This is a genomic window from Kitasatospora sp. NPDC096204, assembly GCF_044763205.1.
Lineage (GTDB): Bacteria > Actinomycetota > Actinomycetes > Streptomycetales > Streptomycetaceae > Kitasatospora.
Genome location: NZ_JBIWFT010000003.1, coordinates 401,452 through 458,346 on the forward strand (window position 1 = coordinate 401,452; position 56,895 = coordinate 458,346).

A 56,895-nucleotide genomic window follows, 5' to 3' on the forward strand; every position below is an offset into this window, starting at 1 on the left:
GGGGCCTCGCCCATGGTGCCGATGACCTCCTCGTGGCCCTCGTGGCCCACCAGCAGGATGTCGAAGCCCTCGTCGGCGAAGCGCACGGCCTCCTTGTGCACCTTGGTGACGAGCGGGCAGGTCGCGTCGATGGTGGCGAGCTTCCCGGTCCGTGCCTCGTCGTGGACGGACGGGGCGACGCCGTGCGCGGAGAAGACGACGATCGCGCCCTGCGGCACCTCCTCCGTCTCGTCGACGAAGATCGCGCCCTTCTTCTCCAGGGTCTGCACCACGTACTTGTTGTGGACGATCTGCTTGCGGACGTAGATGGGCGCCCCGTACTGCTCCAGGGCCTTCTCCACGGCGATCACGGCGCGGTCGACTCCCGCGCAGTAGCCCCGGGGGGCGGCGAGCAGGACACGGCGCTGCGCGGTCTTGGACATGGCTCCATCGTACGGGCGATGGCGGGTCGCGCCGCCCCGGCCGGAGGCCTGCGCCACCGGTGGACGCTTTCCGTGCGGACTCGGTCGATACCGCTCAGAATGTGGTGTCTATGAGCTCTGTGAGCGAGCAGGTGACACCGAGCGGCCTGCGCCGCAGCCTGGGCGTGCGCGATCTGATGGTCTACGGACTGCTGTTCATCGCCCCGATGGCCCCGGTCGGCGTGTTCGGCGTGCTGGACGCCAAGAGCCACGGCGCCGTCGCCGCCGTGTACCTGGCCGCGACGGTGGCGATGGGCTTCACCGCCCTCTCGTACGCCGAGATGGTGCGCGCGGTGCCGCAGACGGGTTCGGTGTTCGCCTACGCGCGGGCCGGCCTGGGCGAGGGCCCGGGCTTCGTCGCCGGGTGGATGGCGATGCTCGACTACCTCCTGATCCCCGCGGTGGCCTACCTGTTCTCCGGGATCGCGCTGAACTCCCTGGTGCCGGACGTCTCCCGCTGGGTCTGGACGGCGCTCGCGGTGGTGGTGACCACCGCGCTCAACCTGATCGGGGTGCGGACGGCGGCCGCGGTCGGGTTCGCGGTGCTCGCGATGGAGATCGCGGTGCTGCTGGTGTTCACGGCCGCGGCCGTGGTGGCGCTGGTCCAGGACGGCGCCCGGCGCGGCTGGGACACCCCGTTCACCGCCGTCGGGGCGTTCTCGCTGACCGCGGTGATCTCGGCGGTGTCCGTCGCGGTGCTCTCCTACCTGGGCTTCGACGCGATCGCCACCTTCGTGGAGGAGGCGATCGGCGCGTCCGCGGCGGTGGCCAGGGCGGTGCTCTGGTGCCTGGCGCTGGCCGGGGTGCTGTTCGTCGTCCAGACCTACCTGGCGGCGCTGCTGGAGCCGACCGGCCCGCAGCAGCTCGCGGCGCACCCGGCGGCCCAGGGCTCGGCGTTCTACGACACCGTGGAGAGCGGGGTCGGGCACTGGCTGCACGTGCTGGTGGCGGCCAGCAAGGCGATCGGCGCGGCCTTCGCCGCCCTGGCCGGGCAGGCCGCGGCCGGCCGGCTGGTCTTCGCGATGGCCCGGGACGGCCGGTTGCCGCGGGTGCTCGGCTCGGTCGACCCGGCCAGCGCGGTGCCGCGCCGGGCGCTGCTGACGGCCGCGGTGATCACGATGGCGGCGGCGGTCTGGGCGGCCGACCGGGACGACGGGCTGGACCAGCTCACCTCGGTGGTGAACGTGGGCGCGCTGACCGCCTTCGCGCTGCTGCACGCCTCGGTGATCGGCTGGTACGCGGTGCGGCACGGTTCGCGGCGGTGGCTGCGGCACCTCGTCGTGCCGGTGCTGGGGATCGCGGTGATCGGGGCGGTCGTGTACGAGGCCTCGTCCACCGCGCAACTGGTCGGGCTGGTCTGGCTGGCGGTCGGCCTGGTGGTGCTCGCCGTCCAGGGGGCGAGCGGCCGGGGCGGCACCCGCGGCACCCGCGGCGGCCGCGGCCGGGGCGGCGGGCGCCGACAGCCGTAGGCGCGGCGGTAGCGGTAGCGGTAGCCGTGTCGGCCGGCGCCGCTAGCCTCGTACGCATGGCCAACACCAGCTCCCCCGAAGCGCCGCTCCCGGTCGGCAAGGTCTCCGCGCTGATCGGCGGCTGGATCGACCGGCTCGGCGCGGTCTGGGTGGAGGGGCAGATCACCCAGCTCAGCCGCCGCCCCGGCGCGGGCGTGGTGTTCCTGACCCTGCGCGACCCCCAGGCCGACGTGTCGCTCACGGTCACCTGCTTCCGCTCGGTGTTCGACCAGGTCGCGGACGTGGTGCAGGAGGGCGCGCGGGTCGTCGTGCACGCCAAGCCGGAGTGGTACGCGGCGCGCGGGCAGCTCTCGCTGCGCGCCTCCGAGATCCGGCCGGTGGGCCTGGGCGAGCTGCTGGCCCGGCTGGAACAGCTGAAGCGGCGGCTCGCCGGGGAGGGCCTGTTCGCGGCCGAGCGCAAGAAGCCGCTGCCGTTCCTGCCGCAGTGCGTCGGGCTGGTCACCGGGCGCGGTTCGGCGGCCGAGCGGGACGTCCTGGAGAACGCCCGGCGGCGCTGGCCGGCCGTCCGCTTCGAGGTGCGCAACGTCCCGGTGCAGGGGGTCAGCGCGGTGGAGCGGGTGAGCGCGGCCGTGCGGGAGCTGGACGAGCACCCCGAGGTCGACGTGATCATCGTGGCCCGCGGCGGCGGCAGTGTGGAGGACCTGCTGCCGTTCTCGGACGAGGGGCTGGTGCGGCTGGTCGCGGCCGCCCGTACGCCGGTGGTGAGCGCGATCGGGCACGAGCCGGACCAGCCGCTGCTGGACTTCGTGGCCGACCTGCGCGCCTCCACCCCGACCGACGCGGCCAAACGGGTGGTTCCGGACGTCGGTGAGGAGCTGGCCAGGATCCGCCAGCTGCGCGACCGCGCCCGCCGGCACGTGCTGTCCCGGGTCGAGCGCGAGCAGCACGGGCTGGACGGGGTGCGCAGCCGTCCGGCACTGGCCGCCCCGCACCGGATGCTGGACGGGCGCGGGCAGGAGGTGGACGGCCTGCTGGAGCGGGCCCGGCGCACCCTGCGGCACCGGCTGGACCACGCGCAGAGCGACCTCGGGCACACCCTGGCCCGGGTGGTGGCGCTCTCCCCAGCGGCCACCCTGGAGCGCGGCTACGCGGTGCTCCAGCGGGCGGACGGCACGGTCGTGACCGACCCGGCGCAGGTCGCGCCCGGCGAGGGGTTGCACGCCAGGGTGGCGGGCGGCGGCCTCGACGTCACCGTGGACCCCCGGTAGGCGGGCGCCGACCACGGCCGGACGGGGCTGGGGAGTGTCGGCCCGAGCCCCTACGCTGGCACGCATGGCAGAGCAGCAGGAACAGCAGGACGCGGCGGCGCCGAACCCGGACGACGCGCTGGGCTACGAGCACGCCCGGGACGCGCTGCTGGACGTCGTCCGGCAGCTGGAGAACGGCGGAACCTCGCTGGAGGAGTCGCTGGCCCTGTGGGAGCGCGGCGAGCAGCTGGCGAAGGTGTGCCAGCGCTGGCTGGACGGCGCCCGGGCCCGGCTGGACGCCGCGCTGGCCGCCGAGGAGGGCGCGGCCCCGGGCGGGGAGTGAGGCCGCGCGGCGGGTGGAGCCGGGCGGGAGTGAAGCAGCTCACATCCGCTTGGGGAATCGTTGAATCTTCACCTATGTTGGAAGGAGTGACCGGCCGCGGCCGGTCACACCGACGAACTCCTTTCCGCATGAGGTGCACAAGCATGACCACCGACGCTCTGGTACTCGACGCCGCCGCCCAGGACCTGCTGTTCCGCGAGGCCCGCACCGCGAACACCTTCACCGACGAGCCGGTCTCCGAGGAGCAGATCCAGGCCATCTACGAGCTGGTCAAGTTCGGCCCGACCGCCTTCAACCAGCAGCCGCTGCGCGTCGTCCTGGTCCGCTCGGCCGAGGGCCGCGAGCGCCTCGTCCGGCAGATGGCGGACGGCAACAAGGACAAGACCGCCGCCGCCCCGCTGGTCGCCATCCTGGCCGTGGACAACGAGTTCCACGAGGAGCTGCCGACCCAGCTCCCGCACTTCCCGCAGGCCAAGGACCTGTTCTTCTCGGAGCGCAGCGTCCGCGAGCAGTCCGCCACGCTGAACGGCGCCCTGCAGGCCGCCTACTTCATCGTCGGCGTGCGCGCCGCCGGCCTGGCCGCGGGCCCGATGACCGGCTTCGACGCCGACGGCATCAACAAGGAGTTCTTCGAGGACGGCGAGCACTCGGTGCTGGCCGTGGTCAACATCGGCCGGCCGGGCGAGGACGCCTGGTTCCCGCGTTCGCCGCGCCTGGCCTACGACGAGGTCGTCACCACGGTCTGATCCGCCCCGCGCACGCCGAAGGGCCCCGTACCGGACGAACCGGTACGGGGCCCTTCGGCGTGCGCGCGTGCGCGCGGAAGCCGGCGCGGGGGCGGGGGCGGGAGCGGGCTACTTGAGGGCCTGCGCCAGCTCGGCCAGCTCCTCGTAGGAGGCGGTGCCGGTGAGCAGGGTGGTCCCGACGCCGGTCTGCGTGGCCAGGGCGCGGTCCTTCTCACCCTGCAGCCGGTCCCAGGTGCGGCCGGCCACCTCGGAGGTGCCGTCCGCCTTGGCGCCCTTGACGTAGTCCGACACCAGGGAGTCGCGCGGGACGTCGCTCTGCTCGACCGCCGCGTACTGGCCGGAGGGGGTCACGAAGCCCAGGTGCCAGGCGTTGCCCTTGCCGTTGTTCTGGTCGGCCGGCCGGTAGGCGACCGAGGTGGCCCGCCACTTCTCCGGCAGCCCCTCCGGGGCGAGCAGCGGGTACGGCGCGGCGCGCTTGGCGGAGGCCGCCGCGACCTTGTACTCGACCACGTGCACCGGGTCGCCGTTGGCGTCGTGCGGGAGGAACAGGTACCCGATCCAGACGATGAAACCGACCGCCAGCATCGACAGGACCATGTCCCGTACGGTCTGCCGACCCCTCATGCCCTTGCTGTCTGCTGCCACCCCCACATGGTGACTCATCCACACACCGGGACGGCCACCAGGGGTATCCACGTATGGGTGAAAGGGGGCGAATCGGTGTTTTCCGCCACAGAGCAGCGACCCGCGCCACAGACAGTCATCTCGTGGGCAGATACGATCGCAATACCCTCACCACGGCGTTCGACCAGGCAGTAGTCGGGCGCTCACTGGCCGTCGCGTACAGAGAGGTAACGACGATGACCGCGCAGTACCCGCACCACCTTCCCAGTGCCCTGGAGGTCGCGCCCGAGGCTCCCGACCGGAACCTCGCGCTCGAGCTCGTCCGGGTCACCGAGGCGGCCGCAATGGCCGCCGGCCGATGGGTCGGACGTGGCGACAAGAACGGCGCGGACGGTGCCGCCGTGAAGGCGATGCGCACCCTCGTCTCGACCGTGTCGATGAACGGCGTAGTCGTCATCGGCGAGGGCGAGAAGGACGAAGCCCCGATGCTCTACAACGGCGAGCGGGTCGGCGACGGCACCGGCGCCGAGTGCGACGTCGCGGTCGACCCGGTGGACGGCACCACGCTGACCGCCAAGGGCATGAACAACGCGGTGGCCGTGCTGGCCGTCGCCGACCGCGGCACCATGTTCGACCCCAGCGCCGTGTTCTACATGGACAAGCTGGTGGCCGGCCCGGAGGCCGCCGAGTTCGTCGACATCACCGCCCCGGCGGCGGTCAACATCCGCCGGGTCGCCAAGGCCAAGGGCAGCGCCGTCGAGGACGTCACCGTCGTCGTGCTCGACCGCCCGCGCCACGACGGCCTGGTCCGGGAGATCCGCGAAGCGGGCGCCCGGATCAAGTTCATCTCGGACGGCGACGTGGCCGGCGCCATCATGGCCGCCCGCGAGGGCACCGGCGTCGACCTGCTGATGGGCATCGGCGGCACTCCCGAGGGCATCATCGCGGCCTGCGCGATGAAGTGCATGGGCGGCGTGATCCAGGGCCGGCTGTGGCCCAAGGACGAGGCCGAGCGGCAGAAGGCCCTGGACGCCGGCCACGACCTGGACCGGGTGCTCACCACGAACGACCTGGTCAGCGGCGAGAACGTGTTCTTCGTCGCCACCGGCATCACCGACGGCGAGCTGCTGCGCGGCGTGCACTACCGCTCGGAGACCGCCACCACCAGCTCGCTGGTGATGCGCTCCAAGAGCGGCACCATCCGCGAGATCAACTCCACCCACAAGCTCTCGAAGCTGCGGGCGTACAGCGCGATCGACTTCGACCGCGCCAACTGAGGCCCGGAAGAACGCGGCACCCCGCGGCCCCGGCGGAATCCCCCTCCGCCGGGGCCGCGGTGCGTCGCCGTCCCGCTCTCGGACCCGCCGTCACCCGGCTATCCGGCGCCGCGCGGCCGCCGTCGCCCGGGCCGCCTCGCGCAGCTCCGCGTCCCGACGGCGGCGCCGGGCCAGCACGACCCGCCGCTCGGCCGCCGTCAGCCCGCCCCAGACCCCGTACGGCTCCGGCTGGGCCAGCGCGTGCTCGCGGCACTCCAGCAGCACCGGACAGCGGGCGCACACCTGCTTGGCCTGCTCCTCGCGCGACAACCGGGCCGCCGTGGGCTCCTTGGAGGGCGCGAAGAACAGCCCCACCTCGTCCCGCCGACACGCGGCACCGGTGTGCCAGGGGCTGTCCTCGCCCGCGGGGGCACCCGCCTGGCCGCCCTGGGGCTGCGGCTGCGGCCGGACGCCGGGGCGGCGCTCCAGGACCTGCGCGGCGGCGACTGGCGAGGTGGTGCGGGACTCGATCGGATGCAGCACGGCCGTACTCCTGACGAGGCTCTCGGACACGGGGACCCCTCGCTCCCCCGCCGGCCGCGAGCCCCCGCTGTCCAACCCCGGCACGGCCGCTCGGCCGCCTCCGGTGCGCAACCGTCCAAGAAGCGATGTGCGGAAGGAACTACCCCGCCCGGCCGCGATTCATGCACACTGCACGCAATCGACTACGCAGCGCACTGGCCACAACGCCGAGCGCCCGACCGGGAGTTGATCCACGGCCGGGCACTTCGCAGGTCGATGGCGGTCAGTCGACGCCGAGTTGGCGGCGCACCCACTCCTTGAGCTTCTTGCCGCGGCGCGGCTTCGCCTCACAACCGCCGAACAGCGCAAGGCCCTTGATCCGGACAACCGGAGCGTACGGGTCCGCCGCGGTCGTCTCCCGGACGTCGAACCCGCCGAAGATGCCGATGCCGGACCCCTGCAGGGTGACGTTCTCCGGGACCCGGACCTGCACCCCGCCGAAGATCGCCGTCACGGTGATCTCCACCTCGGGGGACTCGAACACGGCATCGGTCAGATCGATGTCCACCCCGCCGAACGCGGCGAAGGCGCTCAGGTGCGAGCCCACCCGCCAGCGGCCCTTGCGGGCCGCGCCGCCGAAGATCGCGACCACCGTGGGGGACTCCAGGCGCGCGGGCGGCTGCGGCGGCGACGACGGCCGTGGGGCTGCCAGCGGCGGCTTCTCGAAGGACAGCGGGCGGGCCGGCAGGTCCCGGGTCAGCGGCGCGAGGTCGCCGAAGGTCTTCGCGGCGTAGGCGGCCTCGATCCGCTCGGCGTGCTCGTCCGCGTCCAGGCGGCCCTCGGCGTAGGCGTCCCGCAGCAGTTCCGCGACCTTCTCGCGGTCGGCGTCGGAGACACGCAGCTCCGCCTCGGCGGCCGGCGCGTGCGGGCGCGGCGCGGCCTGCGCCCCGGCCTCGGGTTTGGTCATCGGTACGGGCGCCGGCACCGGCGGCTGCCCCGGGTCGTCGTGCGACGGCGAGTTGTCCACGGGATCAGACTAGTCGCTCGCACTCCCGATCGAGTGAGCCCGGTCACGCAAGGCTGCCCTGTCCGCATGCCGACTTCCGACGGGTCCTACCCTTGATGGTGCTTCGCCGACGCAGCCGGACCAACTGGACAGCTAAGGACCGCCCCCATGGCTCCCACGCCAGACTTCGAGTACAGCGACCTGCTCCCCCTGGGCGCTGACCCGACCCCGTACCGCAAGCTCACCTCCGAGGGTGTCTCCACCTTCGAGGCCGGCGGTCGCACCTTCCTCCAGGTCGAGCCCGAGGCGCTGCGGCTGCTGACGGCCGAGGCGATGCACGACATCTCGCACTACCTGCGCCCCGCCCACCTCGCCCAGCTGCGCCGCATCCTGGACGACCCGGAGGCCAGCCCCAACGACCGCTTCGTCGCGCTCGACCTGCTGAAGAACGTCAACATCTCGGCCGGCGGCATCCTCCCGATGTGCCAGGACACCGGCACCGCGATCGTCATGGGCAAGCGCGGCCAGAACGTGCTGACCGAGGGCGGCGACGAGTCCGCCATCGCGCGCGGCGTGTTCGACGCGTACACCAAGCTCAACCTGCGCTACTCCCAGATGGCCCCGGTGACCACCTGGGACGAGAAGAACACCGGCAACAACCTGCCGGCCCAGATCGAGCTGTACGCCACCGACGGGGACGCGTACAAGTTCCTGTTCATGGCCAAGGGCGGCGGCTCCGCCAACAAGTCGTACCTGTACCAGGAGACCAAGGCCATCCTGAACGAGGCGAGCATGCTCTCGTTCCTGGAGCAGAAGATCCGCTCGCTGGGCACCGCGGCCTGCCCGCCGTACCACCTGGCCATCGTGATCGGCGGCACCAGCGCCGAGTTCGCGCTGAAGACCGCCAAGTACGCCTCGGCGCACTACCTGGACAACCTGCCGACCTCGGGCAACGCCAGGACCGGCCACGGCTTCCGCGACCTGGAGCTGGAGGCCAAGGTCACCGAGCTGACCCAGAAGATCGGCATCGGCGCCCAGTTCGGCGGCAAGTACTTCTGCCACGACGTGCGCGTGGTGCGCCTGCCGCGGCACGGCGCCTCGCTGCCGGTCGCGATGGCCGTCTCCTGCTCCGCCGACCGCCAGGCGCTCGGCAAGATCACCGCCGAGGGCGTGTTCCTGGAGCAGCTGGAGACCGACCCGGCGAAGTACCTGCCGGACACCACCGACGAGCACCTGGACGACGACGTGGTGCGCGTCGACCTCGACCAGCCGATGTCCGCGATCCGCGCCGAGCTGTCCAAGTACCCGGTGAAGACCCGGCTGTCGCTCACCGGAACGCTCGTGGTCGCCCGCGACATCGCCCACGCCAAGATCAAGGAGCGCCTGGACGCCGGCGAGGGCATGCCCAAGTACCTCCAGGACCACCCGGTCTACTACGCGGGCCCGGCCAAGACCCCCGAGGGCTACGCCTCCGGCTCCTTCGGCCCGACCACGGCCGGCCGGATGGACTCCTACGTCGACCAGTTCCAGGCGGCCGGCGGCTCGATGGTCATGCTCGCCAAGGGCAACCGCAGCAAGCAGGTCACCGACGCCTGCGCCGCGCACGGCGGCTTCTACCTCGGCTCGATCGGCGGCCCGGCCGCCCGCCTCGCCCAGGACTGCATCAAGAAGGTCGAGGTGCTGGAGTACGCCGAGCTCGGCATGGAGGCGGTCTGGCGCATCGAGGTCGAGGACTTCCCGGCCTTCATCGTCGTCGACGACAAGGGCAACGACTTCTTCCGCGAGACCACCGAGGGCCCGCTGATCACCAACCTGCGCGTCCGCTCCAAGGAGTAGCCCCGCCCGGGGCCGTGCCCGCACGTCCCCCAAGCCCCCGAACCGCCCCGGCCGCCACCCCGCGCCCGGGGCGGTTGCGCGCCCGGGCCCGCGCCGGGCCGGCCGTCGGCGTTCAGGTGCTCAGGCGCTCAGGTGTTCAGGCGCTCAGGCGCTCAGGCGCTCAGGCGTCGAAGTCGTACTCCAGGACGTAGGAGGCGGCGTCCAGGGTCATCTCGTTGAGTTCGACGACCTGGCCCTCGTCGGCGAAGGCGGTGCGGCAGATCAGGATGACCGGGGTGCCGGCGGACAGCTCCAGGCGGGTGGACTCCTCCGCGCTGGGCATCCGGGAGCGGACCTCCTCGCGGAAGTGCACGGGCTTGGCGCCGATCTCGGCGAGCCGGGCGAAGATGCCGCCGGGGCCGGTGTCCTCGCGGGTGATGGCGGTGCCCGCGACCAGTACGGCGGGCAGGTAGGAGGTCGAGAGCAGCACCGGCTTGCCGTCCAGCACGAAGCGGCGCCGGCGCACGCACATCGGGGCGCCCGGGCCGACCCCGAGCACCCGCGCCACGTGCTCGGGCGCGCCCTGCTCGGCGACGGTCACCTGGTCGACCACCAGGCTGCGGTCGTCGATGTCCGCCGACCATATCGACCGGCCGGTCCCCCACTGCCCCTGCGCCAGCCGCTGGATGCCGCGCCGGCGCAGCGGCCGGAAGTCCCGGACGAACACCCCGGCACCGCGGCGCGCCTCGGCGATGCCCTCGCTCTGCAGCACGCCGAGCGCCTGGCGGGCCGTCATCCGGGCCACGCCGTACTCGTCCATGAGGTCGTTCTCACCGGGCAGGCGGTCGCCCGCGCGGTACCGGCCGGCGTCGATGGCCGCCTTCAGCGCTTCGGCGATCCGCTGGTACTTGGGCTGCTTGTCGCCACTGCTGCCGGTCATCGCCGCTCTCCCTCTGCCTCGGACAAATCGTAGGCGCGCCCGCGGTCGCCGGTAAGGAGATACGACGGACCGTTGACATCTCTAGAGATATTAGCTTCTCTAGAGATGCTGGGCACACGCCGAAAGGAGCAGGCGGTGAGCACCCGACAGCGCGACACCTCGACCTACCGGCCACACGCGGGTGAACTCGTCCTCGACCGGAGGACCGGACGCACCGGCATCTACATGGACACCCTCGGCGGCGAGCACTACCTGCGCCCCGAGGGCGGCGGCCGGGAATGGACCGCCGAACCGCACCAGGTCTCACCCGTTCCCGGGCCCCGCGATTCGACTGAATGGGATCATTTGCGGTAATTGCGGCAAAATCCACGCAAACCGCAGCATTCAGGACTCGGCAATCCCCCGGTGAATCCGGAATTCCGGAACGCCGGACGCCCCCCGACCGGCACGTTACGGATAGCACCGGTCACCATGCGTGCACCAGAGGCCGAAATCGGCCACCACGGTGCACACGAATTGGCGCGCGCATAACCGACGGCGCCCCCGCACCCGGACAGGGCGCGGGGGCGCTCGGCCAGAACGGCTTACGGGTTGCCGCCGACCGCGTTCTCCGGCCGGTACGGGCCGCCCGGCTCGCCGGCGGGCTCCTCGATGTACTGGCCCTCGTCACCGAAGGAGCCGTTCTCGAACGTGTTCTTCTCCGCGTCGGTCGGCGCGGCGTACTCGGTCGGGTTCGAGGCCGCGGTCACCGCGCCCTCCACAGCCTTGCCCGCCTCCACAGCGGCGGCCGGGGTGCCGGTCTGCGCCGCGTTCTCGGGCGTCGACAGCACCGGGGTCTCGCTCTGGTCATTGGCCATTGGGCGGCCGCCTTTCGGTCATCAAATGTGTTCAGCCCGACCTCTGTGGCGCGGGCGCGCGGACAGTATCGTAGGGTTGATTAAATGTCCGATAAACATCGTGCGGCTTGCGGCGCCCTCCGGCAGAGTCGGGCGTCCGCCTAAGCTGAAGCATCGCGGCGGACCGCCGAGCGCCCTTTCACGGAATCGACACCACAGGCCATCGGGGGACTTCATGGAGTTTCTGGAGACGCCGCAGAACCCTGCGCTGCGCTTCCAAGTCCTCGGTCCGGTCCAGGCCTGGCTCGACGGCAAGCCCCTCTCCCTCGGATCGCCCCAGCAGCAAGCGGTGCTCACCACCCTCCTGCTGCACTCCGGACGCCCGGTCACCACCCAGGACCTGGTCGACGCCCTCTGGGGCGACCGGCCCCCCACCCAGGCCGTGGCCGCGCTGCGCACCTACATCTCCCGCCTGCGCTCCGTCATCGAGCCCCGCCGCGAGGTGCGCCGGCCCGCCGAACTGCTGGTCTCGGTCGCCGACGGCTACGCGCTGCGCATCCCGGGCGAGGCCCTCGACCTGACGGTCTTCGAGCGGCTCTCCGTCGAAGCCGCCACCGCGCGCACCGCGGGTGACAAGCACAGGGCGCACCGCCTGCTGGTGCAGGCCATGGACCTGTTCAGCGGCCGTCCGCTCATCGGCATCCCCGGCCCCTACGCCGACGCCCAGCGGCTGCGGCTGGCCGAGCGCCAGGTGGCCGCCGCCGAGGAGCTGTGCGCCACCGCCCTCGACATCGGCCTGCACGCCGAGATCGTCGGCGAGCTCAACAACCTGACGACCGAGCACCCACTGCGCGAGCGCCTGCGCGAACTGCTGATGCTGGCGCTGTACCGCTGCGGACGCCAGGCCGAGGCACTCGGTGTCTACACCGACACCCGCAAGCTGCTGATCGAGGAGCTCGGGGTCGAACCGGGCGCGGGCCTGTCCGCGATGCACACCCGCATCCTCGCGGCCGACCCGGCGCTCGCCGTCCCGGTCGCCCCCGCCGCCACCCCCACCGTCCGCGAGGACGGCCCGGCCGCACCCCCCGCTCCGGCCCAACTCCCAGCCGATGTATCCGACTTCAGCGGGCGATCGGAACTGGCGGTCGACCTCTCGGCGGCCCTGATGAACGCCACCGGTCAGGCCGTGGTCGTGACCTCGCTGGCCGGCATCGGCGGCGTCGGCAAGACCACCCTCGCGGTTCACGTCGCCCACCGGGTCCGCGCCGAGTTTCCGGACGGGCAGCTGTACGTCGACCTGCGCGGAGCCGGCGTCTCGCCCGCCGACCCGGCGGTCGTCCTGGGCGACTTCCTGCACGCGCTCGGTGTCGCCGACAACCCCGAGTCGCTCGAACAGCGTGCCGCCCTCTACCGCTCACTGCTCGCGAACCGCCGCATGCTGATCCTGCTGGACAACGCGCGTGACGCGGAGCAGATCCGGCCGCTCATCCCCGGCGTCTCCGGCTGTGCCGTGCTCGCCACCAGCCGCTCCCGGCTGGCCGGCATCCCCGGCGCCCAGCTGTTCGACGTCGAGGAGCTGACCCCGGACGAGGCGCTGTCGCTCTTCTCGGCCGTCGTCGGCGATCACCGGGTCGCCGCCGAACCCGAGGCCGCCATGCAGGTGGTCACCGCCTGCGGCTTCCTCCCGTTGGCCGTCCGCATCGCCGCCGCCCGGCTGGCCAGCCGTCCGCGCTGGAGCGTCTCTGACCTGGCCCGTCGGTTAGCCGACCAGCGACGGCGCCTGGACGAGCTCCAGCTCGGCAACCTCGCCGTGGAGACCACCATCGGGCTCGGCTACGGACAGCTGTCCGCGGCCGAGGCCCGCGCCTTTCGGCTGCTCGCCCTGATCGACTCCCCCGACGTCCCGCTGGCGGCCGCCGCCGCGCTGCTCGGCGTGGACGAGGACACCGCAGAGGACCTCGTCGAGGCGCTGGTCGAGGCGAACATGCTGGAGTGCTTCACCCCCGGCCGCTACCGCTACCACGACCTGCTCAGGCTCTACGCCCAGCGGCAGAACGAGCGGATGGGAGACACCGGCGAGCAGGAGCAGGCGGTGCTCCGGCTGCTCGACCTGCTGATCCCGACCGTGCGGAACGCGGCCCAGGTGATCGAGCCGGACGAACCCGTGCTCGAACAGCTGACCGCACTCACGTCGCCGGGGCTCGGCCTACCCACGAGTCACGCCGCACAGGACTGGCTGCGTACCGAGGGCGGTCTGTTGCTCAGCACCGTCGAGGCCGCCGCGAGCGGCCCCGGCGCCCTGCAGCGCGCAGCCATCGACCTGTTGAACTACCTGATCAGCATCGACCCGGACCCGACCCGCGGCCCCCGAGCACTCCGGACCCTGGAGGCCATCGGTGCGGACGCGCGTCGTCGTGACGACTCGGCCGCGCTCGCCCGGGTGCACTTCGCCCGCGGCACCCTGCAGTCCGACACCAGCGACTTTCAGGGGGCCGAACAGTCCTTCCGCCGAAGCCTGGACCACCAGGCGCCGGACGACGCGACGGTCCTGCTCCTCGCCACGGCCAACATGCTGGGCGTGATGCTGAACGTCGGCAACCGTCCCGCCGAGGCCCTGTTGTTCTACGAACAGGCCCGCGCCACCAGCCAGGCCGTCGGCGCACCGACGGCCGAGGCGCGGGTGGTCAGCAACATCGCCCGGGCGCAGCACCGGCTCGGCATGACGGAGACGGCGATCCGGTATGCCGGCGAGGGTGTCGCCGCCGCTCGGGAGTCCAAGAACGGCCCGCTGCTCGCGCAGACGCTCTACCAGCTCGGTGTGGTGCTCTCCGGCGCCGAGGCCGTCCCGCACCTGAGGGAGGCGCACGGGCTGTACCAGTCGCAGCAGAACGCCCTGTGGAGGGGTTACACCCTGGCCCGCCTCGCCACCGCCCTGCTCGCGGCCGGGCAGCCCGCCGAGGCCGCCGAGGCGGCCGGCGAGTCGCTCGCGATCGCCCAGGAGCTGGACTCCGCCTACTGCCAGGGGCTGGCGAACGCCGCACTCGGCGAGGCGCTGCTGGCACTCGCCCAGCCGGCCCGCGGGCTCGCCTGCCTCCAGGAGGCACATGCGACCTTCATCCGGCTCGGTGTGCCCGAGGCCTCCCCCGTGGCGGACCTCATCTCCCAGCAGCACACCGAGCCCTTCTCTCCCCCCGCGCCGTAAGGTCTCCGCTCCCCCACGGAAGACCTCCCCCGTTCCGCGTGTCGGCGCTCCCGCAGCCCCCCGGCTGCGGGAGCGCCCTCAACGCTTCCCCGGCGCTGGACTCCACTCTGCACCGCGCCGATTGACGTTCGATAAACGTCCGATAGTCAGCCTGCGGATCGGCAAAACCGCAGGTCATCGACGTCAGCCTGGCGCGCTGTCCGGCGCGCGGGGTCTCGCGCACAACCCCGCCCACACCCTCGTGCTTCCGCAACCCGTGCCACAACGGTCCAAGCACGGCGAGTTGGCCGGAAAGGGACCCCATGGCGCAGTGATCACGCATATTCTCAGATGCCAGTACGCACACGAGTGTCTGCCGGATACGCATCGGCGTGCAGTCCGTCCGTGTGGTGCGCAGAGCGTGACGTACCGCCACCGGCAGCGGCCCGCGGGGCCGTCGGGAGGAGCCACCGGAGGCCACGGGTGGAAGGGTGTCTCGCAACGTGACGACCGGACAGATATCCGACCCGTTCCCCGTCGGCGAGGACGCGGGCGACGACGAGCCCGAGGTACGGCGGCGGCGGGCGGCCCGGGCGCTGCAGGCGGTCGCCTTCGACACCATCGGCGCCGGGTACGGCGAGGCCTTCCCGGCCAAGGACGGCCAGCTGGCCTGCGGCCGGCGGCTGCTCGCCGGGCTGGAACCCGGTGCCCGGGTGCTGGACGTCGGCTGCGGCACCGGTGACCCGACCGTCGGGCAGCTGGCCGCGGCCGGTCTGCGGGTGATCGGCGCGGACCTCTCCGACGGGATGCTCACCCTGGCCCGGCGGGCCGCCTTTCCCGGCGTCTTTGCGCCAGTCTTCCATCGGATCGACCTGTACGATCTGGCCACCGAGCGTGCCGGCCGGGTCTGGAACGCCCCCGAACTCGGGCCGGACGGCCGGGGGCGCTTCGCCGCGGTCACCGCGTTCTTCTCGCTGATCCTGCTGCCGCAGGACGAGATTCCGACCGTGCTCGGGCAGCTGCGCGAACTCCTGCGTCCGGGCGGACTGCTGGCGCTCGGTATGGTCGAGGCGGACCTGGATCACGTTCCGCTTCCGTTCCTTGGCAGAGAGCTGCGGATCAGTGGGTATCTGAGGGAGGATCTGGAACGGGTTCTGGTCTCGGCCGGCTTCGCCGTCGAGGAGTGCTCGGGGCATCCGTACGCACCGGCCAGTACCTCGCTGCCGCCGGAGGAACAGCTGTTCCTGTGCTGTCGACGCGTCGGCTGATCGAACCGGGACAGGACAGGACCGGCCGTACCCACGGCCGGCGCAACAGAACAGCTCACCGACCACACCAAATCCAGGACAGGCAGCCGTGCGCGACCAGCTCAAGACCGAGGCGGAGCAGCCGCCCGCCGTCCCGGGCCAGCGCCGCCAGGTCCCGGCCGCGCCACCGGCCCCGGCCCTGGCCGCCCCGACCTCGGCCCCGGCCGCCCCGGCCCCGGCACGACGGACGGGCGCGCGGCCGGAGCGCGCCGAGATGGCGGACCGCCTGGCGTACCTCGACTCGGCGACCCGGCGGATCAACACCGCCCTCGACCTCGCCGCGACGCTGCGCAACATCGGCCGGGTGCTCGTCCCGACGCTCGCCGACGCCGCCGTCGTCCACCTGCGCGACCCGCTGCCCAACGTCGAACGCGAACCCGGGTTCCCGGAGGAGCTGCGGATACACCACAGCACCGGCACCCGGATCGGCCGCCGCGGCCGCCCGAGCGGCCTGGACGACCGGCGCCGCTCCCGCTACGGCGCCCGCTCGACCGCCGACGGCGGCCCGGCCACCCCGGTGACCCGCGGCGGGGCGCTCGCCCACGCCCTGCTGAGCCGCCGCCCCGCCGAGGCCGCCGTCCTCGGCACGCCCTCCGCCGAGCGCGCCGAGACACTGCTGCGCGAGCTGTACGGCACCCGCGGGGTGGCCCGGCTGGCCGCCGGCACCTCCGTCCTCGCCCTGCCGCTGCGCGGCCGCAAGGCGGTGCTCGGGCTGTTGATACTGATCCGCCGCCCTCCCGAACGCAGCGGCCGCCCGGTCTTCGACGCCGCGGACACCGCGACCGCGGCGCACCTCGCCACCCAGGCCGGGCTGGCCGTGGACACCGCGCTGCGCTACGCCCGCGAGTGGGAGATCGCCAACGAGCTGCAGCGCAGCATGCTGCCGCTGCGCCTGCCGCAGTCGCACGGCGTCCGGATCGCCCAGCGCTACCTGCCCGGCGAGCGCGGCGCCCAGGTCGGCGGGGACTGGTACGACGCCGTCCCGCTGCCCGGCAACCGGGTCGCCCTGATCGTCGGCGACGTGATGGGCCACTCGCTCACCTCGGCCGCCATCATGGGCCAGCTGCGCACCAGCGCCCAGACCCTGGCCGCCCTCGACCTGCCGCCGCACGAGGTGCTCTACCACCTGGACGAACAAGCCCAGCGGCTGGGCCGCGAACAACACCTGGCCACCTGCGTCTACGCCGTGTACGACCCGATCGCCAACCGGGTGATGATGGCCAACGCCGGGCACGTCCCGCCGGTGCTGGTCCGCCCGGACGGCACCGCCGAGCTGGTCGAACTGGACTCCGGGGCGCCGATCGGCGTCGGCGGGGTGGACTTCAACTCCGTCGAACTGCCCGCGCCGCCCGGCTCGGCGCTGCTGCTGTTCACCGACGGCCTGGTGGAGACCCGCACCCGCCCGATCAGCGACGGCCTGGAGCTGCTGCGCGCCCGGATCGCCGCCGCCCGCTGGCAGTCCCCGGAGCAGCTGTGCCAGGAGGCGCTGCGGATCCTGCCGCCCGGCGACCGCGGCGACGACATCGCGCTGCTCGGCGCCTGCTTCGACGGCATCCCGGCCGGGGACGTCGCGCACTGGTACCTCCAGCCGCGCAACGAGACGCCGGGACGGGCCCGCCGGCTGGCCGCGCACACCCTGCGCCGCTGGGGGCTGGACGAGCTCAGCGAGGCGACCGAGCTGATGGTCAGCGAGCTGGTGACCAACGCCGTCCAGCACGCGACCCGGCCGGTCACCCTGAGCCTGGTGCGCACCACCCGGCTGCGCTGCGAGGTCGGCGACGACAGCCCGCTGCTGCCGCGCCCGCGCCGCACCGGGCCGGAGGACGAACGCGGGCGCGGGCTGCAGATAGTGGCCCGGTGCGCGGACCGCTGGGGCGCGACCAGGCTGGGCACCGGCAAGGTGGTCTGGTTCGAGCAGCGGCTGCCCGCGAACGTGAACGCCGGGGCGTGAGCGCGCCGTTGTGAGCGCGCCACCGTGAACCCGGTGTCGTGAACCCGGTGTCGTGAACGCGACGGCGCCCGGCGGGAACGAGTCCCACCGGGCGCCCCGGGGCGGTCCGTCAGGCCCGGGTCGGCTCCTTGACCGGCTCCCGCGCCGGCTCCTGCTCCGCCTGCTCCGCCAGCCGGGCGATCAGTTGCTCGCCCTCCATGTCCACCCGCGGCACGACCTTCTCCAGCCGCTTCGGGAACCACCAGGCCGCCTTGCCGAACAGCGCCATCGCGGCCGGCACCAGCGCCATCCGCACCACGAAGGCGTCCACCAGCACGCCCACCGCGAGGGCGAAGCCGATCGGCTGGACGATCGGGTCGTGGCCGAAGACGAACGAGCCGAACACCGCCACCATGATCAGCGCGGCCGCGGTGACCACCCTGGCCCCGTTGCGCACGCCGCCCACCACGGCCTCGCGCGGCGCCGCGCCGTGGACGTACTGCTCCTTCATCCCGGAGACCAGGAACAGCTCGTAGTCCATCGCCAGCCCGAACAGCACGCCGATCAGCAGGATCGGCACGAAGCTCACCACCGGGCCGACCTTGGGCACGTCGATCAGGCCGTCCAGCCAGCCCCACTGGTAGACCGCGACCACCGCGCCGAGCGAGGCGGTGATGCTGAGCAGGAAGCCTGCCACCGCCTTGAGCGGGACGAGCACCGAGCGGAACGCCAGCGCCAGCAGCACCACCGCGATCCCGACGATCACCGCGAGGAAGGGCGGCAGCGCCTGGCCGAGCTTGGTGGAGACGTCGATGTTGGCGGCCGTGGTGCCGGTGACGGCGATGTCCGCGCCGGTCGCCGCCTTGAGCTCCGCCTTCTGGTCGCGGATCTCGTTGACCAGCGCCTTGGTGTCCGCGTGGTCCGGGCCGGTCCGCGGGATGACGGTCACCAGCGCGGTGCCGCTCGCCTGGTCGACGGTCGGCGGCAGCAGCGTCCCGACGCCGTCGAGGGTCCGGAGCTTCGCGGCCACGCCCTGCACCGCCTGCTCGGGCCGCGGCGCGCCGTGGGCGTCCACGACGACCACCAGCGGCGCGTTGAAGCCCGGCCCGAAGCTCTCGCCCACCAGGTCGTAGGCCTTGCGGGCGTCCGTCCCGACGGCCTGCGAACCGCCGCTCGGCAGGCCGAGGTCCAGGCTCGCGGCGGGCACCGCCAGGGCGCCCAGCCCGGCCAGTGAGACCAGCAGCACGGGCAGCGGGCGGCGGACCACGAAGCGGCCCCAGCGCTCGCCCATGGTGGTGCGGCCGTTGGCGGTCAGGGCCCGCTTCCAGATCGGCAGCCGGTCGATGGCCCGGCCGGTGAAGCCCAGCACGGCGGGCAGCAGCGTGATCGCGACCAGGACGGCCACCACGACGGCACCGGAGGCGGCCAGGCCCATCACGGTGAGGAAGGGGACGCCCGCGACGGCGAGTCCGGCGAGCGCGACGACCACGGTCAGGCCGGCGAAGACGACGGCGCTGCCCGCGGTCGCGGTGGCCCGGGCGGCGGCCTCCTCCGGCTCCAGGCCCTCGTCCAGGTGGCGGCGGTGCCGGAACAGGATGAACAGCGCGTAGTCGATGCCGACGGCGAGGCCGACCATCAGGGCCAGCACCGGCGCGGTGGTGATGATCTCGAAGGAGCCGGTGAGCGCCAGCAGGCCGGCCATCGTCACGCCGACGCCGACCAGCGCGGTCAGCAGCGGCAGTCCGGCGGCGACCAGCGTGCCGAGGGTGACCACCAGGACCACCCCGGCCATCACCAGGCCGATCGCCTCGCTGCCGCCCTCGATCTGGGCCATCGTGTTGTACGCGTCGCCGCCGAAGGCCACGTCCAGCCCGGCCGCGCGGGCCGGCTCGGCGGCGGCCTTCACGGCCTCGCGCTGCTGGTCGGTGACGTCGGCGAGCTTGTGGTCGAACGAGACCAGGGCGATCGCGACCTTCCCGTCCGGCGAGAGCGCGCCGGTGGCGTACGGGTCGGGCACCGCGGCCACGCCCGGCACCCCGGCGATCCGGGCGACGGCCTCGCCGACCGCCTTGCCCGCCTCGGGCGTGGCGACGCCGCCAGGCGCACCGGCGGCGAAGACGACCTGCGCGGAGCCGTGGCCCTGCGCCGGGAAGGTGTCCTTGATCCGGTCCAGGGTGGCCTGGGCCTCGGTGCCCGGGACCTTGAACTCGTCGCTGGTCTTGCCGGCGAAGGCGCCCGCGGCCCCGCCGATGGCGATGAGCACGGCGATCCAGACGGCGACGACGGCTCGCCGTCGCCGGAAGCAGTATCGGCCCAGTCGGTACAGGTACGTGGCCATCGGCGGTCCCTCGGTTCGGTCAGGGCAGGTCGGGTCCCACCGTAGACCGAACTTTGTCGAGTGACAAAGTTGATCGACAAGATCAAACGACGCAGTTGCCCGCCCGTGGCGCTACCCTGACTGGATGGCTCATGTCCCCGCCTCCGAACGCCGACCACAACTGGTCCAGGCCGCGATCGACCTGATGACCAGGGAGGGAATCGCGGCCGGCAGCACCCGAGCGATCGCGGCCGAGCTCGGCGTGGCGCAGGCGACGGTGCACTACACCTTCGGCACCAAGAAGGACCTCTACCGGGCCGTCGTCGAGCAGCTGAAGTCCGACTTCGTCGGCGAGGTGCGCGCCGCCTCCCCCGGCGACGGGGCGTTCGGCGAGCAGGTCCGCACCCTGGTGCACGCGCTCTGGGAGGCCGCCACCGGCGAGCACGGGCGCTGCGTGCTGCTGAGCGAGTTCGGGGCGCTGGCCATGCGCGACCCGGACATGCAGGAGATCATGCTCGGGCTCCAGCACGACATCGAGGGCACCGCCACCGAGATGCTCGGCGCCCTCGCGGCCGCCCACGGCCTGACCCTGGCGCTGCCCGCCCGCCGGATCGCCGTCCACTTCCTCGGCGGCTTCGACGGCCTGACGGCCCGCCACCTCACCCTGCGCCGCCCCGGCGACCGGCCCGACCAGGACACCCTGGACGCGCTGGAGCTGCTGGTCGCGACGACGGTCGGGCTCTGCCTGGGCGCCCCGGCGGCGGCGAGCGCCGAGGGCTGACCCGGGCGGCAGGCCCCGGGCGACGGTCCGGACCGGCGGCCTAGGCGACGATCCGGACCGGCAGCTCGACCAGCACCTCGCGCAGCGCGGCCGCGAAGCGCTCGTACTCGGCCCCGCGGGCCGAGCCCGGCCGGACGGCCAGCCCGATCCGGCGGCCGGGCGCCGGGGCGGCGAAGCGGACGGCGGCCAGCCGGTCGGTGCGCCCGGCCTCGACGTCCAGCGCGGTGGCGGGCAGCAGGGTCACCCCGAGGCCGCCGGCGACCAGCTGGACCAGGGTGGACAGGCCGGCCGCGCGGGTGATCGAGCCCGTCGGGTCGGCGCCGACCTCACGGCAGATGTCCAGCGCCTGGTCGCGCAGGCAGTGGCCCTCCTCCAGCAGCAGCACGTCCAGGTCGAGCAGCACGTCGCGCGGCACGTCGATCCGCCCGGCGAGCGGGTGCCCGGGCGGGGTGAGCAGGACGAAGTCCTCGTCGAACAGCGGGATGTCCAGGGTCGGCGAGACCCCGCCGGCCGGCAGCGCGAGCAGCAGGACGTCCAGCCGCCCGGCGGCCAGGCCCTCCAGCAGCGAGGGGGTGCGCTCCTCGTGGACGTGCGGCTCCAGGTCCGGGAAGCGGTCGCGGACCAGCCGCAGCACGGTGGGCAGCAGGTAGGGCGCCACGGTCGGGATGACGCCCAGGTGCAGCGGCCCGGTGAACGGGCGGCGGGCGGCCTCGACCTCCTCGGTGAGGGCCTGGAGCGAGGCGAGCACCCGGCGGGCGTGCCGGTGCACCCGCTCCCCCAGTGGAGTGACGATCACCTTGCGCGTCGTACGCTCGACCAGCTGCGCGCCCAGCGACTCCTCCAGCGCCGCGACCGCTCCGGACAGCGCGGGCTGGCTCGTCCCGGTGGCGGCGGCGGCCTCCCGGAAGTGCCGGTGTTCGGCCACCGCGACGAAGGCCCTCAGCTGGGCGACGGTCGGAGTGCGCGGGCTGCGGACTGTGGCACTCGCCACAGCAGGGTCCGACGGGGCGCCGCCGTTCCTGCGGGAGGCCGGGCGCGACGTGGGAAGTTCGGTACTGATAGCAATCTCCGATCAGATACATCCAGTGTAGCTATTTCCCTGATCAGTCCACGATGTGGAATCGTGAGTGGTGTCCGGATTCCGGACAATCCCCTCATCTCACCTCAGGAGAAGCGAACGTGCTCACGATCGGTGACAAGTTCCCCGAGTTCGACCTCAAGGCCTGTGTCGACCTGGACGCCGCGAGCGCCTTCGCCGACATCAACCACAAGTCCTACGAGGGCAAGTGGAAGGTCGTCTTCTTCTGGCCGATGGACTTCACCTTCGTCTGCCCGACCGAGATCGCCGCGTTCGGCAAGCTGAACGACGAGTTCGCCGACCGCGACGCCCAGATCCTCGGCGTCTCCGGCGACTCCGAGTTCGTGCACCACGCCTGGCGCAAGGACCACAAGGACCTGCGCGACCTGCCCTTCCCGATGCTGGCCGACATCAAGCACGACCTGATGCGCGACTGCGGCGTCGAGAACGAGGACGGCACCGCCCAGCGCGCCGTCTTCATCGTCGACCCGAACAACGAGATCCAGTTCGTCATGGTCACCGCCGGCTCCGTCGGCCGTAACCCCAAGGAGGTCCTGCGGGTGCTGGACGCCCTGCAGACCGACGAGCTGTGCCCGTGCAACTGGAGCAAGGGCGAGGACACCCTCGACGCCCAGGCCCTGCTGGCGGGCTGACCCATGGCTCTCGACGACCTGAAGGCCGCCCTCCCGGACTACGCCAAGGACCTCAAGCTCAACCTGGGCTCGGTCATCGGCAACTCCGACCTCCCCGCCCAGCAGCTCTGGGGCACCGTGCTGTCCTGCGCGATGGCCACCCGCAGCCCCGGCCTGCTGCGCGAGCTGGAGCCCGAGGCCAAGGCCAACCTCTCCCCGGAGGCGTACACCGCCGCCAAGGGCGCGGCCGCGATCATGGGGATGAACAACGTCTACTACCGGACGCTGCACCTGCTCTCCGACAAGGAGTACAGCACGATGCGGGCCGGTCTGCGGATGAACATCATCGGCACCCCGGGCGTCGAGAAGGTCGACTTCGAGCTCTGGTGCTTCGCGGTCTCGGCCATCAACGGCTGCGGCCAGTGCCTCGACTCGCACGAGGCCGTGCTGCGCAAGGCCGGTGTCGAGCGCGAGGTCGTCCAGGCCTCGATGAAGATCGCCGCCGTCCTCCAGGCCGTGGCCGGCGTCCTCGACTCCGAGGCCGCCCTCGCCAACGCCTGACGCACCCGCGTACGCCGACGGGCCCCTCCCGGACACCATGTCCGGGAGGGGCCCGTCGGCGTACGCGCCGGCTGCTCCGCCGCGGGCTACGCCTTCGACGGCGGCTGCGGCTGCGGGGACCCCGCCGGGGCGGCCACGGTGCGCTCGGCGGCCTCGCGGGCGGCCTCGAGCGCGGTGAAGACGGCCTGGCCGGCCTCGTTGCGGCGGCGCAGGTGGGCGACCACGGTGTTGGTGACGGCGATCAGCGGGACGGCGACCACCGCGCCGCCGATGCCGCCGATGATCCCGCCGGCCGCGACGCCGAGCACGACGCCGAGCGGGTGGACCCGGACGGCCCGGCCGAGGATCAGCGGCTGGAGGATGTGGCTCTCCACCTGCATCACCACCACCAGCACCACCAGCACCATCAGCGCCGTCCACGGCCCCTGGGTGACCAGCGCGATCAGCACCGCGACGGTGCCGGTGATCAGCGCACCGACCAGCGGGACGAAGGCGCCCAGGAAGATGATCACGGCCAGCGGCAGGGCCAGCGGCACGCCCAGCAGGTCGACGCCGATGCCGATGCAGAGCGCGTCGATGAAGGCCACGCAGACCGTGCCGCGCACATAGGCGGTGAGCGTCGTCCAGGCCTTCGGGCCGGCCCCGGCCATCGCGAACCGGGAGTGCCGGGGCAGGCCGCGCAGCGCCCAGTTCCAGATCTTCCCGCCGTCGTAGAGGAAGAAGAAGGTGGTGAAGAAGGTCATCAGCAGCGCGGTCAGCACCTCGACGGCGATCTGCGCGCCGGTGATCGAGGCCGAGGTGAGCTGGTCGGTGTTGGTGGTGATGGCCTTGGTGATCTGGTTGGCGAAGTCGGTGATCTGCTGCTGGGTCAGGTGCAGCGGCCCGGTGACCATCCAGTCCCGCAGCTGGTTGACGCCGGTCTTCACCTGGGTGGTGACGTCCGAGAGGTTGGTCGACACCTGCCAGACCACGAACCAGCCGACCAGTCCGATCCCGGCCAGACCACTGAGGAACACCCCGCCCGCCGCCAGCGAGCGCGGCACCCCGCGCCGGCGCAGCCAGGAGACCGAGGGCTCCAGCAGCGCGGTGATCAGCAGCGAGGCCAGCACCGAGAAGGCGACCAGCCGCAACATGTCGACCACGTAGAAGACGACGTAGAGCGCGGCGCCGAGCAGCAGCAGCCGCCAGGTCGACTCGGCGGCCACCCGCAGCCCCCACGGCACCGCCTCGGCGGGCGTGGCCGGGCGGCCGGGGTGGTGCTCCCGCCCGAGGCCGGCGTGCGCGACCGGTGCGGGCGGGGCGGCCGGGGCCGCCGCGGCGGACGGCGGGAGGGCCTCGGCCACCGGGCCCGGGTCGACCCGGGGCGCCGGAACCGGGCCGGGCACCTCGGCGAGTGCCGGGGCGTGCCCGTCCACCAGCGCCGGCACGTGTGCCTCGGCCGGTTCGGGGTGAGCCGGCCCCGGGAGGACCGGCTCGTGCGGGTCGGCCGCCATGGCGGCCCGCCGGCGCCGTTCGATCACGGCGGCCGCGCTCGCCACCACGGCCATGCCCTTGGCCACGGCCTTGAAGGCCTTTCCGCCCCGCGCCATCCTCGCTACCACCGCTCCCCTGCCGAACCCGCCGTGCCGGCGGCACGCCGCGGGTCCCGCCGCGGCCGTCAGGGATGACGCTACCCGCCGTGGCTGTGGCAATTCCGGCCGCCGGTCCGTTCGACCCGAACCGACCATCCCGATGAACCGGACAAAACGCCAGGTTCCACCTGGTTTCGGGCACAGTTCGCTGGGGAGGAGTCGGGACGAGACCCCGGAGCCGAGCCACCGAGGTCGCCCCACGGCCAACTGTCGGCGGACCAGCCGGTGCGGGAGGCTACCAGGACCCCTTCCCGCGCCCCGCGTCCGCAACCGGGACCGCACCGTCCGAGGGCGCACTGGTCAGCGCAGCCCGGGCGGCGCGGTCCTCCCGCTCCCACCGCGCGCCACGCGCCACGCACCGCACGTGACCGGAGAACGCCACGGCCCCCGGTCGCCCGTCCGAGGAGGACGGACGGCCGGGGGCCGTGCGGAACCGCGCCGCCGGAGCGGCCGCCGTTCCTAGTACCAGTTGTGACCCTGCCAGAACGACCACGCGCCGCAGGGACTGCCGTAGCGGGAGTTCATGTAGCTGAGGCCCCACTTGATCTGGGTGGCCGGGTTGGTGCGCCAGTCGGCACCGGCCGAGGCCATCTTGGTGCCGGGCAGCGCCTGGACCAGACCGTACGCGCCGGAGCTCTTGTTGGTCGCGGTGTAGTCCCAGCCGCTCTCGCGCTTCACGATCTGGCTGAAGCACTGGAACTGCGCGTCGTTGCCGACGATCTGCCGGGCCAGGTCCTGGACCGAGCCGGGGCTGACCGAGACGGGCGGCGCGCTGTCCTCGACCGCGGTCATCGCGGACCGGGCCTTGGAACGGTTCGCGGCGGCCTCGTCGGCCTTGCGCTTCTCGTCCGCGGCCTTGGCGGCCTGCTCCGCGTCCGCCTTGGCCTGGGCGTCGGCCTTGGCCTGGGCGTCCGCGGCGGCCTGCTGGCGCGCGGCCTCCTCGGCAGCCTTCTGCTCCGCGGCGGCCTTGGCGGCGGCGTCGGCGGAGGCCTGCTGGGCGGATGCCTGCTGGCCGATGTTGTCACTGATGGTCTGCGCCTGGGCGCCAGAGGGGACTTCGGCAAGCAGGGTCGCGCCGGCGACGTCGACCGTCTGCGTGGTCTTGCCCTCGCTGCCCGAGGCCATACCAACGACGGCACCGACAGCGGTGACGGCGGTGGCGGAGGCCACAGCAACTCCCCGGACCGAGATCCGAGTCACATGGATTCCTTCCAGCATCGCCCACGCGTGACCGTACGGGCGCAACGTGCCCCTTGGCACGGACCTCCGCATGGTGCTCTGGTCACGGGAGGTGCTGGCCCGGCGTCCGGCCGAGGTGAGGCGACCGGGCGTTGGAATCGGGCGGCGTACGGCTCAACGGTCTTCAATTGTGTGTCCACCGACCGGAGTTGGCGGACCTTCCGGGGCCTGACCCCCGGAGTCCGGGAGCCCTGCCGCGCCGTACGCGGGGCCTGACAGAACCCTCACCATGCCGCACCGGGCACTGTCGACGCAATTCCCGCCCGCGTGGCGCATGTCACATCCACCGTACGGCAGTTCCCTGGACAGAAAGCACTCGATGTGATGAAACGGGCGGGGCCCGCTCCGTCAGGAACGGACCCCTGGCCATGAGTTGACCATATTGTCCGACTATGCCCTACTACGGGCGGATCACGGGTGGATGTCCTCCAGCATCTCCGTGACCAGCGCCGCGATCGGCGAACGCTCCGAGCGGGTCAGCGTGATGTGGGCGAAGAGCGGATGACCCTTCAGCTTCTCCACCACCGCCACCACCCCGTCGTAGCGGCCCACCCGGAGGTTGTCCCGCTGCGCCACGTCGTGGGTGAGCACCACCCGCGAGCCCTGGCCGATCCGGGACAGCACCGTCAGCAGGACGTTCCGCTCCAGCGACTGCGCCTCGTCCACGATCACGAAGGCGTCGTGCAGCGAGCGCCCCCGGATGTGGGTCAGCGGCAGCACCTCCAGCATCCCGCGGGAGATGACCTCCTCGATCACGTCCGGGGTGGTGACGGCGGAGAGGGTGTCGAAGACCGCCTGCGCCCAGGGGCCCATCTTCTCCGCCTCGGAGCCGGGCAGGTAGCCCAGCTCCTGCCCGCCGACCGCGTACAGCGGCCGGAAGACCATCACCTTGCGGTGCTGCCTCCGCTCCAGCACCGCCTCCAGCCCCGCGCACAGCGCCAGCGCCGACTTCCCGGTGCCGGCCCGGCCGCCCATCGAGACGATCCCGATCTCCGGGTCGAGCAGCAGGTCCAGCGCCACCCGCTGCTCGGCGCTGCGCCCGCGCAGCCCGAACGCCTCGCGCTCGCCGCGCACCAGCCGCACCCGGCCGTCGCCGGTGACCCGGCCGAGCGCGCGGCCGCGCTCCGAGGTCAGCACCAGTCCGGTGTGGACGGGCAGCTCGGCGGCCCCGTCGACGTCCACCCCGGCGTCGTGGCCGGCCGAGAACAGCGCGTCCACCTGGTCGGCCGGGACGTGCAGCTCGGACATGCCCGTCCAGCCCGAGGTGATCGCCAGCTCGGCCCGGTACTCCTCGGCCAGCAGGCCCACCGAGCTGGCCTTGATCCGCAGCGGCAGGTCCTTGGACACGACGGTGACGTCGTAGCCCTCGGCCTGGAGGTTGCGGGCGACCGCGAGGATCCTGGTGTCCGCCTCACCGCCGCCGGCGCGGTAGCCGACCGGCAGTATCGACACGTCGGAGTGGTTGAGCTCGACGCGGATGGTGCCGCCGAGCTCGCCGACCGGGATCGGCTCGTCGAGCCGGCCGTGGCGGATGCGGTAGTCGTCGAGCAGTCGCAGCGCCTGGCGGGCGAAGTAGCCCAGCTCCGGGTGGTGCCGCTTGGCCTCCAGCTCGGTGACGACCACCACCGGGAGGACGACCTCGTGCTCCTCGAAGCGGCTCATGGCGAGCGGGTCCGCCAGGAGCACGCTGGTGTCGAGAACGTACGTGCGCCGGTCTGGTGTCCGGCGGCTCTTGGAACTGACCACTAGGCCTCCAGAGCGGATGACCCTGCGTCATCCGCGGCAAGCCGGCCCCCGCTGCCCCGGTGGCCTCGGGGCCGGTCTGACTGGAGTATTCCCAGGCGGGGAACGGTGCATTCGCGCCCCCGGCGAACTGACGGATCATCGCCGGTGAACGTTTGGCCTCGCGCGGGCGCCGGGTAGGCCAGGCCTACGGCGGTCATTTCCTCCGGAGGGCCGGGGCCGGCCGAGGTGCCGCGCCGGGGCCGGCGGGGCTGCCCGGGGCTACAACCCCATCCGGCGGTTGCGCTGTTCGTACGCGCGCAGCGCGCGCAGGAAGTCGACCTTGCGGAAGGCCGGCCAGTACGCCTCGCAGAAGTAGAACTCGCTGTGCGCGCTCTGCCAGAGCAGGAAGCCGGACAGTCGCTGCTCGCCCGAGGTGCGGATGATCAGGTCCGGGTCGGGCTGGTTGCGGGTGTACAGGTGCTCGGCGATGTGCTCGACGGTCAGGATCTCGGCCAGTTCCTCGATCGAGGTGCCGCGCCCGGCCTGCTCCTGGAGCAGCGAGCGGACGGCGTCGGCGATCTCGTGCCGGCCGCCGTAGCCGACCGCGACGTTGACCGTTATGCCGTCGATGTCGGCGGTCTGCTCGGCGGCCCGCTTGAGCACGTCGGCGGTGTGCTGCGGCAGCAGGTCCAGCGCGCCGACCGGGTTGACCCGCCAGCGGCGGGCGGCGGCCAGTCCGGTGACGGTGTCCTCGATGATGCCGAGCAGCGGGACGAGCTCGTCGGCCGGCCGGTCCAGGTTGTCGGTGGAGAGCATCCAGAGGGTGACGACCTTGACGTGGGTCTCGTCGCACCAGCCGAGGAACTCGCTGATCTTGTCGGCGCCGCGCTGGTGGCCGTACGCGGTGGAGCCGCCGGCCGCCTTGGCCCAGCGGCGGTTGCCGTCCAGGATCACTCCGATGTGGCGCGGGGTGCTCGCGAGGTGGACCTCGACCCGCCGGCCGTAGAGCCCGTACATCCCTCCGAGCATGGTGCGCAGCCCCGGCGTCCGTTCGACGACATCGCGCAGACCCATGTTTGCCGGCCCCTCTTTGCTCGTTGCATCTGGTGCGTCACCGCCCCCGGCGCAGCCTACTCCGGCGGGCAGGTGCACGGTAAAGCCCCAGGTAGCGGTCTGGTCACGGTCCTGTGCGAAGTCTGTCCCGACGGGCGTGTCGGGGCTCGTCCGGACGGGCGACGGGCGCGTTCCGCGGCCCCCGGGGCGCGGACACGGAACGGTCTCCGAATCCTTAACGGAACCGTAAGCCGTCCTTCCGATGCTTGACGACCAGCAATGGTCTAGTCCAGCTTTTGATCCGGGACGGAACGATCCTCCGGCTCCGCCCCGCAGGCTCACTTCGGACCTCCCCTCCCCCACACGCGGCCGCCGCGCCCCCCACCGCGGCGGCCGCTCCTCCCCCAGGAGCGTCGCCCCATGGCCCGCACGCTGAACCAGTCCTCGCACAAGCGCCGGCGCAGCCCCCTTCCGGCCGTCGCGGCCGGTGCCACCGCCCTCGCCCTGGCCGGCGGCGGCCTGGCCCTCTTCGCCGGCGGTGCCAGCGCGGCGGTCGGCAACCTGGTCAACAACGGCGGCTTCGACGGCGGGCTCGGGGGCTGGACCTGCACCGGCGCCGCGACCACGGTCTCCTCCCCGGTCCACTCCGGCACCGGCGCGCTCCAGGCCACCCCGGGCGCCGGCGACACCGCCGAGTGCACCCAGACCATCAGCGTGCTGCCCAACACCAGCTACACGCTGAGCGCCTGGGTCCAGGGCCCGTACGTCTACCTCGGCGCGCGCGGCACCGGCGGCACCGACCCGTCCGTCTGGTCGAACCAGAACAGCTGGAACCAGTTGTCCACCACCTTCACCACCGGGGCGAACGCCACCAGCGTCACCGTCTACCTGCACGGCTGGTACGGCCAGAGCGCCTACCTGGCCGACGACGTCGCGCTGGTCGGCCCCGGCGGCACCGGCACCCCGTCGCCGACCGCGACCCCCACCGCCACGCCGACGGCCACCGCCTCCCCCACGGCGACCGCGACGCCCACCCAGACGGCGAGCCCGACCCCCACCGCGACGCCCACCGGGACCACGACGCCGACCCCCACCGCCACGCCGACCAACACCACCCCGCCGGCCACCGGCCTGCCCGCCCACGTGGTCACCGGCTACTGGCAGAACTTCGACAACAACTCGACCGTGCAGCGACTGGGCGACGTCCAGAGCGCCTACGACATCATCGCGGTGTCCTTCGCCGACGCCGTGCCGACCAGGACCGGCGCGATCAGCTTCACCCTGGACCCGGGCCTGTCCAAGGCGCTCGGCGGCTACAGCGACGCCCAGTTCCGCGCCGACATCAAGGCCAAGCAGGCGGCCGGCAAGAAGGTCGTCCTCTCCATCGGCGGCCAGAACGGCGCGATCACCGTCGGGGACGCCACCGCCGGCGCCAACTTCGTCGACAGCGCCTACGCGATCATCAAGGACTACGGCTTCGACGGCATCGACGTCGACCTGGAGAACGGCGTCCAGGCCGGCCCGCTCGGCGACGCGCTGCACGCCCTGCAGGCCAAGGTCGGCCCCGGCTTCGTCCTGACCATGGCCCCCGAGACCATCGGGATGTACAACACCTCCGGCGCCTACTTCCAGCTGGCGCTGAAGACCAAGGACATCCTCACCGTCGTCAACACCCAGTTCTACAACTCGGGTGGCATGAACGGCTGCGACGGCAAGGTCTACAACCAGGGCACCATCGACTTCATCACCTCGCAGGTCTGCACCCAGATCCAGGGCGGGCTGCGGCCGGACCAGGTGGGCATCGGCGTCCCGGCCTCCACCAAGGCGGCGGGCGGCGGCTACGTCTCACCGACCGTGGTGAACAACGCGCTGGACTGCCTGGCCACGGGCAACAACTGCGGCAGCTTCGTGCCGCCGGCCAAGTGGCCGACCATCCGCGGCGCGATGACCTGGTCGACCAACTGGGACGTCAACAACGGCAACGCGTTCTCCAACGCGGTCGGCCCGTTCGTCCACAAGATGCCGTAACGGCGCCCGGCCGCGGTCACCTCACGGCCGCGGCCACCGTCACGGCCACCAGAGCTCAACTCCCCCGGCGCGCCGCTCCTTGAGGGTGGGGCCTGCGCGTCGGCGGCGGGGCCCGTCGCACCGACCGGTGCGGCGGGCCCTTCCGTTCCTCTCCCCTTTACTACCGTCGTCCCCTCTTATCAGCGCCGCCCCTCCACGGACGCCGGGGCGCCGCCGAGTCCGGTGCCGAGGGGCGCGCGCTCACCGAGCAAGGACCGCGACGAGCGCCCCGAGCAGCAGGAACGGGCCGACCGGAACGTCCAGTCCGCGCACCGGGCGGCGGCGGGCCAGCGCGGCGAGGGCTCGCAGGGTGCCCCACAGCCCGGCGAGGACCATCGCGGCGAACAGCCCACCGAGCGCCACCGACCAGCCGTACCAACCCAGCAGCCCGCCCAGGGCAAGCCCGAGCGGGGAGTCCCCGGGGCCCAACGCGCCCAGCCAGACGGCCAGTTCGAGCACGGCCCCGACCGCGAGCGCGGCCAGCAGGCAGCGCAGCGCCACCGCGGGCCCCGCGCTCGGCGCCGCCGCCAGCAGCAGCGCCGTCACCCCGCCGAGCAGCGGCACGGTCAGCCGGTACGGCAGCCGGCGCACCCGCGCGTCGACGAAGCCGAGCGCCACGCCGAGCGTCGCCGCCCAGGCCAGCGCCAGGGTCACCACCACCAGCCCGTCCGCCGCGTACGCCACCGCGACGGCGACCGCCACCGCGACGGCCTCCACCGCCCAGGGGCCGGCGCCCAGCCGCTCCCGGCAGCCCGGGCAGCGCCCGGTCGGCGGCAGCAGGCGCACCGTGCGGCCGCACGCCGGGCAGCCGTCACACCACGGCTCGCCCTCCGGCACCGCGAACCGGGCGATCAGCCCGCGCAGCGGCGCGGCCGCCAGCAGACCGACCAGCGCCGCCACCGGCACGACCGGGACCATCGACGCACCCCCCACCTCGACCTCCTCGACCGACACGTCGGGCACATCCTCCCGCGCCGGGCGGCCGGACGGTGTGCCGTCCGTCTCGTTCCGCACGGCAGTACGGCGACGCCCCTCGCATACAGGAGCATTCCGGACATTCGACTGCTGGTTCGGAAGGCCGCCCGCCACCCCCGCCTGCCGATCCAAGGGGGCCGTTCAGACCCGCGGAAGCACCCCCGCGAAGGCCCACCGCACGGCCCCTCCGTACCCCTAAAGTAGGCGGACATGCAGGTCATCCAGTCCAGCAAGCTCGCCAATGTCTGCTACGACATCCGCGGCCCGGTGCTCGACGAGGCGATGCGGCTGGAGGAACAGGGCCACCGCATCCTCAAGCTCAACACCGGCAACCCGGCCATCTTCGGTTTCGAGGCGCCCCCGGAGATCCTCCAGGACATCCTGCGCAACCTCGCCGACGCCCACGGCTACGGCGACTCCAAGGGTCTGCTGTCCGCGCGCCGCGCGGTGGTCATGCACTACGAGGAGCGCGGGCTGCACGGCCTGGGCGTCGACGACGTCTTCCTCGGCAACGGCGTCTCCGAACTGATCCAGCTGGCCATGACCGCGCTGCTGGACGACGGCGACGAGGTGCTCGTCCCGGCCCCGGACTACCCGCTGTGGACCGCCTCGGTCTCACTGGCCGGCGGCACCGCGGTGCACTACCGCTGCGACGAGCAGTCCGAGTGGTACCCGGACCTCGCCGACATCGAGTCCAAGGTCACCGACCGGACCAGGGCCATCGTGGTGATCAACCCGAACAACCCCACCGGCGCGGTCTACCCGCGCGAGGTGCTGGAGGGCATCACGGAGATCGCCCGCCGGCACGACCTGGTGGTCTACGCGGACGAGATCTACGACAAGATCCTCTACGACGACGCCGAACACGTCCCGCTGGCCACCCTGGCCCCGGACCTCTTCTGCGTCACCTTCAACGGACTGTCCAAGGCGTACCGGGTCGCGGGCTTCCGCTCCGGCTGGATGGTGCTGTCCGGCGACCGGCACCGGGCCCGCAGCTACATCGAGGGCCTGACCGTGCTCGCCTCGATGCGGCTGTGCGCCAACATGCCCGCGCAGCACGCGGTGGCCGCCGCGCTCGGCGGGCGGCAGTCGATCCGCGACCTGGTGCTGCCCGGCGGCCGGCTGCACGCCTCGCGCGACGCCGCGTACGAACTGCTGAACCGGATCCCGGGGGTCAGCTGCGTCAAGCCCAAGGGCGCGCTGTACGCCTTCCCCCGGCTGGACCCCAAGGTCCACAAGATCAGGGACGACGCCCGGATGGTGCTGGACCTGCTGCGCTCCCAGCGCATCCTGCTGGTCCAGGGCACCGGTTTCAACTGGCCCGAGCCGGACCACTTCCGGCTGGTCACGCTGCCCCGGGCGGAGGAGATCACCGACGCGGTGACCCGGATCGGCGACTTCCTCGGCGGTTACGTCCAGCAGTGAAACACTACGGCCGGAGCTCCGGCCCGGGCGATCTCCTTGGTCGGGGAAAGATCGCCCGGCGGAACTCCGGCCGTCCTGCCGCTCAGCGGGGCGCGCGGTTCGTGCCGCGCGCCCGCCTCTGTCGCGGCTGAGGCTCAGGCTCAGCCGAGACGCGCGACGAGGTTCCGGTACTCGTCCCACAGCTCCTTCGGGGTGTGGTCGCCGAAGGTCTCCAGGTGGGCCGGCACGAGGGCGGCCTCCTGGCGCCAGATGTCGGCGTCCACGGTGAAGAGCAGGTCGAGGTCCTCCTTGGACAGGTCCAGGTCGCCGAGGTCGAAGCCCTCGACGGTCGGCAGCACGCCGATCGGGGTCTCGACGCCCTCGCCGGTGCCCTCCAGGCGCTCGACGATCCACTTGAGCACGCGGCTGTTCTCGCCGTAGCCGGGCCAGACGAACTTGCCCTCGGCGTCCTTGCGGAACCAGTTGACGTAGTAGATCTTCGGCAGCTTGGCGGCGTCGGCCTGGGCGCCGACCTTCAGCCAGTGGGCGAAGTAGTCACCCATGTTGTAGCCGCAGAACGGGAGCATCGCGAACGGGTCGCGGCGCAGCTCGCCGACGGTGCCCTCGGCGGCGGCGGTCTTCTCGGAGGCGATGTTGGCGCCGAGGAAGACGCCGTGCTGCCAGTCGAAGGACTCGGTCACCAGCGGGACGGCGGTCGCGCGGCGGCCGCCGAACAGGATCGCCGAGATCGGCACGCCCGCCTGGTCCTCCCACTCCGGGGCGATCGTCGGGCACTGCGCGGCCGGGACGGCGAAGCGGGCGTTCGGGTGGGCGGCCGGGGTGCCGGACTCGGGGGTCCAGTCGTTGCCGCGCCAGTCGGTCAGGTGCGCCGGGGGCTCCTCGGTGAGGCCCTCCCACCACACGTCGCCGTCGTCGGTGAGGGCGACGTTGGTGAAGACGGTGTTGCCCCAGAGGGTGTCGATGGCGTTGGCGTTGGTGTCCACGCCGGTGCCGGGGGCGACGCCGAAGAAACCGGCCTCGGGGTTGATGGCGTACAGGCGGCCGTCGGCGCCGAAGCGCATCCAGGCGATGTCGTCGCCGATCGTCTCGACCTTCCAGCCCGGGACCGTCGGCTGGAGCATGGCCAGGTTGGTCTTGCCGCAGGCCGAGGGGAAGGCGGCCGCGACGTACTTGGCCTCACCGTTGGGCGGGGTGAGCTTCAGGATGAGCATGTGCTCGGCCAGCCAGCCCTCGTCGCGGGCCATGGTCGAGGCGATGCGCAGCGCGTAGCACTTCTTGCCGAGCAGGGCGTTGCCGCCGTAGCCCGAGCCGAAGGACCAGATCTCCTTGGTCTCCGGGAAGTGCGAGATGTACTTGGTGGTGTTGCACGGCCACGGCACGTCCGCCTGGCCCTCGGCCAGCGGGGCGCCGACGGTGTGCACGGCCCGGACGAAGTCGCCGTCCTCGCCGAGCTGGTCCAGCACGGCCTGACCCATGCGGGTCATCACGCGCATGGAGACGGCGACGTAGGCGGAGTCGGTGATCTCGACGCCGTACGCGGCCAGCGGGGAGCCGACCGGGCCCATCGAGAAGGGCACGACGTACATCGTGCGGCCCTTCATCGCGCCCCGGAAGAGGCCCTGCTCGCCCTGGAACAGCTCCCGCATCTCGGCGGGGGCCTTCCAGTTGTTGGTCGGTCCGGCGTCCTTCTCCTGCTCGGAGCAGATGAAGGTGCGGTCCTCCACGCGCGCCACGTCCGTGGGGTCCGAGGCGGCGTAGTAGGAGTTGGGGCGCTTCTCCTCGTTGAGCTTCTTGAAGGTGCCCTGAGCCACCAGCAGGTCCGCGAGGCGCTGGTACTCCTCGTCGGAACCGTCGCACCACTCGATGCGGTCCGGCTGGGTGAGCTCGGCGATCTCGCTCACCCAAGCGAGCAGCTGCTTGTGGCGGGTGGGCGCGGATGCGCTGAGAGCAGAGATCTCGTACGACACGATCGCTCCGTTTCACGCCATCTCGGCGAGGAGATGGCGTCGCGGGGGTCTGAGGGTGCTTGCAGCGTAGCTCCGGACCCAAGGCCGGAACGCGGCGAAGCGTCGAAATTGACGCATCTTTTACTACAGCCAGTATGATTACTGATGAGTAATATGCCAGCCGAACCCCCGACGGAGTGCGCGGCGCCACACTTCAATTACTCCAAAACGTCCAACAGTGATGATCGCCACTTCCTACGCGTCAGTAACCTACGGAGCCGTAGGTAACGGGTAGCATGCTGCGCATGACTGCTGCTGCGCTCGCGGAGAGTGCACTCACGGAGAGCAAGCCGAAGTGGCGCGGCTGGCTGCACGCCGGGATGTTCCCCGCCACGGTGGCCGCCGGGATCGTGCTGATCTGCCTGGCCGACTCCAGGCCCGCCAAGATCGCCTGCGCGATCTACTCGGTCAGCGCCTGGCTGCTGTTCGGGGTCAGCGCGGTGTACCACCGCTTCGACTGGGGACCGCGCGGGGACGCCGTGCTGCGCCGGCTGGACCACGCGAACATCTTCCTGATCATCGCCGGCACCTACACGCCGTTCACGATGCTGCTGCTCGAGGGCGCCGCCCAGCGGCTGCTGCTCTGGGCGGTCTGGGGCGGCGCGCTGGCCGGGATCGCGTTCCGGGTCTTCTGGGTCGGCGCGCCGCGCTGGCTGTACACGCCGGTGTACCTCGCGCTGGGCTGGGCCGCCGCCTTCTTCCTGCCGGACTTCCTGCGCACCGGCGGCGTCGCCGTCCTGGTGCTGATGATCGTCGGCGGGGTGCTCTACAGCATCGGCGGCGTGGTGTACGGCCTCAAGCGGCCCAACCCCTCACCGCGCTGGTTCGGGTTCCACGAGGTGTTCCACGCCTTCACCCTGGGGGCGTTCATCGTCCAGTACGTCGGCGTCTCACTGGTGGCGTACAGCGCGGCCGGCTGAGCCCGGCGCACCCCGACGGGCGGTCGAACGGTCCACGGACCGGCCGGCCGCCCGTTCCGCCGTCCAGGGCCGCTCATAGGGGGCCCGGATCTGCGGGCGGCGCGAGTAGGCCGGGTGGTCGGCGCCACCGGGCTCGGACTGCGGGCCCCCGTCCTGCGGCAGCCCGTGCGCGTGGTGCGGCTCGCCGTGCGCGCCGTGCGGCTCCCCGTGCGCGCGGTGGAGCTCGCCGTGCGACTCCCGGGAGGGCCCGGGCGACGGCCGGTGCGGCTCGCCCGGCGCGACGGGCGGGGTCGGGAGCGTCGCGGATCCGGAGCGCCGGACCGCGCCGGCCGAGCGGGCCCGCGCCTCCCGGGCGTCCAGCGCCTCGCGGGCCCGGCGGCAGCGCTCGCAGTGTGCGGCGTCCGGGGTGCCGCGGCGCGGGCGGTGCCGGACCGGGGCCGGCCCGCCGTACAGGGCACGCCAGCGGCGGGCGACGTAGACCATGAGCAACACGGTCTCGATCCCGGCGACCACCAGGACCAGCGGGGCACCGTTGATCAGATAGGCCGCGACCACGGCCAGCGCCGATCCCACCACCACCGCCGAGCCCCACACCTGGGCGCTCATCTGCTTGTCGTCCGCGTCGGCCACCTCGGTCCCCTTTCCCGGTGCCGGGCTCGTGGTCGGCTCCCGCCGCCCCACCTCTTCTCCGCTCTCGGCACGCGTCGGCCAGCACTGACCGATTGCCACATGGTATCTACCGACAGTCATGGCCGACTGCCCAGGGGCGGCGAACGACAGATCAACGTTGCGTCAATTCCTTGTGTGGAAGCAGCACTTCCAGGACACATCACGGAGCGTGGCAGAGCCCTGCCGCGCCGCCCGGTCCGACGACAGACACCGGGGCCGCCCCGGGAACGCCGAACCCGGCCCTCGACCGCGGGGTCGAGGGCCGGGTTCGGCACTCCCACTGTTCTCTTATCTCTTACGCGCGCGTGTCCGACGTGGGGGTACGCACGGGCAGCGGGGGCCGGCCCGACCGGTCCCCGCCCGCCGTCAGCCGCGCCGGACGCCCGTCCTCCGCCGCAGCACGGCGCCCGCGCCCACCAGCGCGGTGGCGCCCAGGGCGGCCACCGCCGTCACGGCCGGTAGCGGCGAACCGCCGCCCGCGGCCTCCGCCACGGCGGCGGGCCGGGGTGCGGTGTCGGGCTGCGACGCGACGCCGGGCTGCGACGCGGCGTCCGCCTCGTAGCCGCCGCCCCTGCCCGCCCGGTCGTACGCCGAGCCGGGCAGCTTGTCCCCGTACCGCTGGTGCACGAGCTGCTGGTACGCGGCCAGCGTGACCCCACCCGCGCCCACCGAGCGCCGGGCCTCGTCGTCCAGCGGCAGCACCCGGCCGTCGCGCAGCACGTACCAGGCGTTGACCTGCGGCTCACGGAAGGCGGTGCCGCCGCCGCTGCCCGCCGCCTTCGCCGCGTAGTCGCTCTCGTCACCGCCCGAGGCGATGTTGACCACCTTCCAGGCCCCGCCCTGCCGGACGGTCCAGACCGAGGCGCTCTGCCCGTCCGCCGCGACCACCTTGCTGGCGGTGAACTCGGCCTTCGCGATGGGCGCGCCCGGGGTGCCGGCCACGAAACCGGGGTCCAGGAGGTACACCGGCACGGTGTCGCCGGCCAGCCGCGGCTCGGCCGCGCTCGCCGCCCGGGCCTCCTCGGCGGCGCCGATGGTCAGCTGCCGGGTCGGCGGGACTCCCTTGCGGGCGAAGAAGTGGCCGACCTTGTCGAGGACGGCCGGGTCCTGGACCGCGCTGCGGGCCTGTGCCAGCTCGGCGGCGGGCACCGGGGCCGGGGCGGACGGCGAGTCCGCGTACGCGGCCGGGGCGAGCGCCGACGCGAGGCCGGCGGTGAGCAGGGCGGCGGCGGTGACGGTGGTGGCGGCCCGACGGCGGCCCGTGGTCTCGGTCATGGTCGCCCTCACGCGCCGATCCGGTACAGGGAGTGGGTCCACGAGAACGTGTCGTTGTTCACGTAGTACCAGTAATCCGCCCAGTTGTAGCGGTAGTTGGAGGGCCACGGGTCGCCCCAGTAGACCCAGTTGTTCCCGGTGTCGTAGCCGTACAGGACGTGCATGTGGCCGCCGCCCGAGCTCCACTGGATGCGCGTCTCGATCGGGCGGTCGGCGTTCACCTCGGACTGCACGGTGCCGTAGTTCAGGTACCCGTTGACGTACGAGCCCGGCTTGATGCCGACCCAGTTCAGCCCGTTCTGCACATCGGCCAGCGTGGCCTGGCTGTTGGGGCAGGAGGAGTTGGCGGCACGGCCGAACGCGGCGTTGCAGAACTGGTTCTGGCTGTAGTTGTAGCCGAACCAGGTGGCGATGGTGTTCCCGCTCGCCGCCCAGCACCAGTTGGTCTGCTGTTGCTGCTGCATGGTGATGTTGAGCTTCTTGTAGGTGCCGGCCAGGTCGGCCGTGCTGCCGGGCGCGGCGGCCTCGCGGACCTGGTGGGCGGCCCGGTCCTGGTGCGCGGCCGGAGCGGCGGTCGCGGGTGCGGCGGGGGCGGCGATCGCGGGTGCGGCCACCGCGGCGGTGAGCGCCGGGCCCAGCACGCCGAGGGCGAGCACGGAGACCGCGCGGCGCAGCCGTATTCGTGGAACTGGCATGGGGGAAGTGCCTCCTTGCGCGAGTGGAGCGAGGTGCCGTGTGGGGGCGCGGTCCGGATCGCGCCCCGAGCATCGCCTCTCGTCAGGTACGGGTCAACGGCCCTCGGTGGGGCCAGGAGCGAGGTGTGAACGGACGGGCGCGGATGTGAACGGCGCCCGCGAAAGCCCCGCGCAGCAGGCCAGGACCGGTGACAAACCTCCGCACCGATGTGAATATTCACGGTCAAAAGCCGGTCCGCCCCGAACCGCCCGAGCCGTCCCCGAGCCGGACCCCCGCCCCCAGGAGGCCGCCATCCACAAGAGCGACCCAGCCGACCTCGCCGCCGCCCTGCGCACCGGCCCCTTCCACCTCGCCCTGCGCACCGCGATCTCCACCCGGGGCCTCGCCCTGCACCGCATCCGCCGCCACCTCGCACTGCGCGGCGTCAACGTCGGCCTCACCAGCCTCAGTTACTGGCAGCAGGGGCGCCGCCGCCCGGAACGCGCCGAGTCACTGCGCGCCGTCGCCGCCCTGGAGGACGTCCTCGACCTGCCCGAACACTCCCTCACCCGGCTGCTCGGCCCCCGCCGCGCCGCCGAGCCGGCCCCGGTCGGCCCACCCGTCCGCCCCTACCGCGACCTCATCTCCCCCGCGGTGGCCGTCGACGGTCTGCTCGCCACCCTCGCCGGCCCGCGCGACACCGGGCTGCACACCATCACCCACATCGAACGCATCCGGGTCGGCCCCGACCGCCAGCTCGCCCGCCGCGACTCCCAGCACGCCCTGCGCGCCCACCGCGACGGCATCGACCGCTACCTCGCCCTCTACCAGGGCGACCCCGGCAGCGACATCGCCCGCGTCGGCGTCCGCGCCGAGGAGAACTGCCGCCCCGGCCGCATCCGCCGCGACCAGGCCCACCACCTGCTCGCCGCCGAACTCCTCCTCGACCGCCGCCTGCGCGCCGGCGACACCCACCTGCTCGGCTACGGCTTCGACGACGCCCCCTCCCCCGAGCCCAGCTGCGAGTACGTCCGCGGCTTCAACGCCGGCGCCGGCCAGTACGTCCTCCAGGTCACCTTCCACCCCGCCGCCCTCCCCGTCCGCTGCCACCGCTTCGCCCTCCACTCCCCCGGCGCCGACCCGTACGAGACCGAGGAGCTCACCCTCGACGGCCACCACTGCGTCCACCTGGTCGCGACGGCGCTGCGGCCGTGCCTGCTGGGGATCCGCTGGGACTGGGAGTGAGCGGAGCCGGCTGCTGCGGCCGCCCCCCTCACTCCGGGGCGAAGTCCATGATCAGGGAGTCCTCCACCGGCACGTAGCCGATCTGCCGGTAGATGGAGTTGCTGGTGGGGTTGGCGAGGTTCGTGTAGAGCAGGACCTCGGTGGCGCCATGGGCGAGGAGGTGGGCCGAGGTCGCGGCGGTCACGGCGGTGCCGTAGCCGTGGCCGCGGCTCGCGGCGGGGGTGTAGACCGGGCCGATGCGGGACATGCCGACGAGGACCGGGCTGCTGCCGGCCAGGGCGACCGGGCGGCCGTCGTCCTCCCACAGGTGCAGGCAGCCGTTCGCGATCCGCTCGTCCACCGCCCGTGGGACGTCGGGGAGTTCGATCTCGGCCTCGACCAGGAACTCCTCGTACCAGCGGATCGCCAGCTCGCGGTCGGCCGGGCCGGCCAGCCGGTGGCGGCCCGTAGGAGGGCGCGGCGGGTCGGCCAACTCGCCGAGCCGGTAGAGCCGTTCGTCGAAGCGGACGGACTGCCGGGTACCGGTGGCGGCCGTCCAGGCGCCGGCGAAGGCGCGGACCGCCTCGGCTCCCCCGCCGACGCCGGTCACCGTGGTGAACCCGGGCCCGGCGGCGGCCAGTTCGACCGCCAGTTCGGCGGCCGCGGCCGGGGGCATGGAGGAGAGCCGGGGGTCGAACGGCGGCGTCTGCAGGAAGGCACCCGCGACGGGGCCGCCCTCCTCGGCCCGCCACCAGCCGAAGACCGGCGGCTCGCCGAACACCGTCAGGCCGGCCTCGGCGAGCCGGTGGGCGATGGTGAGCAGGACGGTGTTCTCGGCGGGGCGGGCGGCCAGGAAGCCGCCCGCCCGGTCGCGGAACTCGTCGAGGGAGGTGCTGAAGGTCCAGGTCATGACCCATGGTGGACTGGGCCGGGACCGGTGCGCCAACGATTTGGCTACTCGACCGCCACGCCCAGCTTCTCGGCCAGCGCCGCCGGATCGGTGGTCGGGGCGTCGCAGGCGAAGTGCCGGCAGACGTACGCCGCGGGCGCCCCGCCGATCAGCGGCCGGTCGGCCAGCAGCGGCACCTCGGACTCCCCGGGCACGCCGACCGCGACCACCGCGCCCGGCGCCGTCCCGAGCAGCGCGGCCCGCCGCAGCGCCGCGGTGGCCGGGTCGCCGTCCGGGCCGATCACGGCGACCTCGCGCGGCCCGTCGAGCAGCGCCTCGGCGACGGCGAGGCCCCAGCCGATGAACCGCGGTGCCCGGCCGGCGAGCGCGCCGACCACGCCGAGGGCCCGCTCGGCGGCCGTGCGGTGCCGGTCGGAGCCGGTGTACGCGGCGTAGGTGAGCAGCGCCCCGGCGGCGGCCGTCCAGCCGGACGGGGTGGCGTTGTCGGTCGGGTCCTGCGGGCGGCGGATCAGCTCTTCGGCGTCGTCGGCGGTGTCGTAGAGCGCACCGGAGGCCTCGTCGGTGAAGTGCTTGAGCACGGTGTCGAGCAGGCCGCCCGCCAGCTGGAGCCAGGAGGCCTCGCCGGTGACGGCGTACAGCGCGAGGAAGCCCTCGGCGGTGTCCGCGTAGTCCTCCAGCACGCCGGCGTTGGCGCCGGGCCGGCCGTCCCGGGAGGTGCGCAGCAGCCGGCCGTCGGGGGTGAGGTGGACGGCGAGCAGCAGGTCGGCGGCGCGTTCGGCGGCCTCGACCAGGTCGGGGCGGTCCAGCAGGGCGCCGGTCTCGGCGAGCGCGGCGACGGCCAGGCCGTTCCAGGCGGCGACCACCTTGTCGTCCCGGGCCGGGGCGGGCCGGGCCGTCCGGGCCTCGGCCATCCGCGCCCGGATCGTCTCGTACTCGGCGAAGTCCTCAGGGTCGGCGAGGAGTTGGAGCACCGAGGCGCCGTGCTCGAAGGTGCCCTCGGCGGTGACGGTGAACAGCCGGGCGGCGGTGGCCGCGTCGGCGGGGCCCAGCAGGTCGACCAACTGGCCGGGCTCCCACGCGTAGTACGCGCCCTCGGCGGACTGCCCGGTCTCCTCGTCCAGGCTGTCGGCGTCCAGCGCGGAGGCGAACGCGCCCTCGGGCGTGCGGAGTTCGCGCAGTAGGAAGTCCGCCGTGGACAGCGCGACCCGGCGGGCGAGGCCCGATCCGGTGGCCCGCCACAGGTGCAGGTAGACCCGCAGCAGCAGCGCGTTGTCGTACAGCATCTTCTCGAAGTGCGGCACCACCCAGCCGGCGTCCACGGCGTACCGGGCGAAGCCGCCGCCGAGCTGGTCGTGGATGCCGCCGCGGGCCATCGCCTCGCCGGTGCGGACGGCCATCTCCAGCGCCGCCTCCGAGCCGGTCCTGGCGTGGTGGCGCAGCAGGAACTCCAGCACCATGGCCGGCGGGAACTTGGGCGCGCCGCCGAAGCCACCGCGGTTCTGGTCGAAGTCCCGGCTGAGGGTCACCAGCGCCTGGTGCAGGTCGGCCTCGCCGGGCGGGTGGTGGGCGCCGGCCGAGTAGACGGCGGCCCGCTCGGCCAGGTCGGCCCGGATCCGGCCGGCGACCTCGCCGACCTCCTGCCGCCGGTCCCGCCAGGCGGCGTCCACGCCCTCCAGCACCTGCCGGAAGGACGGCATGCCGTGCCGGGGCTGCGGCGGGAAGTAGGTGCCGAAGTAGAACGGCTCCTTGTCGGGGGTGAGGAACACCGTCATCGGCCACCCGCCCTGCCCGGTCGCGGCCTGCACCGCCTCCATGTACACGGCGTCGACGTCGGGCCGCTCCTCCCGGTCCACCTTGACCGCGACGAACCGCTCGTTGAGGTACTCGGCGAGCCCGGCGTCCTCGAAGCTCTCGTGTGCCATCACATGACACCAGTGGCAAGCCGCGTACCCGACGCTCAGCAGCACCGGGACACCGCGCCGCCGCGCCTCGTCGAAGGCGGCCTGCTCCCAGGGCCACCAGTCGACCGGGTTATCGGCGTGCTGAAGCAGATAAGGCGAGGTCACACCAGCCAACCGGTTCATGCGACCCAGCCTCTCACAGCGCCCCGAACCCGACGGCGGAACCCACGCGTGTCCGTCCGCCCGGCCGCTGTCCGCTCACGCGCCGTCACCCGGCGGACGGGGATCGCCCCGGTCGGGCTCCCCCGTGCGGCTCACTTCCGCAGGGCGCCGCGCAGGAGCTTTCCGGTGTTGCCGCGCGGCAGGTCGGCGGTGAACTCGATCGCGCGCGGGTACTTGTACGGCGCGATGTCGCTCTTGACGAAGGACTGCAGTGCGGCGACGAGTTCCTCTCCCGGCTGGTGGTCGGCCGCGAGCACCACGTACGCCTTGACGATCTCGCCGCGCCCCGGGTCCGGCGTGCCCACCACCGCGCACTCCGCGACCGCCGGGTGCCGCAACAGCGAGTTCTCCACCTCGGGCGCGGCGATGTTGTAGCCCGAGCTGACGATCATGTCGTCGGAGCGCGCCTGGAACCAGAAGTAACCGTCGGTGTCCTTGATGAAGACGTCACCGGTGAACGTCCATCCGTCCCGCACCTGAGCCCGCTGGCGAGGGTCCGCCAGGTAGCGGCAGCCGGTCGGGCCCTTCAGCTGCAGCAGGCCCGGCACTCCGTCCGGCACCTCGGCCCCGCTCTCGTCCACGACCCGCGCGCGGAAGCCCGGGACCACCCGGCCGGTGGCGCCCGGCCGGATGTCCTCGCCGGCGGCCGAGATGAACACGTGCAGCATCTCGGTGGAGCCGATGCCGTCGACCAGCCGCAGCCCGGTGGCCCGCTCGAAGGCCTGCCAGGTCGCCGACGGGAGCGTCTCGCCGGCCGAGACGCACAGCCGCAGGCTCGCCAGATCGTAGTCGTCCAGCGAGTCCAGGACCCGGCGGTAGGCCGTGGGCGAGGTGAACAGCACGTTCACCCGGTGCCGGGCCACCGCCCGGAACAGCTTGTCCGGCGTGGTCTCCTCCAGCAGCAGACTGGCCGCGCCCACACGCAGCGGGAAGATCAGCAGACCGCCGAGCCCATAGGTGAAGCCCAGCGGCGGGCTGCCGGCGAACAGGTCGGTCGGCTCGGGCCGGAGCACCCGGGCGGAGAAGGTGTCCGCGATGGCCAGCACGTCCCGGTGGAAGTGCACGGTGGCCTTCGGCACGCCGCTGGTACCCGAGGTGAAGGCGATCAGCGCCACGTCGTCGGCAGCCGTCGGCACGGCCGGGAACACGCCCGTACGGGCCTTGGCCTGCCGCCCGAGCTCGCCGCCGTCGTGCACGTCGTACCGGACCACGGTCAGGTCGTCCCCGGCCGCGAGCTCCAGTTCCTCGGTGAACCGCTCGTCGCACAGCGCGAACCGCACCTCGGCCTTGGCGATCACCTCGCGCAGCTCGACGGCGCGCAGCAGGGCCATGGTGGTGACGGCGACGCCGCCCATCTTCATCACGGCCAGCCAGCAGATCGCCAGCCACGGCGAGTTGGGGCCGCGCAGCAGCACCCGGTTGCCCGGCCGCAGGCCGTGGCCGTGCACCAGCTCCTCGGCCGTCCGGTTGACCAGTTCGGCGACCTGTTCGTAGGACCACACCGTGCCCGCCTGGTCCAGCAGGCAGGGCCGGTCCCCGCCGAGCCGGCCGATCGTCCCGTCGAGCAGCTCCGCCGCGCAGTTGAGCCGCCGCGGGTAGCGCAGCTCGGGCAGGTCGACGAGGATCTCGGGCCACTCCTCGACCGGCGGCAGATGGTCGCGGGCGAAGGTGTCGACGTGCGCGGATGGGATCGATGCGTCCATGGCTCCTCCGGAGACTTGACGACCCACCCTCGGGTCCGGGAACGATCGGACATTCGAATCGACCGCTTCCTGCCAGCGGCACGGGCCGGGAATGGCAACTTCCTGCCAGCCGCGAGCCCGACCGCCGGGAGCCGGGCGAGAGTGGCGGCGAAGATCGAGCCCGGAGAAGGAGACGCGGTCATGCAGCCGGCCAGTCGAGAACCGGAAGGCCGGCGGTTCCGGCTGGAACGCCGGATCTTCTTCCACCATTGCGACCCCGCCGGCATCGTCTTCTACCCGCAGTACCTGGTGCTGCTGAACGAGGTGCAGGAGGCCTGGTTCGGCGGCTGCCTCGGCGTCGACTACGCCGCCCTGTTCACCAAGCGCCTGCTCGGCGTGCCGACCGTCCGGCTGGAGTGCGACTTCCTCGCACCCAGCCGCCTCGGCGACAGCCTGACGCTGGAGCTCGCGGTGGAGCGGATCGGCACCAAGTCGCTCACCATCGGCTACGAGTACCGCGGCACCGACGCCGGCGAGGTGCGTGCGCGGTTCAGGACGGTCCTGGTGTTCACCTCCCTGGAGACGCACCGGGCCGTTCCCATTCCTGACGACATCCAGGCCGGCCTGCGGCACTGGCTCGCGACGAGGGACGACAGCGAAGAATGAGCAGTGGTCTGCTTGACGACCCCCGGCTCGGGGCCGGAAACCTCTTCCGCCTGGCCGCGGCCGCGACCCGAGGCGCCGCGCAGAGCCGGATCGAACTGGACGTGCCGTACCTGACGCTCGGCGGCGAGCGGGTTCACAGGTTCACCCTGAACGCGCTGGACGAACTGACCGACCGGGTGGCGGCCGGCTTCCACCACGACGGCATCCGGGCCAAGGATCCGGTGGCCGTCTTCCTCGGCGAGAGCGTGCGGTACCTGATCCACTACATCGCGCTGACCAAGCTCGGAGCGATCCCGGTCTTCCTGAACAGCTCGCTGGACCCGGAGACCGCCCGCGCCTTCATCCAGCGGGTCGGCGCCGTGGCCGTGGTCTCGGACCCCGAGCGGCTGGCCAAGGACGCGCTGGACCTGCCCTACTACGAGGCGGACCCGTACTCGCCGGACCAGGTCACGTACTTCCGGCACACCGAGAACGACCCGGTGCTGATCGCCCACACCTCCGGCACCACCGGCGTGCCGAAGGCCGTGCAGTTCAACCACTACGGCTTCTTCTTCGGCATCAGGCAGCAGGCCGACGCGGACCTCGGCGAGCGCATCCTGTCCGTGCTGCCGCAGAGCCACGCCTCGGCGATCTCGGTGCTGATGTCCGGGGTGCTGCGCGGCCTGGACGTCATGCTCGCCACCGAGCGCTCCCCGAAGCGGCTGGTCGAGCGGTTCGCCGCCTTCCGCCCGCAGTTGGTGGTCGGATTCCCCAAGGTCTTCGTCGACCTCTGCCGACTGGACCTGGACCCGGCGGACTTCGCCTCCATCTCGTACTGGATGTGCACCGGCGACGCCAACCACGAGCAGCACATCCGCAAGCTGGTCGCGCTCGGCAACCACACCGACCGCTCGGGGCGGCAGCAGCCCGGGTCCCTGTTCATCGACAACTTCGGCTCGTCCGAGTTCGGTTTCGCCATGTTCCGCCAGGTGCACACGCCGACCAGCGACCGCTACGGCCGCTGCATAGGCCGCCCGTTCGCCTGGATAGACGCCCAGGTCTTCGACGACCAGGACGAACCGCTGGGCCCGTTCACGGTCGGCCGGCTCGGCCTCAAGTCGCCGACGGTGACGGCTGGTTACTGGAACAACTCGCTGCTCAGCGAGAAGAACCGGGTGCGCGGCTACTGGCTCACCGGGGACTTCGCCTTCCGCGACGAGGACGGCCGCTTCTACCACGTCGACCGCACCACGGACGCCATCACCACCAGCCGCGGCACGGTCTACAGCACCCAGACCGAGGAGCTGATCCTGCGCAACTTCCCCGGGCTGCAGGACTGTTCGCTGGTGAAGTCGGAGGACACCGGGGAGCTGGTGCTGGCCGTCGAACTCGCCGACCCGGCCGCCGACCTGGACGGGCTGTTGACGCGGATCAACGAGACCCTGACCGCCGCCGCCCTGCTGCCGGCCGACCGGATCCTCACCAAGGGGAGCGAGGAGTTCACCGGCGTGACCGGCAAGGCCCTCAAGCGGGCGATGCGCCGGACCTACGCTGCCGACGGAGCTCACGGACAACCCTGACATGGCAGTCGAGAAGACCCTCCGGTCGGGTCCGGGAACCCCCGCGGGCATCCCGGACCCCAGCCGCCGACCCCGGGCCGCCTGGGTCGTGGCCTGGCTGATGTGCACCCTGATCGCGGGCGCCACCGTGCCCACCCCGGTCTATCCGCTCTACGCGCACGAACTCGGGCTCACCCCGCTGCTGGTGACGGCGGTGTTCTCCACCTACGCGCTCGGCACGCTCTGCACGCTGCTGCTGTTCGGCGGCATGTCGGACCGGATCGGCCGCCGCCCGATCCTGCTGGTGGCCCTCTGTCTGGGCCTGCTCAGCTGCGCCCTGTTCGCCGCCTCGCCCACCCTGCCCGGCATCCTGGGCGGACGGCTGCTGTGCGGCTTCGCCGTGGGCCTGTCCTCCGGCGCGGCGACGGCCTACCTCGGCGAACTGCTGGCCGACCGGCGCAAGGCGGCCCTGGTGGCCTCGGCGACCAACATGGCGGGCCTCGGCATCGGACCGATGCTCTCCGGCGTCCTCGTCCAGTACGGCCCCGGCCCGATGCTCCTTCCGTACCTGGCGCTGGCCGCCCTGCTACTGCCCGGGTTCGCCCTGCTCGCGCTCCCGGAGACCGTCGTCCGCGCCGCCGGCCCGGTCCCCCTCCGCCCGCAGCGCCTGCGCATCCCGGCCGAACACCGGTCGGCGTTCGCCTACTCGGCGCTCGCCGCGCTCGGCCCGTTCGCGACCCTCGGCCTGTTCGCCGCCCTGGCCGGCACCTTCCTGCGGGACGGCCTGCACATCACCAATCACCTGATGGTCGGCGTCGCCCCCGGCACCGCGTTCACGGCGGCCGCGCTGGCCCAGGTCTGGGGCAGCAGGGTCGCACCCCGGACAGGCGTCATCGCCGGCATGGCCGTCCTCCCGGCCGGGCTGGTGTCGGTCGTCGCGGCGATCCCGGCCGTGTCGCTGTCGCTCTTCCTGGTCGGGGCGGCGGTGTCCGGCGGGGCCGCCGGATTCGCCTTCCGCTCCGGTCTGGCCCTGCTCTCCGCCAACGCCCGCCCCGACCAGGCCGGCCGACTGGTCTCCGGCTACTTCACCTCGGCCTACCTCGGGCTGTCCCTGCCGGTGGTCGGCACCGGCCTCCTGCTCGGCGCCACCACCCTGCTCGACACCGCCGCCGTCTTCACCGCCGCGGTGGCGGCCATCGCCCTGCTCTGCATCGTCCCGGTCGCCCGCGCCCGCGGCTGACGGAGCGTCGGACCGGTTCCCGGGCGGGCAGGTCCCACCCGGAACTCTCATCAGTGGATCTCGCGGTCCTGCAGCTGGTGCAGGAGGTAGCCGGCGTGCAGCCGGTTCTTCGCGCCGAGCCGCCGCATGATCTCGGAGATGTGGCGCTGGCAGGTGCGCATGGAGATCCCGAGGCGGCGGGCGATCGCGCGATCGTCGACGCCGTCCACCAGCAGGCTGATGATCATCGCCTTGGTGTCGTCCGACGCTATCTCCACCATGCTGCGGTCATAGCTGGGGGACAGCGGCAGCGCGCTCGACCAGGCGAACTCGAAGGCCCCGTACATGAAGTCGACCACGCTCGGATCGCGCACCACCGCCGCGCTCAGCGGATCGTCGCGCAGCTCGATCACCGCGACCGTCCGATCGAAGATCATCAGGCGCGCGAAGTCGTTGCTGGTGGTCCGCACCTCCGCGCCCTGGCCGGTCACGTGCTCGACGAAGGTCAGCGTGGGCTGACTGTGCCTGGCGGGGTGCTGGTAGAGCGTGCGCAGCTTGACGCCGCGCGCCAGGAGTTCATCGGTGCGTTCCAGCGACTCCGCCAGAGCCTCCTGGTCCCGGGCTCCGCCGGGCTGGGAGGCGACCACCTCGTGCCGGCTCGCCGCCGCGAGCTCGGCCATCACGCCACGCGCGGCGCCGACTCCCAGCACGGGCTCGATCGGCGACGACCGGGCTCCACGGAGCACCTTCTCCTGATAGACCGTCACCAGGTCGGTGTAGCTGGACCAGACCCGGTCGGCCTCCCGCTGCCGCCGTGCCAGATCCTGCAGCACCGGCGCCAGCATCCGGGTGCGGGCGGCCTCCGGGGGCACCGCCACCAGGCGGCCGGCATCGGCGGCACCGGCCCGCAGCAGCTTCAGCCTGAGCAATTCCGCCACCGCCGAGTCGACTTGACTTTCGGTCAGTTCCAGATCGAGCCCCGCCTCGGCGAGGGTCGGCGGAGAGGACTGCCGGAGCGTGAAGTCGTAGAGGATCGCGGCGGATTCGCCGAGTGGCGCACGAGCCGCGCCCGGAACTTCCCGATTTGACACGTGCCATCCCCCTGGCGGATATGTGCAGGCCGAAAGAAGATAGCCCAGGCGGATGGGAATGGCGCCTGTGGCTGGGCATGCTGGAGTGGTTGCGGTCGATCACGAACCGACAACCGGAAGGACCCGCACGAGCTCGGCCATACGGACCTGCGGAGAGACACGTGACCAGCATCGGACAATCGTTCGAGAACTTGAGCTCTCCCACCTTGCCGGCACTGCGCGACCTGGCACTGCAGGTGGCGGAGATGGCCGGCCGGCTCTCCGGAGGCGTGGCGTACGGCCTCCGCCCCGACTTACCCGCCGAGGACGCCCGCTCGGTCGCCGCGCGCCTGATCCAGCAGTGCGGCCACCGTGTGGTCAGGGCCCAGACCAGCTACGCCGACGGGCCGCACGAGTTCGACGACCCGCTCCTGGACCGGCTGCACACCCAACTCCTGGCCCGGGGAGGTGAGGTCAGGATGCTCGTCACCAGCACGCTGCTCCGGGACGAGGAGGCCCTGGCCAAACTGACCGAGCTCGCCACCGCCGGAGCGCGGATCCGGGTCTCCCCCTGCGGGCTGCCCACCGCCGTGATCACCGACGGCTTGGTCGGCCTGCTGGCCTCGGAGCGCAACGCGCCACTCGCCGTGGTCTCCGGTCGGGAGGCCGTCCAGGCCATCTCCCTCCTCCACGACGCCGTCTGGACCCAGTCCACCGACCTCGTGCCCGCGCACCGGAGCTGGACGGCCGACGAATGCTCCGTGCGCGTCCTGCAGGCGATCAGCCAGGGCTACACCGACGAGCGGGCCGCCCGGGAGCTGGGCCTGTCGGTGCGCACCTACCGTCGGCACGTGGCCGCCCTGCTCGCCCAGCTCGACGCGGGCTCCCGGTTCCAGGCCGGCGTGCGGGCGGCCCAACTCGGCCTGATCGACGCGGCGGCCTGACCCGGGCCACGCACCCCTCACCCCGGCTTCCGCCGGAAGGCCGCCATCCGCCCCTCGCGGCGGTCGGCGGGGACGCCGGCCCGAAGCCCGACCATCGGGAGCGCGACCATCGGGGCGGCGGTGCCCGGGGCCGAGGCGGACCCGCCGCCGTGGAGCAGCCGGAACGGCCGCCCCGGTCACTCCGCCCCCGCCGCGAACTGGCTCCGGATGCCGCGCAGCGGACGGGCTGCCAGGGCCGCCGGGACGGCTGTGGCGACCAGGACCCCGAGCAGCACGCCGACCGTCCACGGCACGTCCAGGGTGGGCAGCTCCAGGCCTACCGCCCGGGCCAGCGGCACCAGGCAGATCCCGGCCGTCACCGCGGCCAGTACCGTCCCGACCAGTGCCGCGGCCAGCACCTCGTACACCACGCAGCGCAGCAGCTGCCCCCGGCCGAGACCGAGGGCCCGCAGGTGGGCGCGCTGGGAGCGGCGGTCGCGCTGGGCGATGGCGCAGGTGTTGGCGACGGCGAGCAGCGCGTACCCGGCCACCACGGAGACGATCAGCCGGGAGGCCAGGTCGTCCTGGACGCTGCGCGGCCGCAGGTGGTCCAGGTAGTCGGCCCGTGCGGCGATCCGCTCGCCGGGCCCGGACTTCCAGCCCACCGGATCGCCGTCGAGCAGCACCAGGTCGGCGTGCGGGGCCGGGGTGTGGGCGAGGGCGAGGTCCGCGGGGAGGAGGTACGAGGGAAAGGCCAGGTCCCGCCGGTAGACGGCGACGAGCCGTAGGTGGGCCTCCTGACCGTCGGCGAGCCCGAAGGTGACGCCCTGGCCGAGCTGCCAGCCCTGCGAGGCCACCGCGGTGCTGCCGGCGGCGAACGTTCCGGGCGCCAACTCGTCCAGCCGGCCCTGCTGTTCGCCGAGGTCCAGGACGGTCCGCAGGGCCGTTCCGTCCACGCCCCAGGCGCGGGTGGGCCGGGGCTTGTCCTCGTAGAAGTCGGGCGGCGGTGTCACCTCGGTGGCGATCGGCGCGACGGCGGTGCCGCCGGGCAGGCCGGCGGGCCGGGCGGGCAGTCGGCTGCCCGGCTGGGCCGTCACCACCGCGTCGGCCCGCAGTGCCTGTTCGGTCTGCTGCCGCACCGCGGCGGCGATCGTCGCCCCCGAGCCGAGCAGGCAGAGCACGATGCCGACGGACAGCAGGACGGGCACCGCGATCGCGGCCGTCCGGGCGGGTGCGGCCCGCAGCCCCGCGGCGGCGATCCGGCCGGCCTTCCGGTCCACCAGCCGCAGCAGCGCGCAGCAGGGGCCGACGAGCAGCGGCACGAACCAGGGCGCGAGCACCGCGAGGGTGGGGATGACGGACAGGGCCAGCCCCGTCACCAGGGCGCCCCGGAGCACCGGCGGCATGTCCGTCGCGACCGGCAGGACCACGAGCGGCCCGCAGAGCAGGAGGACCATGGCGATGCCCGCCACCAGCCGGCCGGGACTGCGGCGGGGTGGGGCCAGGGCCAGCGACTCGTCCTTGAGCAGGTCGATCGGCTGGACCCGTCCGGCCGCCAGCACGCCGGCCAGCGCGGCCAGCACCGCGACCGCGCAGGTGCCGAGGCAGGCGCCGGCCGCGATCGACCAGGTCTGGCCGGCAGAGGGCAGGTCGACGGCGGCGGGGAACAGCTCCCGCTCGATCAGCATCCGCCGTCCGAAACCCGCCGCGGGAACCGTCCCGGCCGCCGCGGCGACAGCGGAGGGGACCAGGGCGACCAGGGCGACGTCCGCGACGACCAGGGCCCGCAGCCGGCCGGCCGTCACTCCGAGGGCGCGCAGCACGGCGAACTGCCCGAGCCGTTGGTTGGTCCAGAGCGCGACCGTCGAACCCGTCACCAGCACCGCGGACATCAGCAGCAGTGTCAGCAGCAGGCCCAGCAGGTCCTGGCTGTCGGCGGCCGCCGTGGCGGCCGCGGAACCCGCCGGACGGGACCGGCCGCCGACCGCCGCGAGCAGCACCAGGCAGGCGCCCACCCCGGTGGCGGTGAGCGCGCAGGCGGCCGCGACGCCCATGACACGCCCCGGGTACGCCCGTACCTCGGCGACGCACAGTCGCAGCCCGCCGAGCGGTCCACTCGGGCGGGTCGTCGGTTTCGTTGCCACGGCCACCGTCATCTCACCCCAACGCGCTTTCCGAGGCATGGAGTTGTCGGCAGACCCGGCACCCGGGCCGCGCCGGGGACCCGTGCGACGATGACGCCATGAAGACGCGTGTCGTGATCGCCGACGACCAGGCGAGCGTCCGCCAGGGGTTCCGGCACATCCTGGCGGCCCAGCCCGACATGGAGGTCGTGGCCGAGGCTGCGGACGGCCTGGAGGCCATGGAGGCCGTCCGCGCCCTGCGGCCGGACGTCCTGTTGGTCGACATCCGGATGCCGGCACCGGACGGGCTGGAGGTCACCCGCAGACTGGCCGGCCTCACCCCGGAGGTGAAGGTCGTCGTGGTGACCACCTTCGACCTCGACGAATACGTGCACACCGCGCTGCGCCATGGTGCCTGCGGCTTCCTGCTCAAGCACTCGGGGCCCGCGCTGCTGGCCGAGGCGATCCGCTCGGCGGCGGCCGGTGACTCGCTGATCAGCCCGCAGATCACCGCCCGCCTGCTGCGCCACTTCACCGGCCCGCGCCGGGTCGGCCGCTCCCCGGTCGAGCCGCTGACGAGCCGCGAGGAGGAGATCGCCGTCCTGGTCGCCGAGGGACTGACCAACGCCGACATCGGCGCCGAGCTGTTCATCTCGCTGAGCACCGTCAAGACCCATCTGGCCAACCTCCAGCGCAAGTTGAAGGCCCGCAACCGGGTGGGCATCGCCGCCTGGGCCTGGGAGTCGGGCCTGACCGAACGTGCCTGAGCCGACCGCCCCCGGACGCCCCACGGACAGCCCGCGGACGGCCCGCTGACACGGCACTCGCGGATCACAGGCCACCCCCGCTCGGGACTCCTCCGTCGTGACGGCCCAGGGATTCCCGCCCCTGGTCGCCGCACCGACATCCTTGCCCGCCCGCCGAGCGCGTCGCCATCGGCCGATCGGCCCATTCGATCGGCCGGAACGCCGGATCGGCCGCCGCCGGATGTGCCGAACGGCCTGGATCAGCCCGTCGGCAGCACTGCGGCGACCCGCCAGCCGCCCTCAGGGCCCGGTCCGGCGGTCAGCTCGCCACCGGCGGCCTCCACCCGCTCCCGCAGGCCCGCGAGCCCGAAGCCGCCGCCCTCCCGCCCGTCCCCTCCCAACGCGCCGCCGGGACCGCCCTCGGCGGACGGGCCCGCAGCAGCCGAGCGCGCACCGGACGAGCCCCCCGTCCCGCCCGGCGCCCCGTCGTCGGTGACCGTGACCCGCAGCGCCGCCCGCCCACCGTGCCGGGCCGGGCCGACCTCGATCGCCACCTCCCCGGCCCCGGGCGCGTGCCGCCGGACGTTGGTCAGCGCCTCCACCACCAGCCGGTAGCCGAGCCCGCTGATCTCCGCCGGTACCGCCGCCAGTTCGGCCTCCGCCGGAGCCTCCAGCCGCACCCGCGCGGCCCCGCTGCGGGTGAACCGCTCGGCCAGCGCGGGCAGTTCGCTCAGATCGCGGCGCAGGCTGCGAGCACCGGGCCCGCCCGCCGCCGCACCCGGGGCCGCCCCGACGCGCCCGCGCGGCACCGGGTCGGCGTCGTCCGCCGCGAAGACCCGCACGGTCCGGTCCATGGTGACCAGCGCCTGCCGCCCGGCCGCCTCGATCCCCGCCAGCAACTCGACCACCTGCCGGGGGTCCTGCCGGGCCAGCAGCTGCGCGGCCTGGGCCAGCACCACCACCCCGGTGACGTCGTGCGCGGCGAAGTCGTGCAGGTCACGGGCCAGGTCCAGGCGCTGTGCCCGCCGTTCGGCCGCCACCGCCGCCCGGGCCCGGGTGTCCATGGAGCGCAGGTAGCAACCGACCCCCACCGCCGCGCAGGACAGCAGGACCCAGATCACGCAGAGCTTGACGATCCCCTCCAGCGGGGCCGCCGGCCGGACCCAGAGGATCATCCGCAGCGGTAGCAGCGCCACCGCCACGACCGGCAGAGCGCCGTACCCGAAGGCAGCCGCGGCCCGGCGCCGACGCACCGCGGGGACGACCGGCACGAGCAGCGCGACGGTCTCCAGCAGCCACCAGTCCTCGACGCCGCCGGACACCGGCCCGCGGTAGCCGGCCGTCACCAGCAGCGACACGGCGCAGGAGACCAGCACCGAGGGGCCCACCGCACCGACCCGACCCGGGGCCCAGAGCGCCGGGAACAGCCCGGCGAGCACCGCCACCGCACCGGATCCGACGATCAGCGGCCCCGGATCCCCCAGCCCCACCGCCGCGGCCGTCAGCACCCCCGCCACCACCGCTCCGTACCCCGCCCTGCGCACCACGGTGTGCCACGCCCACGTCATGGTTCGGGATCCTACGAAGCCGGACGGCCCGCCAGGGCCCGTCCGACGAACCGGCCGGGCCGGGTCCGGCGAACCGGAGGCCGGCCCCGTGGGACCGGCCCGCCGGCTCACTCCTTCGGGGCCTCCGGCTGCTCGACGAAGTCGACCTTCTTGAACTGCCGGTTCATCGACTTGGCCAGGAACCAGGTCGCGACGCCGAGGGCGGCGAAGACGACGAAGCCGAGGAGGCCGGGGGTGACCTTGGCGTCGTCGACGGCGAGGTCAGCGGCGAGGTGGACGAGGTTCACGGAGGCACTCATATCTCTATGGTGGCCCGGCTCACGGGGAGCCGGGCCATCGGGGGGTGGTTCAGTCGCGCGTGTCGGCGGCCTCGGCCGCCAGGGTGGGCGTGCGCAGGCCGGCGAACAGGTCGTCCTCCGGCAGGTCCACGTCGACCAGGGTACGGCTGAGCTCGTAGTCCTCGGTGGGCCAGACCTCGCGCTGGACCTCCAGCGGGACGCGGAACCACGGGCCGTCCGGGTCGATCTGGGTCGCGTGGGCGATCAGCGCGCGGTCGCGGGTCTCGAACCAGTCGTCGCAGCGGACCCGGGTGGTGATCTCGCGCTCCTTGCGGCCGCTCTTCTCCCAGCCCTCGATCCACTCGCCGTACGGCGACTCGTGGCCGTGCTCGGTGAGGTACTCGTGCAGGGCCCGGATGCGGCCCATCGGGAAGCCGTGGTTGTAGTACAGCTTGAGCGGCTGCCAGGGCTCGCCGGCCTCCGGGTAGGCGTCCGGGTCGCCCGCGGCGTCGAAGGCCAGCATGGTGATCTTGTGGGTCATGATGTGGTCCGGGTGCGGGTAGCCGCCGTTCTCGTCGTAGGTCGTGATGACCTGCGGCTTGAACTCGCGGATCAGCCGGACCAGCGGCTCCGCGGCCTCCTTGACGTCCTGGAGGGCGAAGCAGCCCTCGGGCAGCGGCGGCAGCGGGTCCCCCTCGGGCAGCCCGGAGTCCACGAAGCCCAGCCAGGCCTGCTTGACGCCGAGGATCGCCCGCGCCTCGTCCATCTCCTTGCGGCGCACCTCGTGGATGTTCTCCTCGACGTACCGGTCCCCCTGGAGCTTGGGGTTGAGGACCGACCCGCGCTCGCCCCCCGTGCAGGTGGCCACCAGCACGTCCACGCCCTGCTCGACGTACATGGCCATGGTGGCCGCGCCCTTGCTGGACTCGTCGTCCGGGTGGGCGTGCACCGCCATCAGTCGCAACTGCTCAGTCAACGCCTTGCGTTCCTTCCACACTCGTCGGGCGTTCCGCGAAGTCCGGGTCTGCCCACCGTACGAACCGCTCACTTCGGGACCGCGTCGCCGCGGGGCCGGGCCGCGGAACGTCGCCGTCGCGGCCGAGCCCTGCCCCCGCCGGACCGGCCGCGGGCGTGCCCCTCCTATAGTGACGGACTGGAGGAGCGTCGCATTCCCCCGCACCACCCGCGCGGCCCCTCCCCCAGGAGAGGACGGAGTCCGATGAGTGCAGACACCACCGCCACCGGTCTGCCCGAGGGGCGCTACGGCCGCGGCGGCGACCGCGACTCGGACCGCCGCCTGAAGGTGATCGGCGCGGTCTGCGGCGTGCTCGGCCTGGGCCTGGTCGCCTGGCTGGGCGGCTCCTACATGCTGCGCGAATCGAAGATCAACGGCTCGGTGCCGACCTTCCAGGTGCTCTCCGACTCCGAGGTCCAGCTGCACCTCACCGTGCGCAAGGGCGACGGGCAGGCCGGCACCTGCACCGTGCGCTCGCAGGGCGACGACCACGGGGTGGTCGGGGTGGCCGACTTCCCGGTCCCGGCGACCGGCTCCAGCTACGACGCGGTGGTCACCCTGCGCACCACCTCGCGCGGCACCACCGCCGAACTGCTGGGCTGCACCCCGACCAAGTGACGCTCCCGCCGGGCAGCGCGCCCGCGTCGAACGACGCGCCCGGGCCGGACAGTGCGCCCCGGGCGGCGCGCCCGCTTCCGGCGGCACGCATATCCGATCCGGAGAGCGGGCATCCGTAGAGGGTCCCGCACTCCGTTGCCGTACACCGCGGCGCAACGCCACCGTCAATGACGCGTGAACGCCCCTCCCGCTTGTCAGCAGGACTTGTTAGGCTCGTGGTTTCGCCCCTTCCGCACCGGATGGTACGGGAGCGGGCGTTGCTTTGTAGTTGAGACCGATATCACCACCGACCCCTGCTGACGACTCACACCCTCAGCACAGCCCCAGCACCTACGAGGAGCACCCGTGACCCAGACCAGTGAGAACGTGACCTGGCTCACTCAGGCCGGCTACGACCAGCTCAGGGCCGAGCTGGATCACCTGACCGGGCCCTGGCGCATCGAGATCGCCCAGAAGATCGAGGCGGCGCGCGAGGAGGGC

49 protein-coding genes (2 of these 49 cut by a window edge) are annotated in these 56,895 nt (G+C 73.0%); 24 read left to right on the forward strand and 25 right to left on the reverse strand.

Translation table 11 applies throughout. The annotated features are described in order from the left end of the window. Nucleotides 1-422 carry the 5' portion of a 4-hydroxy-3-methylbut-2-enyl diphosphate reductase gene (locus ACIQ87_RS05165; protein ID WP_402401679.1) on the reverse strand. The gene continues 553 nt to the left of window position 1, outside the view, so the window shows 422 of its 975 coding nt (coding positions 1-422); it begins with the start codon at nt 420-422; the stop codon falls past the left edge of the window. Between the two features lie 110 nt (nt 423-532). On the opposite strand from ACIQ87_RS05165, the gene ACIQ87_RS05170 reads away from it, so the two are divergent. The 4 genes from ACIQ87_RS05170 (at nt 533) to ACIQ87_RS05185 (ending at nt 4,266) form a co-directional block, all read left to right on the forward strand. Next, nucleotides 533-1,930, forward strand: a complete 1,398-nt coding sequence (locus ACIQ87_RS05170) for an APC family permease (RefSeq protein WP_402401682.1) — start codon at nt 533-535, stop codon at nt 1,928-1,930. Nucleotides 1,931-1,986: 56 nt separating this feature from the next. Then, nucleotides 1,987-3,198 (forward strand): exodeoxyribonuclease VII large subunit, encoded by a 1,212-nt coding sequence (gene xseA / locus ACIQ87_RS05175; RefSeq protein WP_402401685.1) that lies wholly within the window; start codon nt 1,987-1,989, stop codon nt 3,196-3,198. A 64-nt stretch (nt 3,199-3,262) separates the two neighbouring features. Then, nucleotides 3,263-3,520 (forward strand): exodeoxyribonuclease VII small subunit, encoded by a 258-nt coding sequence (locus ACIQ87_RS05180; RefSeq protein WP_380667160.1) that lies wholly within the window; start codon nt 3,263-3,265, stop codon nt 3,518-3,520. A 143-nt stretch (nt 3,521-3,663) separates the two neighbouring features. Further along, complete coding sequence (locus tag ACIQ87_RS05185) at nt 3,664-4,266, forward strand: malonic semialdehyde reductase (protein ID WP_392873713.1); 603 nt, start codon at nt 3,664-3,666, stop codon at nt 4,264-4,266. Nucleotides 4,267-4,374: 108 nt separating this feature from the next. On the opposite strand, the gene ACIQ87_RS05190 is transcribed toward ACIQ87_RS05185, so the two are convergent. Further along, nucleotides 4,375-4,911, reverse strand: a complete 537-nt coding sequence (locus ACIQ87_RS05190) for a DUF4245 domain-containing protein (RefSeq protein ID WP_402401689.1) — start codon at nt 4,909-4,911, stop codon at nt 4,375-4,377. 215 nt (nt 4,912-5,126) lie between these two features. Here ACIQ87_RS05190 and glpX point away from each other — a divergent pair, with 215 nt between their 5' ends. Further along, a complete protein-coding gene (glpX, locus tag ACIQ87_RS05195) occupies nt 5,127-6,167 on the forward strand; it encodes a class II fructose-bisphosphatase (RefSeq protein ID WP_402401692.1) in 1,041 nt (346 codons plus the stop codon). A 90-nt stretch (nt 6,168-6,257) separates the two neighbouring features. Here glpX and ACIQ87_RS05200 read toward each other — a convergent pair whose 3' ends face one another. Both ACIQ87_RS05200 and ACIQ87_RS05205 read right to left on the reverse strand, forming a co-directional pair. Continuing rightward, complete coding sequence (locus ACIQ87_RS05200) at nt 6,258-6,689, reverse strand: WhiB family transcriptional regulator (protein ID WP_402401695.1); 432 nt, start codon at nt 6,687-6,689, stop codon at nt 6,258-6,260. Between the two features lie 262 nt (nt 6,690-6,951). Then, nucleotides 6,952-7,635, reverse strand: coding sequence for a DUF1707 domain-containing protein (locus ACIQ87_RS05205; RefSeq protein WP_402401885.1), 684 nt, complete (start codon nt 7,633-7,635; stop codon nt 6,952-6,954). Between the two features lie 207 nt (nt 7,636-7,842). Between ACIQ87_RS05205 and ACIQ87_RS05210 the strand changes: the two genes are divergently transcribed. Beyond that, nucleotides 7,843-9,510 (forward strand): fumarate hydratase, encoded by a 1,668-nt coding sequence (locus tag ACIQ87_RS05210; RefSeq protein WP_402401698.1) that lies wholly within the window; start codon nt 7,843-7,845, stop codon nt 9,508-9,510. A 160-nt stretch (nt 9,511-9,670) separates the two neighbouring features. Here the strand turns inward: ACIQ87_RS05210 and ACIQ87_RS05215 are convergent, their stop codons facing one another. Continuing rightward, nucleotides 9,671-10,429 carry a GntR family transcriptional regulator gene (locus tag ACIQ87_RS05215; protein WP_402401701.1) on the reverse strand — a complete coding sequence of 253 codons (759 nt, stop codon included), beginning with the start codon at nt 10,427-10,429 and terminating at the stop codon, nt 9,671-9,673. 135 nt (nt 10,430-10,564) lie between these two features. Between ACIQ87_RS05215 and ACIQ87_RS05220 the strand changes: the two genes are divergently transcribed. After that, nucleotides 10,565-10,783 carry a hypothetical protein gene (locus ACIQ87_RS05220; protein WP_402401704.1) on the forward strand — a complete coding sequence of 73 codons (219 nt, stop codon included), beginning with the start codon at nt 10,565-10,567 and terminating at the stop codon, nt 10,781-10,783. A gap of 230 nt (nt 10,784-11,013) precedes the next feature. Here the strand turns inward: ACIQ87_RS05220 and ACIQ87_RS05225 are convergent, their stop codons facing one another. Beyond that, nucleotides 11,014-11,286: a hypothetical protein gene (locus ACIQ87_RS05225; protein ID WP_402401707.1), complete on the reverse strand. Its 273-nt coding sequence runs from the start codon at nt 11,284-11,286 to the stop codon at nt 11,014-11,016. Nucleotides 11,287-11,500: 214 nt separating this feature from the next. Here ACIQ87_RS05225 and ACIQ87_RS05230 point away from each other — a divergent pair, with 214 nt between their 5' ends. From ACIQ87_RS05230 to ACIQ87_RS05240, 3 genes are all read left to right on the forward strand, one after another. Further along, complete coding sequence (locus ACIQ87_RS05230; RefSeq protein WP_402401709.1) at nt 11,501-14,467, forward strand: AfsR/SARP family transcriptional regulator; 2,967 nt, start codon at nt 11,501-11,503, stop codon at nt 14,465-14,467. A gap of 575 nt (nt 14,468-15,042) precedes the next feature. After that, a complete protein-coding gene (locus ACIQ87_RS05235) occupies nt 15,043-15,714 on the forward strand; it encodes a class I SAM-dependent methyltransferase (RefSeq protein ID WP_402401888.1) in 672 nt (223 codons plus the stop codon). Between the two features lie 88 nt (nt 15,715-15,802). Further along, nucleotides 15,803-17,704 carry a SpoIIE family protein phosphatase gene (locus tag ACIQ87_RS05240; RefSeq protein ID WP_402401712.1) on the forward strand — a complete coding sequence of 634 codons (1,902 nt, stop codon included), beginning with the start codon at nt 15,803-15,805 and terminating at the stop codon, nt 17,702-17,704. 109 nt (nt 17,705-17,813) lie between these two features. Here the strand turns inward: ACIQ87_RS05240 and ACIQ87_RS05245 are convergent, their stop codons facing one another. Further along, nucleotides 17,814-20,021 carry an MMPL family transporter gene (locus tag ACIQ87_RS05245; RefSeq protein WP_402401715.1) on the reverse strand — a complete coding sequence of 736 codons (2,208 nt, stop codon included), beginning with the start codon at nt 20,019-20,021 and terminating at the stop codon, nt 17,814-17,816. 124 nt (nt 20,022-20,145) lie between these two features. On the opposite strand from ACIQ87_RS05245, the gene ACIQ87_RS05250 reads away from it, so the two are divergent. Further along, a complete protein-coding gene (locus ACIQ87_RS05250) occupies nt 20,146-20,781 on the forward strand; it encodes a TetR/AcrR family transcriptional regulator (protein WP_402401718.1) in 636 nt (211 codons plus the stop codon). A 40-nt stretch (nt 20,782-20,821) separates the two neighbouring features. On the opposite strand, the gene ACIQ87_RS05255 is transcribed toward ACIQ87_RS05250, so the two are convergent. Then, nucleotides 20,822-21,772 (reverse strand): LysR substrate-binding domain-containing protein, encoded by a 951-nt coding sequence (locus ACIQ87_RS05255; protein ID WP_402401721.1) that lies wholly within the window; start codon nt 21,770-21,772, stop codon nt 20,822-20,824. A gap of 188 nt (nt 21,773-21,960) precedes the next feature. On the opposite strand from ACIQ87_RS05255, the gene ACIQ87_RS05260 reads away from it, so the two are divergent. Continuing rightward, on the forward strand, nt 21,961-22,512 hold the full coding sequence (locus ACIQ87_RS05260; protein ID WP_316526531.1) for a peroxiredoxin: 552 nt from the start codon (nt 21,961-21,963) through the stop codon (nt 22,510-22,512). A 3-nt stretch (nt 22,513-22,515) separates the two neighbouring features. Beyond that, complete coding sequence (locus ACIQ87_RS05265) at nt 22,516-23,052, forward strand: alkyl hydroperoxide reductase (RefSeq protein WP_402401725.1); 537 nt, start codon at nt 22,516-22,518, stop codon at nt 23,050-23,052. Between the two features lie 86 nt (nt 23,053-23,138). On the opposite strand, the gene ACIQ87_RS05270 is transcribed toward ACIQ87_RS05265, so the two are convergent. The 4 genes from ACIQ87_RS05270 to ACIQ87_RS05285 all read right to left on the reverse strand — a co-directional run bounded on the left by ACIQ87_RS05270 (nt 23,139) and on the right by ACIQ87_RS05285 (nt 28,721). Then, the gene (locus ACIQ87_RS05270; RefSeq protein WP_402401728.1) at nt 23,139-24,641 is read right to left on the reverse strand and encodes an AI-2E family transporter; all 1,503 of its coding nucleotides are present in this window, start codon (nt 24,639-24,641) and stop codon (nt 23,139-23,141) included. 501 nt (nt 24,642-25,142) lie between these two features. Continuing rightward, a complete protein-coding gene (locus ACIQ87_RS05275) occupies nt 25,143-25,901 on the reverse strand; it encodes a transglycosylase SLT domain-containing protein (protein WP_402401731.1) in 759 nt (252 codons plus the stop codon). 432 nt (nt 25,902-26,333) lie between these two features. After that, a complete protein-coding gene (locus ACIQ87_RS05280) occupies nt 26,334-27,668 on the reverse strand; it encodes a PhoH family protein (RefSeq protein WP_402401733.1) in 1,335 nt (444 codons plus the stop codon). Nucleotides 27,669-27,926: 258 nt separating this feature from the next. Beyond that, nucleotides 27,927-28,721: an isoprenyl transferase gene (locus ACIQ87_RS05285; RefSeq protein ID WP_392873769.1), complete on the reverse strand. Its 795-nt coding sequence runs from the start codon at nt 28,719-28,721 to the stop codon at nt 27,927-27,929. A gap of 399 nt (nt 28,722-29,120) precedes the next feature. Here ACIQ87_RS05285 and ACIQ87_RS05290 point away from each other — a divergent pair, with 399 nt between their 5' ends. After that, the gene (locus tag ACIQ87_RS05290; RefSeq protein WP_402401736.1) at nt 29,121-30,728 is read left to right on the forward strand and encodes a chitinase; all 1,608 of its coding nucleotides are present in this window, start codon (nt 29,121-29,123) and stop codon (nt 30,726-30,728) included. A 240-nt stretch (nt 30,729-30,968) separates the two neighbouring features. Here the strand turns inward: ACIQ87_RS05290 and ACIQ87_RS05295 are convergent, their stop codons facing one another. After that, complete coding sequence (locus ACIQ87_RS05295; RefSeq protein ID WP_402401739.1) at nt 30,969-31,721, reverse strand: prepilin peptidase; 753 nt, start codon at nt 31,719-31,721, stop codon at nt 30,969-30,971. Nucleotides 31,722-31,952: 231 nt separating this feature from the next. On the opposite strand from ACIQ87_RS05295, the gene ACIQ87_RS05300 reads away from it, so the two are divergent. Further along, on the forward strand, nt 31,953-33,167 hold the full coding sequence (locus tag ACIQ87_RS05300; protein WP_402401741.1) for a pyridoxal phosphate-dependent aminotransferase: 1,215 nt from the start codon (nt 31,953-31,955) through the stop codon (nt 33,165-33,167). A 140-nt stretch (nt 33,168-33,307) separates the two neighbouring features. On the opposite strand, the gene ACIQ87_RS05305 is transcribed toward ACIQ87_RS05300, so the two are convergent. Beyond that, nucleotides 33,308-35,134: a phosphoenolpyruvate carboxykinase (GTP) gene (locus tag ACIQ87_RS05305; RefSeq protein WP_402401745.1), complete on the reverse strand. Its 1,827-nt coding sequence runs from the start codon at nt 35,132-35,134 to the stop codon at nt 33,308-33,310. 284 nt (nt 35,135-35,418) lie between these two features. Between ACIQ87_RS05305 and ACIQ87_RS05310 the strand changes: the two genes are divergently transcribed. Continuing rightward, complete coding sequence (locus ACIQ87_RS05310) at nt 35,419-36,093, forward strand: hemolysin III family protein (RefSeq protein ID WP_402401747.1); 675 nt, start codon at nt 35,419-35,421, stop codon at nt 36,091-36,093. Here the strand turns inward: ACIQ87_RS05310 and ACIQ87_RS05315 are convergent. From ACIQ87_RS05315 to ACIQ87_RS05325, 3 genes are all read right to left on the reverse strand, one after another. Then, nucleotides 36,064-36,723 (reverse strand): hypothetical protein, encoded by a 660-nt coding sequence (locus ACIQ87_RS05315; RefSeq protein ID WP_402401750.1) that lies wholly within the window; start codon nt 36,721-36,723, stop codon nt 36,064-36,066. The two genes, ACIQ87_RS05310 and ACIQ87_RS05315, sit on opposite strands and share 30 nt — an antisense overlap. A 405-nt stretch (nt 36,724-37,128) precedes the next feature. Continuing rightward, on the reverse strand, nt 37,129-38,037 hold the full coding sequence (locus ACIQ87_RS05320) for a hypothetical protein (RefSeq protein WP_402401752.1): 909 nt from the start codon (nt 38,035-38,037) through the stop codon (nt 37,129-37,131). 8 nt (nt 38,038-38,045) lie between these two features. Further along, nucleotides 38,046-38,732 carry a papain-like cysteine protease family protein gene (locus tag ACIQ87_RS05325; protein WP_402401755.1) on the reverse strand — a complete coding sequence of 229 codons (687 nt, stop codon included), beginning with the start codon at nt 38,730-38,732 and terminating at the stop codon, nt 38,046-38,048. A gap of 292 nt (nt 38,733-39,024) precedes the next feature. Between ACIQ87_RS05325 and ACIQ87_RS05330 the strand changes: the two genes are divergently transcribed. Beyond that, nucleotides 39,025-39,957, forward strand: a complete 933-nt coding sequence (locus ACIQ87_RS05330; RefSeq protein WP_402401890.1) for a hypothetical protein — start codon at nt 39,025-39,027, stop codon at nt 39,955-39,957. 28 nt (nt 39,958-39,985) lie between these two features. Here ACIQ87_RS05330 and ACIQ87_RS05335 read toward each other — a convergent pair whose 3' ends face one another. The 3 genes from ACIQ87_RS05335 to ACIQ87_RS05345 all read right to left on the reverse strand — a co-directional run bounded on the left by ACIQ87_RS05335 (nt 39,986) and on the right by ACIQ87_RS05345 (nt 44,672). Then, nucleotides 39,986-40,846: a GNAT family N-acetyltransferase gene (locus ACIQ87_RS05335; protein WP_402401758.1), complete on the reverse strand. Its 861-nt coding sequence runs from the start codon at nt 40,844-40,846 to the stop codon at nt 39,986-39,988. A 44-nt stretch (nt 40,847-40,890) separates the two neighbouring features. Beyond that, entirely contained in the window at nt 40,891-42,930 is a 2,040-nt protein-coding gene (locus ACIQ87_RS05340; RefSeq protein ID WP_402401761.1) for a thioredoxin domain-containing protein, read from the reverse strand. 131 nt (nt 42,931-43,061) lie between these two features. Next, entirely contained in the window at nt 43,062-44,672 is a 1,611-nt protein-coding gene (locus tag ACIQ87_RS05345; protein WP_402401764.1) for an AMP-binding protein, read from the reverse strand. A 180-nt stretch (nt 44,673-44,852) separates the two neighbouring features. On the opposite strand from ACIQ87_RS05345, the gene ACIQ87_RS05350 reads away from it, so the two are divergent. From ACIQ87_RS05350 to ACIQ87_RS05360, 3 genes are read left to right on the forward strand one after another with little or no spacing between them, the layout of a single operon-like run. Continuing rightward, entirely contained in the window at nt 44,853-45,317 is a 465-nt protein-coding gene (locus ACIQ87_RS05350) for an acyl-CoA thioesterase (protein ID WP_402401767.1), read from the forward strand. Next, on the forward strand, nt 45,314-46,876 hold the full coding sequence (locus ACIQ87_RS05355) for a class I adenylate-forming enzyme family protein (RefSeq protein WP_402401770.1): 1,563 nt from the start codon (nt 45,314-45,316) through the stop codon (nt 46,874-46,876). The genes ACIQ87_RS05350 and ACIQ87_RS05355 overlap by 4 nt, the downstream gene beginning before the upstream one ends. Before the next feature lies 1 nt (nt 46,877). Beyond that, nucleotides 46,878-48,095, forward strand: coding sequence for an MFS transporter (locus ACIQ87_RS05360; protein ID WP_402401773.1), 1,218 nt, complete (start codon nt 46,878-46,880; stop codon nt 48,093-48,095). 50 nt (nt 48,096-48,145) lie between these two features. Here the strand turns inward: ACIQ87_RS05360 and ACIQ87_RS05365 are convergent, their stop codons facing one another. Beyond that, on the reverse strand, nt 48,146-49,003 hold the full coding sequence (locus ACIQ87_RS05365; RefSeq protein ID WP_402401776.1) for a LuxR C-terminal-related transcriptional regulator: 858 nt from the start codon (nt 49,001-49,003) through the stop codon (nt 48,146-48,148). 353 nt (nt 49,004-49,356) lie between these two features. Between ACIQ87_RS05365 and ACIQ87_RS05370 the strand changes: the two genes are divergently transcribed. Beyond that, a complete protein-coding gene (locus ACIQ87_RS05370; protein WP_402401779.1) occupies nt 49,357-50,088 on the forward strand; it encodes a hypothetical protein in 732 nt (243 codons plus the stop codon). Between the two features lie 176 nt (nt 50,089-50,264). Here ACIQ87_RS05370 and ACIQ87_RS05375 read toward each other — a convergent pair whose 3' ends face one another. Beyond that, on the reverse strand, nt 50,265-52,211 hold the full coding sequence (locus ACIQ87_RS05375; RefSeq protein WP_402401782.1) for an FtsX-like permease family protein: 1,947 nt from the start codon (nt 52,209-52,211) through the stop codon (nt 50,265-50,267). Nucleotides 52,212-52,309: 98 nt separating this feature from the next. Here ACIQ87_RS05375 and ACIQ87_RS05380 point away from each other — a divergent pair, with 98 nt between their 5' ends. Continuing rightward, nucleotides 52,310-52,957 (forward strand): response regulator, encoded by a 648-nt coding sequence (locus ACIQ87_RS05380; RefSeq protein ID WP_402401785.1) that lies wholly within the window; start codon nt 52,310-52,312, stop codon nt 52,955-52,957. 239 nt (nt 52,958-53,196) lie between these two features. On the opposite strand, the gene ACIQ87_RS05385 is transcribed toward ACIQ87_RS05380, so the two are convergent. From ACIQ87_RS05385 to mca, 3 genes are all read right to left on the reverse strand, one after another. After that, on the reverse strand, nt 53,197-54,504 hold the full coding sequence (locus ACIQ87_RS05385) for a sensor histidine kinase (RefSeq protein WP_402401788.1): 1,308 nt from the start codon (nt 54,502-54,504) through the stop codon (nt 53,197-53,199). Between the two features lie 107 nt (nt 54,505-54,611). Then, nucleotides 54,612-54,803 (reverse strand): hypothetical protein, encoded by a 192-nt coding sequence (locus ACIQ87_RS05390; protein ID WP_355255494.1) that lies wholly within the window; start codon nt 54,801-54,803, stop codon nt 54,612-54,614. A 49-nt stretch (nt 54,804-54,852) separates the two neighbouring features. Continuing rightward, nucleotides 54,853-55,758, reverse strand: coding sequence for a mycothiol conjugate amidase Mca (mca, locus tag ACIQ87_RS05395; protein ID WP_402401791.1), 906 nt, complete (start codon nt 55,756-55,758; stop codon nt 54,853-54,855). A 243-nt stretch (nt 55,759-56,001) separates the two neighbouring features. On the opposite strand from mca, the gene ACIQ87_RS05400 reads away from it, so the two are divergent. Together ACIQ87_RS05400 and greA are read left to right on the forward strand one after the other, a co-directional pair. Next, the gene (locus ACIQ87_RS05400) at nt 56,002-56,415 is read left to right on the forward strand and encodes a DUF4307 domain-containing protein (protein WP_402401794.1); all 414 of its coding nucleotides are present in this window, start codon (nt 56,002-56,004) and stop codon (nt 56,413-56,415) included. Between the two features lie 345 nt (nt 56,416-56,760). Next, on the forward strand, nt 56,761-56,895 hold the beginning of the coding sequence (gene greA, locus ACIQ87_RS05405) for a transcription elongation factor GreA (protein ID WP_402401797.1). 366 nt of this gene lie beyond the right edge of the window; only the first 135 of its 501 coding nucleotides appear in the window; the start codon lies at nt 56,761-56,763; its stop codon lies off the right edge, out of view.

Bases quoted from the DNA above. Each gene is read 5' to 3' on its own strand.
- ACIQ87_RS05270 (WP_402401728.1), bottom strand. From the start codon at position 24,641: ATGGCGCGGGGCGGAAAGGCCTTCAAGGCCGTGGCCAAGGGCATGGCC.
- ACIQ87_RS05320 (WP_402401752.1), bottom strand. From the start codon at position 38,037: ATGACCGAGACCACGGGCCGCCGTCGGGCCGCCACCACCGTCACCGCC.
- ACIQ87_RS05230 (WP_402401709.1), top strand. From the start codon at position 11,501: ATGGAGTTTCTGGAGACGCCGCAGAACCCTGCGCTGCGCTTCCAAGTC.
- ACIQ87_RS05245 (WP_402401715.1), bottom strand. From the start codon at position 20,021: ATGGCCACGTACCTGTACCGACTGGGCCGATACTGCTTCCGGCGACGG.
- ACIQ87_RS05325 (WP_402401755.1), bottom strand. From the start codon at position 38,732: ATGCCAGTTCCACGAATACGGCTGCGCCGCGCGGTCTCCGTGCTCGCC.
- ACIQ87_RS05205 (WP_402401885.1), bottom strand. From the start codon at position 7,635: ATGACCAAACCCGAGGCCGGGGCGCAGGCCGCGCCGCGCCCGCACGCG.
- ACIQ87_RS05310 (WP_402401747.1), top strand. From the start codon at position 35,419: ATGACTGCTGCTGCGCTCGCGGAGAGTGCACTCACGGAGAGCAAGCCG.
- ACIQ87_RS05215 (WP_402401701.1), bottom strand. From the start codon at position 10,429: ATGACCGGCAGCAGTGGCGACAAGCAGCCCAAGTACCAGCGGATCGCC.
- ACIQ87_RS05290 (WP_402401736.1), top strand. From the start codon at position 29,121: ATGGCCCGCACGCTGAACCAGTCCTCGCACAAGCGCCGGCGCAGCCCC.
- ACIQ87_RS05340 (WP_402401761.1), bottom strand. From the start codon at position 42,930: ATGAACCGGTTGGCTGGTGTGACCTCGCCTTATCTGCTTCAGCACGCC.
- ACIQ87_RS05225 (WP_402401707.1), bottom strand. From the start codon at position 11,286: ATGGCCAATGACCAGAGCGAGACCCCGGTGCTGTCGACGCCCGAGAAC.
- ACIQ87_RS05355 (WP_402401770.1), top strand. From the start codon at position 45,314: ATGAGCAGTGGTCTGCTTGACGACCCCCGGCTCGGGGCCGGAAACCTC.
- ACIQ87_RS05265 (WP_402401725.1), top strand. From the start codon at position 22,516: ATGGCTCTCGACGACCTGAAGGCCGCCCTCCCGGACTACGCCAAGGAC.
- ACIQ87_RS05345 (WP_402401764.1), bottom strand. From the start codon at position 44,672: ATGGACGCATCGATCCCATCCGCGCACGTCGACACCTTCGCCCGCGAC.
- ACIQ87_RS05350 (WP_402401767.1), top strand. From the start codon at position 44,853: ATGCAGCCGGCCAGTCGAGAACCGGAAGGCCGGCGGTTCCGGCTGGAA.
- ACIQ87_RS05180 (WP_380667160.1), top strand. From the start codon at position 3,263: ATGGCAGAGCAGCAGGAACAGCAGGACGCGGCGGCGCCGAACCCGGAC.
- ACIQ87_RS05335 (WP_402401758.1), bottom strand. From the start codon at position 40,846: ATGACCTGGACCTTCAGCACCTCCCTCGACGAGTTCCGCGACCGGGCG.
- ACIQ87_RS05400 (WP_402401794.1), top strand. From the start codon at position 56,002: ATGAGTGCAGACACCACCGCCACCGGTCTGCCCGAGGGGCGCTACGGC.
- glpX (WP_402401692.1), top strand. From the start codon at position 5,127: ATGACCGCGCAGTACCCGCACCACCTTCCCAGTGCCCTGGAGGTCGCG.
- ACIQ87_RS05275 (WP_402401731.1), bottom strand. From the start codon at position 25,901: ATGCTGGAAGGAATCCATGTGACTCGGATCTCGGTCCGGGGAGTTGCT.
- ACIQ87_RS05360 (WP_402401773.1), top strand. From the start codon at position 46,878: ATGGCAGTCGAGAAGACCCTCCGGTCGGGTCCGGGAACCCCCGCGGGC.
- ACIQ87_RS05250 (WP_402401718.1), top strand. From the start codon at position 20,146: ATGGCTCATGTCCCCGCCTCCGAACGCCGACCACAACTGGTCCAGGCC.
- xseA (WP_402401685.1), top strand. From the start codon at position 1,987: ATGGCCAACACCAGCTCCCCCGAAGCGCCGCTCCCGGTCGGCAAGGTC.
- ACIQ87_RS05185 (WP_392873713.1), top strand. From the start codon at position 3,664: ATGACCACCGACGCTCTGGTACTCGACGCCGCCGCCCAGGACCTGCTG.
- ACIQ87_RS05300 (WP_402401741.1), top strand. From the start codon at position 31,953: ATGCAGGTCATCCAGTCCAGCAAGCTCGCCAATGTCTGCTACGACATC.
- ACIQ87_RS05285 (WP_392873769.1), bottom strand. From the start codon at position 28,721: ATGGGTCTGCGCGATGTCGTCGAACGGACGCCGGGGCTGCGCACCATG.
- ACIQ87_RS05170 (WP_402401682.1), top strand. From the start codon at position 533: ATGAGCTCTGTGAGCGAGCAGGTGACACCGAGCGGCCTGCGCCGCAGC.
- ACIQ87_RS05210 (WP_402401698.1), top strand. From the start codon at position 7,843: ATGGCTCCCACGCCAGACTTCGAGTACAGCGACCTGCTCCCCCTGGGC.
- ACIQ87_RS05385 (WP_402401788.1), bottom strand. From the start codon at position 54,504: ATGACGTGGGCGTGGCACACCGTGGTGCGCAGGGCGGGGTACGGAGCG.
- ACIQ87_RS05390 (WP_355255494.1), bottom strand. From the start codon at position 54,803: ATGAGTGCCTCCGTGAACCTCGTCCACCTCGCCGCTGACCTCGCCGTC.
- ACIQ87_RS05380 (WP_402401785.1), top strand. From the start codon at position 52,310: ATGAAGACGCGTGTCGTGATCGCCGACGACCAGGCGAGCGTCCGCCAG.